The organism is Streptomyces sp. NPDC051582, from assembly GCF_040681715.1.
Classification (GTDB): Bacteria; Actinomycetota; Actinomycetes; order Streptomycetales; family Streptomycetaceae; genus Streptomyces.
Map to the genome: position 1 here is coordinate 54,818 of NZ_JBFAZJ010000016.1, position 55,787 is coordinate 110,604.

Consider the following 55,787-nt stretch of genomic DNA (forward strand, 5'->3'; position numbering starts at 1 on the left):
GCGGGCGAACTCGCGCGTCATGAACCAGGTGCCGGTCAGGGTGATGTCGACGACCGCCCGCCAGGCGTTCGGCGACAGGTCCTCCGCGGGGGAGGGGAAGTTGGCGGCCGCGTTGTTGACCAGGACGTCCGGCAGGCCGAGCGCCGCCTGCGCCGCGTCGAAGACCTCCGCGATCCGCTCCGGGTCCCGGATGTCGCAGACGGCGGCCGTCACCCGGCCCGCGCCGGGGACGGCCGCCAACTCCTCCCGCGCCGCCTTCAGCTGCTCGGCGCGCCGGCCGGCGATCACCAGATCCGCGCCGAGCCGCGCGAACTCGGCGGCGATGGCCTTGCCCAGCCCGGTCCCGCCGCCGGTCACGAGGACCACCCGCCCCCCGTAGGTGCCGGGGGGCAGGGCGGCCGCGCCGAGCGGCGGGGGCGCGGGCAGCCCGCGCGGGGTCTCGTCCGTCATGGGGGCATCGATAGCGCGCGGGCGCCGAGATCACCATGCCCGTGACGGGGTCAACCCTGCGGCGTGTACGCCTGCTTGCTCGCGCAGGTCCACACGACGGCGGAACCCTTCATCGTCTCCCAGTCGTAGAAGTTCCCGCCCACCCGGTCGTCGTCCGAGGCCGCGTACGCCGAGCTGCGCGAGTCGGGGCCGGTGCCGGCGGGGTGGGGGAGGGCCAGAGGGGCTCCCGTGCCCGGCCAGTACGCGGCGTGGAGGTGGTTGGGGTAGCCCTCGACGAAGGTGACGGCCGAGCCGACGACCACGTTCGTGGCCGGGCTGAGCCCGTCGAAGGTCACCTGCTCGAAGCCCTTGACCCGGCCGGGGTCGTTCGGCAGGGCGTCGTACGGCTTCTTCCAGACGGCCGGCTTGCGCTCCTGCCAGTCGCGGTAGCTGCGGTCCTCGTGGCCGACGACCCGCCCGCGGTCGTCGATGCCGCTCGCGGTCGTGCCGACCGTGTGGTCGTCCTCCGTCCACACCTGCAGGCTGTACGGCGGGTACCCGCCCCCGGCGGGCCAGACGACCGGAAAGGTCTTCCCCCGGAGCTGGTCGTCCTCCTCGTAGGAGGTCCGCGCCGTTCCCACGATGTCGCCGCGCGCGTTGATCCCGTTCACCGAGACGATCCTGGTGCTCGGGTGGGCGTCAGCGGGCACGGGCAGTTCGCGCACCACCGCGCCGTTCAGCCACTCCTTGGCGACGCCGCCCTCCATGCCCACGGAGCGGCCCGCGTCGTTGACGTCCGTCACCGTGCCCGAGGCGGCTCCGCCGCCGATCAGCCGGACCGCGGCCGCACCCTTCTGGTACGTGAACCCGTACGGGGTGTCGGAAGCGCCGGCCCGGCGGAGCACGCCCACCATCAGGCCCTTGGCGTTCACCGCGCGGACCTCGCCGGACACGAAGCCCTCGGGCAGCGGGACGGCGTGCACCGCGTGGTCGGCGGTCCAGTACGCGGGCAGTCCGAGGCTCTCGCCGGCCACCAGGCCGCCGGCCCCGAAGGCGCGTACGGACCCGTAGGCCGGCGAGGGGCCCTGAGCGAGGGCAGGCAGCCGGAGGACGTCCGGCGTGCACGCGGTCCCGGCGGCCGCGGCCGGGGTGGCCGCCGTGATCAGACCGGCCAGAACGACGGCGGCCGCGGCCGCGGACGTGCTTCTTCTCATGTGGTGGTCCCCCCTGGACTCAAGTCATGACGAGTGCACGCCACATGTTGCCTGACGGGGGGCTGAAGTGGCCGGATTGACGCGTGGTGTTTCGGTCCGGGCGGGAATCCGCCCCGCAGGCGGTTCCCAGAGCAGCAAGCGACCGCTTAGTATGCCCGCGGAGCGTGGTTCCTCGACGGCGGCTGGAGGCCCCGGATGCAGGCATGGCGAGTACATACCCCCGGCGAACCCCGAGAGGCCCTGCGCCTTGAGGAGATTCCCGAACCGGTCCCCGGCGAGGGTGAGGTGCGGCTGCGGGTGCTCGCGGCGAACCTCAACTTCCCCGACGCGCTGCTCGTCCGCGGCCAGTACCAGATCCGCCCGCCGCTGCCCTTCACCCCCGGCGTCGAGATCTGCGGCCTCACCGACGACGGCCGCCGCGTCATCGCCACGCCGAGCCTGCCCCACGGCGGCTTCGCCGAGTACGTGACCGCGTCCGAGCGCGCCCTGCTGCCGGCCCCGGAAAGCCTCGACGACGCCGAGGCCGCGGCCCTGCACATCGGCTACCAGACCGGCTGGTTCGGCCTGCACCGCCGGGCCCGCCTCCAGGCCGGCGAGACCCTGCTCGTGCACGCCGCCGCGGGCGGGGTCGGCAGCGCCGCCGTCCAGCTCGGCAAGGCCGCCGGGGCCACCGTCATCGGGGTCGTCGGGGGCAAGGCCAAGGTGCGCACCGCCGAGGAACTCGGCTGCGACCTGGTGATCGACCGCACGAGCGAGGACGTCGTCGCCCGGGTGAAGGAGTTCACCGGCGGGCGCGGGGCCGACGTGGTCTACGACCCCGTCGGCGGCGACTCGTACACCGCCTCCGCCAAGTGCGTGGCCTTCGAGGGCCGGATCGTCGTCGTCGGCTTCGCGAGCGGCACCATCCCGGCCCCCGCCCTGAACCACGCCCTCGTCAAGAACTACGCGATCCTCGGCCTCCACTGGGGCCTGTACGCGGCCAAGGACCCGGCCTCGATCCTCGCCTGCCACACCGAACTCACCCGCCTCGCCGCCGAAGGCGCGATCAAACCCCTGATCAGCGAACTCATCGAACTGCCCGCCGTGGCCGACGCCGTACAGCGCCTCGCCGACGGCGCCACCACCGGCCGGGTCGTCCTGGCCATGACCCGGCAGCCGGGTGCGTCCCGATGACCGCGATCACCGCCGAACACCTGCTCACCCGCGTCCGGGACCTGCTCGCCGCGCACCCGCCCGCCGACACCGACCGCGCCGACTTCCTGCGGGCCCGCTTCGACGCCGGCCTCGCCTGGGTCCACTACCCCGAGGGCCTCGGCGGACTCGCCGCGCCCCGCACCCTCCAGGCCGTCGTCGACGCCGGACTCGAAGCCGCCGGCGCCCCCGACAACGATCCGCGCCGGATCGGCATCGGCCTCGGCATGGCCGCGCCCACGATCCTCGCGTACGGCACCGACGAGCAGAAGCGGCGCTTCCTGCGTCCGCTGTGGGTGGGGGAGGAGGTCTGGTGCCAGCTCTTCAGCGAGCCCGGCGCAGGCTCCGACCTCGCCGCGCTCGGCACCCGCGCGGTCCGCGAGGCCGGCACCGGCGACTGGATCGTCGACGGGCAGAAGGTGTGGACCTCCAGCGCCCACAGCGCCCGCTGGGCCATCCTGATCGCCCGGACCGACCCGGCGCTGCCCAAGCACCAGGGCATCACGTACTTCCTCTGCGACATGCACGCCCCCGGGGTCGAGGTCCGGCCGCTGCGCCAGATCACCGGCGAGGCCGAGTTCAACGAGGTCTTCCTGACCGGCGTCCGGATCCCCGACAGCCACCGGCTCGGCGCAGTGGGCCAGGGCTGGGAAGTCGCCCGCACCACCCTGATGAACGAACGCGTCTCCATCGGCGGCATGCGGATCCCGCGCGAGGGCGGCATGATCGCGTCCGTCGCAGCGGCCTGGCGCGAGCGGCCCGAGCTGCGCACCCACGCCCTGCACCAGCGCCTGCTCGGACTGTGGGTGGAGGCCGAGGTGGCCCGGCTCACCGGCGAACGGCTGCGCCAGCAGCTCGCCGCCGGACAGCCCGGCCCCGAGGGCTCCGGGATGAAGCTCACCTTCGCCCGCCTCAACCAGGAGATCAGCGGCCTGGAGGTGGAACTCCTCGGCGAGGAGGGCCTGCTGTACGAGGACTGGACGATGCGCCGGCCCGAGCTCGTCGACTTCACCGGCCGCGACGCCGGCTACCGCTACCTGCGCGCCAAGGGCAACAGCATCGAGGGCGGCACCAGCGAAATCCTCCTCAACATCGTCGCCGAACGCGTTCTCGGCCTGCCCGCCGAGCCGCGCGACGACAAGGACCTCGCCTGGAAGGACCTGGCCCGATGAGCACTGCGTTCGACCTCCTCTACTCCGAGACCGAGGAGGAGCTCCGGTCCGCCGTACGGGCCCTGCTCGCGGACCGGTGCGCACCGGCGGACGTCCTCGCCCGGGCGGAGACCGGCCGGCCGCACGACCCCGCGCTGTGGCACACGCTCGCGGCGGAGATCGGCGCCGCCGGGCTGCTCGTACCGGAGAAGCTCGGCGGCCAGGGCGCGGGCCACCGGGAGGCGGCCGTGGTCCTGGAGGAGCTGGGGCGGGCGGTGGCCCCGGTGCCGTACCTGACGAGCGCCGTGCTCGCGACGGAGATCCTGCTGGGCTGCGACACCCAGGAAGTCACCGGACTGCTGCGGGAGTTGGCCGCGGGCCGGCAGGTCTGCGTCCCCGCGCTGCCGCTGACGCAGGCTCCGGGCGCGCCGCTGCCGGCCGCCGTACGGGACACCGGCGGCGGGATCCTGACCGGCACCGTCACCTCCGTGGCGGACGCGGTGGCCGCCGACGTCCTGCTGGTCCTCGCCGACACGGGGCTGTACGCGGTCCCGGCGGACGCGGTCTCGCTGACGGAGGCGGTCCCGCTGGACCTGACCCGCCCGCTCGCCACGGTGAGCCTGGAGGGCGCCGCGGGAACCCGGCTCGCGGACCCGGCGACGGCGCGGGCGGCGGTGGCCGGAGCGCTGCTCTCGGGCGCCGGACTGCTGGCCTCCGAGCAGCTCGGGATCGCGCAGTGGTGCCTGACGGAGACGGTGCTCCACGTGCGCGGCCGCCACCAGTTCAACCGGCCGGTCGGCTCCTTCCAGGCGCTGAAGCACCGGCTGGCGCGGCTGTGGCTCGACGTGGCCTCGGCGCGCGCGGCGGCCCGCGCCGCCGCGGACGCCCTGGCCACCGGGGCGCCCGACGCCCCGCTCACGGTGGCCGTCGCGCAGGCGTACTGCTCCGGCGTCGCGGTGCGGGCGGCGGAGGAGTGCGTGCAGCTGCACGGCGGCATCGGCATGACCTGGGAGCACCCGGCCCACCTCTACCTCAAGCGTGCCAAGAGTGCGGCCGCGACCCTCGGCACCCCGGGCCACCACCACACCCTGGTGGCCGACTTCGCGGAACTCCCGGCCCCGTAGGGATCGGCCCCGCCTCGGGCGGCCCGCCGGCCGGTCCCTATCCTCGCCGCATGCCCCCTGTGATCACCCGCCTCGACGCCGACCGGATGGCCGCCCACCGCGAGGAGCTCGCCGACCTGCTGCTCGCCGTGGTCCGCGGCGGGTCCTCCCTCGGCTTCCTCGCCGACCTCGACCACGCCGGGGCGGCCGCCTGGTGGGACGGGCTGGCTCCCGCCGTCGAGCAGGGCTCCCTCGCCCTGTGGGTCTCCCGGGGCGGCGGGGGCCGCATCGACGGCACCGTCAGCTGGTACCGCGAGTCCAAGCCCAACGGCCGCCACCGCGCCGAACTGCGCAAGCTCATGGTGCATCCGGCAGCGCGCGGCCGCGGCACCGCCCGCGCCCTCCTCGCCGAGGCGGAACACGCGGCCGCGCGGGACGGAGTGCTGCTGCTGGTCCTCGACACCGAGACGGGCAGCGGGGCCGAGCGCGTCTACCGCACCGCGGGCTGGACGGAGGCCGGCACCATCCCCGACTACGCCGCCGACCCGGCCGGCCGGCTGCACCCCACCACCCTCTTCTACAAGCACCCCGAGCCTTTGAGGTGACCTCGCCCGCCGCGCCGCGTTAGACCCCGTGGCGCGGACCACCGAGCGAGGGAGACCGTATGTACGCCACACCCGCCTCCGCAGCACTCACCCGCCGCACGGTCCTTCGTACGGCCTTCACCGCGGCGGTGCTCGCCGGTACGGCCGCGGCCCTGGCGCCCGTACTGCGCGCCCGCCGCCCCCGGCAGACCCTGACCCCGGCCCCCCTCGCCGAGGAGACGTACCGGGGCCGGCACATCGCCGTGGACCTCGCCGGGGTCCGCATCGACGGCCGCCCCCTGCACGTCATGCGCCGCGCGGACGGCAGCTACCTGAGCGGGATCAACCACTTCCAGTCCTTCGGGACCCCGCTGGAACTCGCCCGCGCCGCCGTCGACGAACTCGGCACCACCCAGCTGGCGTTCGCGGCCCCGCACCACGGCTGAGGAGCCCCGCATGTACACCCGGCAGAACCAGAAGAACCTGACCAGCGCCCAGAAGAAGCGGTTCACGGCGGCCGTGCTGGAGGTCAAGCGCACCGGCGCGTACGACGACCTGGTGCGCACGCACGACAAGTACTTCGTGCCCGACCGCGACAGCAAACTGCGCGTCGGGCACATGTCCCCGTCCTTCTTCCCCTGGCACCGGCGCTACCTGCTCCAGTTCGAGCGGCTGCTCCAGGCCGTCGATCCGGGCGTCTCGGTCCCGTACTGGGACTGGACCTCGGACAACAGCCCGGTCTCCTCCGTCTGGGCCGAGGACTTCCTGGGCGGCACCGGCCGCGAGGGCGACCGCCGGGTGACGACTGGCCCGTTCGCCTACGATCGGGGCAACTGGGAGATCACGGTGGGCATCACGGAGGCCCGCTTCCTGACCCGCAACCTCGGCCGGCCGCAGAACCCGATCGCCCTGCCCACCGCGGCCGAGCTCCAGTGGGCGCTCGACGACCCGACGTACGACACCTCGCCCTGGGACTCCACGGCCCGGGGCGGCGGGTTCCGCAACAAGCTGGAGGGCTGGGCGGCGCCGAAGAGCGAGCGCTGGCGCAACCACAACAAGGTGCACCAGTGGATCGGCGGCCACATGACGGGCGGCACGGCCCCCAACGACCCGGCGTTCTGGCTGCACCACGCCTTCGTGGACCTGCTCTGGGACCGCTGGCAGCTGAAGCACCCCGGCTCCGGCTACCTGCCCGCCGCCCCGCTCGCACCGGGCGACCTCCAGCGCGGCCGGGTGATCGCCCTGGACGAGCCGATGCCCCCGTGGGACCTCACCCCGCGCGACATGCTCAGCCACCAGGGCCTCTACCGCTACGAGTGACGACCGCGGGAAACGGGAAGGGCCCCCGCCGTGCGGCGGGGGCCCTCGGTCCTCGATCCGGCCGTCAGCCGCCGTAGCCCTCGGTGTGGTGCTCGCCGCCACCCGAGGCGTTGACGCAGGTGTTGCCGAACGCCGGGTTCAGCAGGGCGATCACGTTCACGGTGTTGCCGCAGACGTTGACCGGGACGTGCACCGGAACCTGGACCAGGTTGCCCGAGAGGACACCGGGGGAGCCGACCGCCGCACCGTGCGCTCCGGCATCGGCGACGGCCAGACCGGCACCGGCGGCCAGGGCGCTACCGGCAACAGCGGTGACGGCGACTGCCTTCGCGATACGCGACATCAAGATCTCCTCGTGAGCTGTGTGGGTGCCACAGGGGTCTGTGGCGTGTGACATGGCGTACAACGCGGCCGAGGCCCAGCGGTCACGGTCGCTGGGCCTTGGTGATGAAGGAAAATCGCACGGAGGCGAAGTACGGCTTGATCTGACCCGCGGCGCCCGGCTCCAGCACCGCCGCCGGGCTGCCCGCGCAGCCCGGCTCCCGGTAGAAGGTCGCCGTCCCGCGGGTGGAATTGGTGGCGGCCCTGGAGCCGCCGCCGTGCGCCGCCACACAGCCCTGCGGGGCGGCGATGCCGTGGACCTTGTCGTCCTGGCCGACGTACTGGAAGCCGGGTCCGGCCGCGGCCCCCGCCGGGCCCGCCGCCACGAGCAGCAGCAGGGGCAGGAGCACGGGGGCGAGCGGGGTGACCGGCCCGGCGGCCCGGACGAGGCCGCGGACACCGGGGTGGATACGCATGGATCGCATGCCGGTCCAACCCGGACCGCCCCGCGCCGGGTCACGCCTTGTCACCCCTCGCAGGCCTGTGCGACCGTGCCCGGGAGGCGGAACACCGCATTCGGGCCCTCGCCGCGAGGGCGGTTCGACGGAGGAAACGATGAGCGCAGCGGGCGGCAGCGGCCGGCCCCGGGTCAGGACCGGGTACGGCGTCGTCGAGGGCCGGACCGGCCCCGGCGGGACCGCCTCCTTCCGGGGCGTCCCGTACGCCGCCCCGCCCGTCGGCGCCCTGCGCTTCGCCGCGCCCGCACCCCCGGCCGCCTGGGCGGGCGTACGCGACGCCGGCGCCTTCGGGCCCACCGCGCCCAAGGTGCCCTACCCGCCGAAGTTCGCCGCCCTGCTGCCCGACCCGGAGGTCCCCGGGGACGACTGCCTGAACCTCAACGTGTGGACCCCGGACCCGGCGCCCGGGGCCCGGCTGCCCGTCATGGTGTGGCTGCACGGCGGGGCGCTCACCCGCGGCTCCTCGGCCGTCCCCGTCTACGACGGCTCGGCCTTCGCCCGCGACGGGGTGGTGCTCGTCTCCGTCAACTACCGCCTGGGCGTCCTCGGCTACGGGCTCTTCCCCGACGCCCCCGCCAACCGCGGGCTGCTCGACCAGATCGCCGCTCTGAACTGGGTCCGGGACAACATCGAGGCCTTCGGCGGGGACCCCGCCCGCGTCACCGTCTTCGGCGAGTCCGCCGGAGCCATCAGCGTCGGCGCCCTGCTCGGTGCCCCGCGCGCCACCGGGCTCTTCGCCCGGGCCGCCCTGCAGAGCGGGGCTCCCGAGGTCCTGCCGCGCCAGAAGGTGCGCGCCATGGTCCGGCGGATGGCCTCGCTGCTGAAGGTCCCGGCGACCGCGCAGGCCTTCGGCGCCACCGCCCTGCCCGACCTGCTCGCCGCCCAGGGCGCCGTGCTGCGCCGTTCCAGCCCGCTCGCCGCAGGCCCGGCCTTCGGCCTCGTCGCCGACCCGGACACGCTGCCCGGGGACCCGCTGGAGGCCGCGAGGGCGGCGGACGTGCCCCTGCTCCTGGGCTGGACCACCGAGGAGTACCGGCTCTGGCTCGCCCCCACCGGCGCGCTGCCCGTCATGGACCGGCTCGGTCCGCTCACCCTGGCCCTGGCCCGCGCCCGCAGCGGCAAGGACCGGGCCGCCGTACGGGCGCTGCGCGCCGCGCTGCCGGGGGCGGGAGCGGGCGAGCTCGCGGGGCAGCTCCTCACCGACCGGCTGCTGCGCGATCCGCTGCGCCGGCTCGCCGGGGCGCGCCGCTCCGCCCCGAGCTTCCTGTACGAGTTCGGCTGGCCCTCGGGCGTACCGGGCCTCGGCGCCTGTCACGCCCTGGAGCTGGGTTTCGTGTTCGACACGCTCGACGTGCCGGAGTCCTCCTGGCTGGCCGGGCCGGACGCCCCCCAGGAACTGGCCGACCGGATGCACGCGGCCTGGGTGCGCTTCGCCGTGACCGGGGACCCGGGCTGGACGGCCTGGGACGGCAACGGCCCGCCGATGGTGTTCGGCGGGCCGAGGCGCGAGGAATCGATCGCGGCGGTTACTCCACCGGTCCTTCCATGACCTTGCTGATGAACTGGATCGGGCCCTCGCCCATGTTCGGCACGTAGGTCTTGGCGTTGTGCTGGCCGCCGGGGATGATCCTCATGCTCGTGTGGATCGGCCCCTTGCCGTACGTCGCGATGAACTTCTGCACGTCGGGCAGCGTCTTCTTGTTGCTCTCGTTGTCGCCGACCTGGAAGGCCAGGTAGACGTCGGGCGAGCCCTTCTTGTCGATCAGGGCCTTGGCCAGGAGCTCCGGGTTGTTCTCGGCCTTCTCCTTGTCGTGGCCCTTCCACAGCGAGGAGTCGGGCACGATGTCCGGGCCGGAGCAGATCGCGGCCTTGAACTTGTCCGGGTGCTTGAGCACGGCCTTCAGGCTCGCGAAGCCGCCGGTGGAGGAGCCCATGTAGGCCCAGCCGTCACGGGACTTGACGGTGCGGAAGTTCGCCTTCACCAGGTCCGGGACGTCCTCGGTCAGCCAGGTGCCCATCTTCGGCTGGTCGGGGATGTCGGAGCCGTCCCAGTAGACGCCCTTGTCGTCCGGGCCCGGGTTCAGCACGGGCATGGCGAGGATGAAGGGCTTGCTCTTGCCCTCGGCGTACCACTTGCTGATGCTGGTCTGGAGCCCCAGGTCGGTGCCCATCCAGTAGTTGTTCGGATAGCCGGCGCCGCCGGGCAGGGCGATCATGACCGGGAAGCCGCTCTTGGCGAACTTCGGGTCGTTGTACTCCTTGGGCGCCCAGACCCACACCTTGCCCTTGAAGCCGGACTTCTTGCCGTCCAGCGTGGTGACGGCCACGTGCGTGCCGTCGGCCAGGGTCATCGAGTTCTTGAAGTCGGCCTTCGGACCGGTGGGCATCAGGGCCTTGGAGTTGGCCGCCTGCTTCGCGGTGCCGTCGGCGCCGCCCGCCTGGCCGCCGCCCGCGGCCGGCTGCCCGAAGGAGACGTCCTTGCCCTTGTCCGTGAACGGGGGTATCTCGAAGTGGTACATCACCCCGGCCGCGATGCCCGCGAGAGCCAGGACCGAGACGCCCGCGATCAGCCAGCGCCTGCCACGGCGCGGCCGCCGCTCCTCGTACTGCGGCTCCTGCGGCCCGCCGTACGGAGGCTGCGGCGGCCCGTACGGGGGCTCGGGCTGGTACTGGGGTTCGTACTGCTGCGTGTACGAAGCGCCGTAGGGCTGCTGCTGGTACTGCCCTTCCGATCGGTACGGCTGGTGCTGTCCGTCGGGTGAGTACGACATGTGCGGTTGCTCTCCGGCTGGTGCTGCCCCGTGGGGGGATGGTCTTTTTCCCCGCCAGGGGGTGGTCTCTTCTGTTCGAAGGATGAGCCTACGTGCTACCCGGTTCCCCTTTTTTCCAGCTCTTGGGCTTCCGTAGGTCAGGGCGTTGCCCAACACCGGGAGGGCCACCGGAGTTCCCGGTCCGTTAGCCGACTGTCCCTGGCCCATGCACATGCCCCTGGGTATGGTGCCTGCGCGCCGCCACCAGAACCCCCCTGCCCGGAGGTATTTTCCGTGTTTGGCATGCCCTCGTCACGGTCCGCCCGAAAGACCGCCCTGGCCACCGCCTTCGGCCTCACCGCCGCCGGCACGGCCCTGTGGGCCGGCCTCGGCGCCGCCCAGCCCGCGCACGCGGCCGGCCTTCCGGCCCCCGACCACGTCGTCGTCGTGGTCTTCGAGAACCACGCATACAACCAGGTCATCGGCAGCTCCAGCGCCCCGTACATCAACTCCCTCAAGAGCGGGGGTGCCAACCTCACGCAGTCCTTCGGCATCACCCACCCGAGCCAGCCCAATTACCTCCAGCTCTTCTCGGGCTCCAACCAGGGCGTCACCGGCGACAGCTGCTACACGCCCGGCTTCAGCTCCGCCCCCAACCTCGCCTCCGAGCTCATCGCCGCCGGCAAGAGCTGGGCCAGCTACAACGAGACCCTCCCCAGCCAGGGCTCCACCACGTGCAGCAGCGGCAACTACGCCCGCAAGCACAACCCCTGGTTCGCCTTCTCCAACGTGCCCACCAGCACCGCGAAGACCATGACCCAGTTCCCGACGGACTACACCACCCTGCCCAAGGTGTCCTTCGTCGTCCCGAACCTGTGCAACGACATGCACGACTGCTCCGTCGGCACCGGCGACACCTGGCTCAAGAACAACCTCAAGGCCTACGCGGACTGGGCCAAGACCCACAACAGCCTGCTCGTCGTCACCTTCGACGAGGACAACCGGCTCGCGGGCAACAAGATCCCCACCGTGCTCTACGGCCAGCCCGTCACCCCCGGCAGCACCTCCTCCACCACGTACAACCACTACGACATGCTGCGCACCCTGGAAGGCCTGGCCGGTCTGACCGCCCACGCCGGGAACGCGGCGACCGCCAAGGACATCACGGGGATCTGGGCTTCCTGACCATGTACGTTGCGGACAGCCGCGGTACCCCCGCGCCCGCCGTGACCCCCGAGCCGCAGGCCGCCGTCCCGGGCACCAGCCCGGGGCGGCGGGCCGCGCTCGCCCCCACGGTGCTCGCCCTCGGCACGGTCAGCCTGATCACCGACGTCTCCTCCGAGATGGTCACGGCCGTGCTCCCGCTCTACCTCGTCGCAGGCCTCGGCCTGTCCCCGCTCGGCTTCGGCCTGCTCGACGGGATCTACAACGGCATCAGCGCCCTGGTCCGGCTCACCGGGGGCCACCTCGGCGACCGCCTCGGCCGCCACAAGGCCCTCGCCGGCCTCGGCTACGGCCTCTCGGCCCTGTGCAAACCGCTGCTCCTGCTCGCCCACACCCTCCCCGCCATCGGCGCGGTGCTCGCCCTCGACCGCACCGGCAAGGGACTGCGCACCGCCCCGCGCGACGCGCTCATCTCCCTGGCCGCCGCCCCCGAGGACCGCGGCCGGGCCTTCGGGGTCCACCGGGCCATGGACACTGCCGGCGCCCTGATCGGGCCGATCATCGCCTTCCTGATCCTGCGCGGCGCCGCCGACGGCTACGACGCCGTCTTCACCGTCAGCGCCTGCGTCGCCGCCCTCGGCGTGCTCGTGCTGGTCCTCTTCGTGCCCGGCCGGCGCACCGAGCCCGGGGGCGCCGCCGACCCCGTCTCGCTGCGCGCCGCCTTCGGGCTGCTGGGCCGCCGCGACCTGCGCCGGATCAGCCTCTGCGCCCTGCTCCTCGGGCTGTGCACCGTCAGCGACGCCTTCGTCTTCCTGCTGCTCCAGCGCGCCACCGGGATCGCCGACCGCTGGTTCGCGCTGCTGCCGCTGGGCACTGCCGCCGCGTTCTTCCTCCTCGCGCTGCCGCTGGGCCGGCTGGCCGACCGGATCGGCCGCTGGCGGGTCTTCCTCGGCGGCCACCTCGCGCTGCTCCTCGCGTACGGGCTGCTGCTGGCGGGCGGGGCGGGGCACGGCCACGCCACTGCCCTGCCGTACGCCGTGCTCCTCCTCCACGGCGGCTTCTACGCCGCCACCGACGGGGTGCTCATGGCCGCGGCCGCCGGAGCCGTGCCCGAGGAGCACCGCGGCGGCGGTCTCGCCCTCGTCCAGACCGGCCAGGCCCTCGCCCGTTTCGCCGCCTCGCTGGGCTTCGGCGCCGCCTGGACCGTCTGGGGCCCCCGCCCGGCCCTCGCGGTCGCTGCCGTACTGCTGGCCGCCGCGGCCGCCGCCTGCGCCCGGCTGCGGCCCGCGGACGCGATGGACGCCGATTCCGGCGCGCGGGCCGGCTGAGCCCTCCCGCCGCCCCCGAAGTTCCCCACATCCCCGAAAGGTCCCCATGACCCTCCAACGCCGGATCCTGATCCTCGTCTCCGCCGTCGTGCTGCTCGCCGCGGTGGGGGTGCTCGCCGTCGTACGGGCCTCCTCGCGGGCCGACGAGAAGAACCAGACGCAGGCCGGCGGGCCGCAGATCACCCGGGGCGAGGTGTCCCTGGCCCCGGCCGGGGCCGGCCGGCGGATCGTGTTCCGGAACATGGCGTGGGGCCCGCACCGCGACGAGCTGGCCACCGTCCCCGCCGACGCGCCCCGGGGCCCCCGTACCGCCTCGGGAGTGAGCTGCCTGCGCTTCTACGCTGCCGCCGGCACCGGGGTCTGTCTCCAGGCCGACAAGGGCGGGGTCCAGGAGAGCTACCGGGCCGTCGTCCTCGACGCCCACCTCAAGGAGGTCTCCGCGCACCCGCTGGCCGGCATCCCCACCCGCGCCCGGGTCTCGCCCGGCGGGCACCTCGCCGCCTGGACGGTCTTCGTCGGCGGGGACTCGTACGCCGGCACGAACTTCTCCACCCGGACCTCACTGCTCGACCTGCGCACGGGGAGGTTCGACGCCTCGCTGGAGGACTTCGAGATCCGCAAGGACGGCAAGGCGTACCGCAACGCCGACGTCAACTTCTGGGGCGTGACCTTCGCCGCCGACGAGCGGACCTTCTACGCGACGCTCGCCACCGGGGGCCAGACGTACCTGGTCCGCGGCGACCTCGCCGAACGCACCGTGACCACGCTGCGCGAGAACCTGGAGTGCCCGTCGCTGTCGCCCGACGGCACCCGGCTGGTGTTCAAGAAGCGGGTACCGGGCCTGTCGCCGGACGCCCCGTGGCGGCTGTACGTCCTGGACCTGGCCTCGATGCGGGAGAGCCCGCTCGCCGAGGAGCGCAGCGTGGACGACCAGGTGGTGTGGACGGACGACAAGACCGTCGTCTACTCCCTGCCCGGCGACTTCGGCGCCGACCTGTACTCCCTGCCCGCCGACGGCAGCGGCGCACCCGCCCCGCTGATGGCATCGGCCCTCGCCCCGGCCTTCCTCGGCTGACGCCGGGGGAGGGCGGGGCGGAGGGCCGTCGGGGCCGCTACGCCGAATGCAGGACCGTTACGCCGGGACCAGGGTCTTGCGGCGCCGCTTGCGCTGGGCGCCCGCCGACAGCTTCAGCTCGATGACCGACCGTACGGCCGGCCACTCCTCGTCGAGGATCGAGTAGAAGGCGGTACTGCGCACGGCGCCGTCCAGGCCCCGCGAATGGGCCCGGCGGACCCCCTCGCAGGTGAACCCGAGCCGCTCCATCGCGGCCCGCGAGCGTCCGTTGCGGGCGTCGGCGCGCAGCGAGATGCGGCGCACGCCCCAGGTCTCGAAGGCATGGCGGAGCATGAGCAGCTTCGCCTCCGTGTTGATGCCGGTCCCCTGGGCGCCCGGGGACAGCCAGGTATTGCCGATCTCGGCGGCATCGGGGACGGCGGTCGCCGGATCACCGAACGGGACGCCCGGCACGGCGGGCCACACCAGTGGTCCCTGCCAGTAGTCGAGGTCCAGGAACCGGGTCGAACCGACGACCCGGCCGTCGGTGGCTCTGACCACCGCGAAGGGGAGCGATCGACCCGCCGCCTGATCTGCGAGGGCGCGGTCGATGTACTCGTGGGACGCCTGCACCCCATGGGGTACGGGGGTGAAGGCGTAAGTCGTACGATCCTCGGCCCCGGCCAGGGCCAAGGCCTCGGTGTGGTGGGGGGCGAGGGGCTCGAGCCGCACGCTGCGGCCGGCGAGAAGTACGGGTACGGGCACGGAGCCTTCGGTCCTTCTGGGCGGTGGGGTGGTTGCACAGTGTGCGTCCCTGACGTCACCCCCCGCGCAAAACACGGGTGAAAGGCAACGGGCTGTCAGGTGAACGCGAGTGGCTCAATGTAGCCCCTAAATGTGCTCTCATGAACCCCCAAATTGGCAACGCCGCGGCCATGTTTTTCGATGACTTTGGTCCCCGCTCAGGAGCGTCCGCAATCCTGATCCGCGGACATCCGTTCCGGCGCGCCGCACGGGTCCCCCGGACGGCCGCCACGAAGGCCTCCAATCGGCGTACAAATGCCCTCTGACCTGCATGGATATACGGCGCGTCGAGTACGCCCCGCAGCGGTCCCCAGCGGCGGCGCGGGGGTCCGCCCGGGGCCCCTGACCGAGCCGCCGGGGGCATCGAACAGGCGGCCGTCGGTGATGTGTCCAACACCGGCCCGGGACCCTTCGGGGCACGGGCCGGAGCCGCGTCCCGCCAGAGGGCGCCGGACGGGCCTTCCGGGCGGTCCGCGACGGCTAAGGACGCGGTGACGGCGCCGTTGCGCAGGGCGACCGTGACGCCCCGCACGGGCCGGCCCGCACGGGACCGCGGCGGGCGATCTTCCCGTCGGTCCGGCCGGGCGCGCGGGACCGCAGCGGCTCGGCCCCTCGGGCGACGCCGCCGGGCAGGGGCATGACGCAGTCGGCGGCCGAGGGCATCGGCCCCGGCCCCTCCCGCGCTGCGATCGACCGCGTCGTCAACCACGGCACCGCCACCGACCCCCGGCTGCTCGTCCCGGCCGGCCCCGCCTTCGCCGCGCTCCGCCACGTGCTCTTCCGCCGGGTGACCGCGCCATCCGGCCCGGCGGCCCCCGGGCCGCGAACGCGAGGAGGCGGGGCCACCGGCGCCCGGCCCCGCCGCCGGCCCCCTACCGTCCCTCCAACGCATCGTTCCCGTACGGAGCTTCGCGGACCTCCGCGGGTCTGCGCGGACCGTCACGCCAGGAAAGCCGAGGGGCCCCCACCATGTCCGGATCCCGCATCACCTTCATCGAGGGCCAGGCCGGCCAGGGCGCCGCCCTCGCCCGGATCGCCGACCGGGTCCGCGCCCGGCTCGCCTCCCCGGAGTGCGCCGCCCTGCGCACGGCCCGGCGTCCCCTGTTCACCGGCATGGGCGCCTCGTACGCCGCCCTCGCCGTCCCCGTGCAGCAGCTGCGCACGGCGGGGGTCGTCACCCAGCGCGTGCTGTCCAGCGAGATCGGGACCGGCTCCGCGGGCTTCGACACCGACTGCCTGATCGCCGTCTCCCGGGGCGGCCGCAGCTGCGAGACCATCGCCGCCTTAGGGTGCGCCGCACCCGGCGTCACCAGGACCGCGCTGCTGGGCGTCGTACCGTCGCCGCTCGGCGAGCTGGCCGACCTGACCGTGGATCTCGGCAACGAGCCCGACTCGCGCGCCTCGACCATCGGCTACACCGGGGCGGTCGTCGCCCTCGACCTGGTCGCCGGAGCCGTCGCGGGCCGCGTCCGGGACCCCTGGGGCGACATCGCCGAGCGGACGACCGCGGTCCACCGGCAGGCCGCCGAGGTGGTGGCGGGCCTGCGCGAGCGCGGTGCCCGCTGCATCGCCTCCGACGCGGTGGCGGCCGGGGCCTCGCGCGCCTCGGCCGAGGAGGGCGCGCTGCTGCTGCGCGAGGTGGTCCGGATGACCGCGGCCGCCTCCGCCACCCGCAACTACCTGCACGGGGAGATGGAGTCGGCGGGCAACACCCTGCACCTCGTCCTCGGCGACGGCCGGGAGATCGGGCTGGCCCGCTCGCTGGCCGCCGCGGGCCACCTCACACTGCTGCTGACCACGGCCCCGGCCCGGCCGTCGGACAGCCTGTTCGTGATCCGCCTCCCCGCGGTCCCGGACGCCGTCCGGGCGGTGCTGGAGGCGGTGGTGCTCCAGGAACTGGTCGCCCAGCTCAGCGCCGAACGCGGCGTACCGATCGAGTCGTTCGTCTTCGCCAACGACGACACCAAGCAGGGCGGGCTCGACATGGCCGACTTCCAGGTGGCCGCCTACGCCCCCGCGAGCGACGCCGCAAGGGCCCCGAGCCCCTGATTTCGCCATGGTCGCAACTCAGGGGTGCTGCGGGGAATGCCCGGTCTGCCACGCTGGTTGCCCCGTCGCAAGACCGAAACCAGGGGAGCCCGGCATGACCGAGACCGTCACCCGCATCGAGTACACCCTGCCCGTGAACGACCCCGTGGCCGGGGACCAGGTCCAGCTCAGCCGTGACGACCTGTGGACGGGCCTGGTGGCCAAGGCCGCCGACCCGCGCCCCTGCGTACCGGAGATCACCGAGTGCACGGTCCTGTCGGAGGGCCCGCAGGGCCTGGTCCGCGAGATAGCCCGCGCGGGCGACCGCTTCCGGGAGGTGGTGGTCTTCGACATCGGCCACCGCGTGAGCTTCCGGCGTGCGGACCAGAAGGCGGTGTGGACGATCGACAACGTCATCGACGAGGACCCGACCGGCGCCCTCACCCTGACGTTCAGCGGAGAGTTCGAGCGCGAGTTCGCCGCGTCCCGGCTCGCGGCGATGCGTACGTCCATGGCGGAGACGGCCGCCCGCACCCTGGCCGTGATCCGCGAGTCCGCCGCGGCCTGAGACCGCCCCGGACCACCTGAGATCATCCGCACATGGACTTGGTACTGCGCCGGCTCGCGGCCGTCGGACCCTTCTTCACCGTCCCGTACGGGACGGAACCGCCCGGGGACGGCTTCCGGCCGCTGAGCGAGCTGTACGGAGCCGCGCTGGAGCCCTACGTGGCCGAGGTCGGGCGCCGGATCGGCAGCGGGCCGGGGCGCGTCGCGGCCTCGACCGCGCAGTTCGGGATCGCCTCACGGCTGTGGTCGGTCGGGCTCGGCTGCGCCGCGCTGGGCGGGCGGGTGCCGGACCTGGGCGCCGACCGCGTGTGGTGGCGGCTGCCCGGGGCGGGGTCGCTGGAGCTGTGGCTGCCCGAGCCCGGCCGGGGGGACCTGCCGGCCGACGCGCTCGGGGAGACGGTGCTCGGCAACCTCGCGGGCCTGGACGCGCGGCTGCGGGCGCGGTACGCGGTCTCGCCCCAGGTGCTGCGCGGCAACGCCGCGTCGGGGCTGGTCGGCGCGCTGCGGGTGCTGCTCGACCGGGTCCCGGGCGGCTCGGCGGTGTCCCTGGCCGCGCAGCTGCTGGCCGAGGAGGGGCCGCTCGGCGGCGCCGGTGCCTTCATCCACGAAGAGGGGCTCGGGGTGGCCTTCGTGCGCCGCAGTTGCTGCCTCTACTACCGGGTCCCCGGCGGCGGCCTCTGCGGGGACTGCGTCCTGCGCACGAGGTAGCCGGACGGGCCACCGGGGAGCTGTCGGCTCCCCGGTGGCCCGTCGCGTGCGTGTCAGTGCTTCAGTCCGCCGGAGCTCAGAACGTGAGGTTCCAGGCGTCGATCTTGCCGGTGTCCGCGTTGGCGTTGTCGTTCACGCGGAGCTTCCAGAGGCCGTTGGCGACCTCGGAGGAGGCGTTGACGGTGAAGCTCTGGACGATGTTGTCCGTACCGCCGCCGGCCCGGTTGCTCAGGGTGTAGACGGTGCCGTCCGGGGCCACCAGGTCGACCTTGAGGTCACCGGTGTAGGTGTGCTTGATGTCCACGCCCACCTTGAGCGTGGCCGGAGCGTTGCCGCTCACCCCGCTGACGGTGATCGGGCTCTCCACGGTCGCGTTGTCGTTGATCGCGAAGTCGCCGAGGTTCTCGAAGTACTTCCCGGGCGGCGGGGTGGAGCCCACCGCCTTCAGCGCGTCGACCTGGCCCTCGCCGAAGAACGAGTTGTTGGCCGCGGTACCGGTGCACCGGTTGTCGGAGGGGCAGGCGATGTCGTTGGCCTGGGTGGCCAGCTTGTCGCGCAGCTGCGCCGGGGTGATGCCGGGGTTGGTGCTGGCGAGCAGCGCGGCGACGCCGACCACGTGCGGGGTGGCCATCGACGTACCGCTCTTGGTGCCGTACTTGCCGCCCGGCACGGTGGAGTAGACGTCGCTGCCCGGGGCGGCGACGTCGATGACGCCGGAGCCGAAGTTGGAGAAGGAGGCCTTCGAGGTGCCGGTGCCGTTCGCCGCGACCGTGACCACGCCCGGGAGCTCGGTCGGGATGTCGAGGCAGGCGTTGGTGATGGTGCGGGTGACCGGCGTCGAGTCGTTCGGGCTCGCGGAGTCGGTCGTCTTGTGCGCGAGGTCGTAGTTCTCGTTGCCCGCCGCGGCGATCTGGAGGGAGCCCTTGCCCTCCGCGTACTCCTGGGCGCGCTTGACGCCCTCGATGATGGCGGCCTGGTCGATGTTGTCCGGGCAGTTGAACTGCCACGGGTCCGTGTAGTAGCTGTTGTTGGTGACCTTGAAGCCGTGGTCACCGGCCCAGACGAAGCCGCAGATGGTGTTCTCGGCGAAGAAGAACGAGTTGCCCGGTTCTGCGACGCGGACCGCGGAGATCTTCACGCCCGGGGCGACGCCGACGACGCCCTTGCCGTTCTTGGCGGCCGCGATCGTGCCCGCGACGTGCGTGCCGTGGCTGTCCACGTCCCGCCAGGCGCCCGCCCGGGTGTCCGGCTTGCCGTACGCGCAGGAGACGGAGTCGGCCGCGTTGAAGTTCGGCGCCAGGTCCTGGTGCTGGTCGTCCACACCGGTGTCCAGGATGCCGACCTTCACGGAAGGCGAGCCGGTGGTGACGGCCCAGGCCTGGTCCGCCTTGATCTGGCTCATGTCGGCGCGGACGGGCTCGCCGGCCGGGGTCGTCGACTGGGCCGGGTTGGCGGGCAGCGCCGGGTTGTAGGCGTCGGCCGGGACGTCCGAGGTACGGGTGGCCCCGACCTGCTGGACCCCGCTGACCCCGCGCATCGTCGCGGCGAAGCCGGCCGAGGAGGAGTGGGCGACGATCACGCCGATGGAGTCGAAGTTCGAGAAGACGGTGCCGCCGTTGGCGGCGACGGCGGCACGCACCGCCGAGCTGTCACCGGGGGCGGTGATCACGAGGTAGGCGCGGGTGCCGGCAACCCAGGTCGCACTCTGGGAGGTCGGCGCCGCGGCGGCCTTGCCCGCCGTCTTGGCGGGCGCGGCCGGGACGACCTGGCCTGAAGGGGAGACGGGGGCGGTGCCGGCGAGCGCGGCAGGGGCCCCGAAGGCGAGTGCCGCGCCGAGCGTGGCGGCGAGCACGAGGGTACGTCGGGGTCGGCTGGATATGTGGGGTATCAATGCGTCCTCCGAAGACGGCCCGGAGGTGCTCATGACACCTACCGGGCCGTACGAAACGAGTGGTGGACGCAAGATGTCAGACGCGTGCCCCGCTATGGAAGTACCTTTTACCGCACGACACTTAACGGCCCCGTGGCCGAAAATCGACCACGGGACCGTGTGGGGGCCGCGTGAAGGCGGTGTGAGGGCCGGCCGGCCGGGGCACCGTGGGGGCGAGCCCCGGCCCGGCCGGCCCGTGACGGGCGTCCCGGTCAGACCGGTACGCCGTCCTTGGCGCCGGCCGGCGACGGGGCGGGCACGGTGGGGAGCTCCGCGCCGTGGCCGTCGTCGATCAGCGTGGTCTCGTCGAACTCCAGTCGTCCAGCGAGGACTTCGGTCGCCCGCCCGCGGTCGAACTCCTTCGTCCAGGTGCCGATGAGCACCGTCGCCACCGCGTTGCCCGCGAAGTTCGTCAGCGCCCGGGCCTCGCTCATGAACCGGTCGATGCCCACGATCAGCCCGACGCCGTCGACGAGTTCCGGCCGGTGCGACTGGAGCCCGCCGGCCAGCGTCGCGAGCCCGGCGCCGGTCACGCCCGCCGCACCCTTCGAGGCGATGATCATGAACAGCAGCAGTGAGATCTGCTCGCCGATGGCCAGCGGCTTGCCCATGGCCTCCGCGATGAACAGCGAGGACATCGTCAGGTAGATCGCGGTCCCGTCCAGGTTGAACGAGTAGCCCGTCGGCACCGTGATGCCGACCACCGGCTTCGAGACGCCCAGGTGCTCCATCTTCGCGATCAGCCGGGGCAGCGCGGACTCCGAGGAGGAGGTCGACAGGATCAGCAGGAACTCGCGGCCCAGGTAGCGCAGCAGTGAGAACACGTTGAGTCCGGTGCACACCCGCAGCAGGGTGCCGAGCACCACGAACACGAACAGCAGGCAGGTCGTGTAGAAGCCGATCATGATGACGGCCAGTGACTTGAGCGCGTCGATGCCGGTCGCGCCGACCACCGCCGCGATCGCGCCGAACGCGCCCACCGGCGCTGCCCACATGATCATCGCCAGTACGCGGAAGACCAGCTTCTGCACGTGTCCGATCCCGCGCAGCAGGGGCTCGCCCGCCGCGCCCATCGCCTGGAGCGCGAACCCGCACAGCAGCGCCACGAGCAGCGTCTGGAGCACCTGCCCGCCGGTGAAGGCGGAGACCAGGGTGGTCGGGATGATCCCGAGCAGGAACTCGGGCGTGCTCTGCGCCCCGCCCGCCTTGGCCTGCGCCTCGCCGGCGTGCTTGACGGCCTCGGTCAGGTGCAGTCCGCTGCCCGGCTCCAGCAGGTTCCCGACGAGGAGCCCGATGGCCAGGGCCACCGTGGACATGACCATGAAGTAGCCGAGGGCGAGGCCGCCCACGGCGCCGACCTTCGCGGCCTTGCGCACCGACCCGATGCCCAGCACGATCGTGCAGAAGATCACGGGCGAGATCATCATCTTGATGAGGTTCACGAAGCCGGTGCCCAGCGGCTTCAGCTCCACGGCGGTGCCGGGCGCGGCGAAGCCGACGGCGATGCCGAGGAGCACCGCGGCGATCACCGCGATGTACAGGTAGTGGGTCTTGTCGCGTCTGCCGGCCACGGCTCGCCTCCTGGTGGTGAATACGTCCCGGGAGGACCATCGCCCGAGCCTGTGACCCCGGTCACCCTTGCGTTCATTGAGTTCACGGCCCGGTGCACACTGAGCGTCATGTTCCGTTTTCCCCGACCGCCGCGCAGCCTCGCCGGCCAGCTCTTCGCCATGCAGGTGCTGCTGGTCGCCGTGGTCGTGGCCGGCTGCGCGGTCTTCGCGTACGCCACCGCCCGCGGGCAGGCCGAGGAGGCCGCCCGGCGCCAGGCGGGGGCCGTGGCCCGGGCCGTCGCCGACTCCCCGTCCGTGCGCGAGGCCGTACACGGGGCCGCGGCCGGCCGGAACCCCTCGGCCGCGCTCCAGCCCTACGCCGAGCGGGTCCGCGTGGACTCCGGGGTGGACTTCGTGACGATCATGGCCCCGGACGGGCGGCGCTGGACCCACCCCGACCCCCACCGGATCGGCGAGCCCTTCATGGGGAACACCGCCCCCGCCCTGCGCGGCGAGACCTTCAGCGAGACCTACACCGGCACCCTCGGGCCCTCCATCCGCGTGGTCACCCCGCTCATGGACGACGGCCGGGTCACCGGCATGGTCAGCGCCGGCATCACCGTCCGCGCGATCAGCGCCCGGCTCGCCGAGCAGCTCACCGTCCTCGCCTGGGTCGCGGCCGGTGCTCTCGCCCTGGGCGGAGCCGGTACGTACGTGGTCAACGCCCGGCTGCGCCGGCACACCCACGGCATGAACGCGGGCGAGCTCAGCCGGATGTACGACTACCACCAGGCGGCCCTGCACGGCGTCCGCGAGGGCCTGCTCATGCTCGACGGCCAGCGCCGCATCACCCTCATCAACGACGCCGGACGAGAACTGCTCGGCCTGCGCGGGGACGTCCGGGGCGCCGGCGCCGCCGACCTCGGACTGCCGGCGCCGCTCACCGGCGCCCTGCTCGCCGACCGGCCCCGCGTGGACGAGGTGCACCTGACCACCGACCGGGTGCTCGTCCTCAACAGCTCGCCCGTCGCGGGCGGCGGCCGCCGCGGCACCGTGGTCACCCTCCGCGACCACACCGAACTCCAGTCGCTCACCGGCGAACTGGACCAGGAACGCGGGTTCACCGAGGCGCTGCGCTCGCAGGCCCACGAGGCCGCCAACCGGCTGCACACCGTGGTCTCCCTCATAGAACTCGGCCGCGCGGACGAGGCGGTGGAATTCGCCACCGCCGAACTCCAGCTGGCCCAGGCCCTGACCGACGAGGTGGTCACCGGAGTCGGCGAACCCGTCCTGGTGGCGCTGCTGCTGGGCAAGGCCGCCCAGGCGCACGAACGCGGAGTGGAACTGGTCGTCACCCCCGACAGCCGCGCCGTCCGGGCCGGCACCGGAAACCTCCCGGCCCGGGACCTCGTCACCGTGCTCGGAAACCTCCTCGACAACGCCGTCGACGCCCTGACCGGCGTCCCGGGGGCCCGGATCGCGGTCACCGTCCGCCCCGACGGGGACGCACTGCTGCTCCGGGTCGCCGACAACGGACCCGGACTGCCCGCGGGCGCCGCCGCCGACGTGTTCCTGCGCGGCTGGTCGGGCAAGGGTGAAGGGCGCGGCCTCGGCCTCGCCCTGGTCCGGCAGGTGGCCCACCGGCACGGCGGGAGCGCGGTGGTCACCGAAGGGCCGGGCGGGGGAGCCGAGTTCACCGTACGACTGCCGATGCGAAGGGAGCCGACCCCATGAGCGACGTGCACGGGGCGCCCGCGGGATCCGCGGTACGGGTGCTGGTGGTCGAGGACGACCCCGTCGCCGCCGACGCGCACGCCCTCTACGTCGGCCGGGTGCCCGGCTTCACCGCCGTCGGCGCCGTCCACTCGCTCGCCGAGGCCACCCGCCTCCTGGAGCGGACCCGGGTCGACCTGCTGCTGCTCGACCTCACCCTGCCCGACGGGCACGGGCTGCGCTTCGCCCGCCGGCTGCGGGCCTCCGGGCACCCCGTGGACGTGATCGTCGTGACCTCGGCGCGCGACCTGGCCGTGGTGCGCGAGAGCGTCTCGCTCGGCGTGGTCCAGTACGTGCTGAAGCCGTTCGCCTTCCCGACGCTGCGCGAACGACTGCTGCGCTACGCCGAGTTCCGTGCGACGGCGGGTGAGGCCGCCGGCCAGGACGACGTGGACCGGGCGCTCGCCGCCCTGCGTGCCCCGAGCCCCGCCGAGCTCCCCAAAGGGCTGAGCGCGCCGACCCTGGACCGGGTCGGCGCGCTGCTGCGGGCGGCGCCCGAGGGGCTGACCGCCGCGGGGGCGGCGGAGGCGGCCGGGATCTCCCGGATCACGGCCCGCCGCTACCTGGAACACCTGGTGGACACCGGCCGGGCGGACCGGACCCCCCGCTACGGGCAGGTCGGCCGCCCGGAACTGCACTACCGCTGGCTGGCCGCTGCGGCGGGGACCGGTTCCGTGTCGAAGGTGTAGAACTTGCGGTGGTCCAGCAGGTCGGCCGGGGTCACGTCGTTCCACGGCCGCATCGTGTCGTTCAGGTCGACGACGTTCGTGGTGCCCGCGGCCGGCACATACGCGGACTGCGGGTGGCGGGCCTGCCACTCGGCCCACAGCTTGTCGATGTAGGCGTGGTGCATCCAGAACACCGGGTCGTTGGGGGAGACCCCGGTGGCCATCTGGCCGCCGACCCAGACGTGCACCCGGTTGTGCAGGTTGGCGCCGCGCCAGCCCTCCAGGTGGTTGCGGAAGCCGTTCGAGGAGCTGTTCCAGGGGGCCATGTCGTACACCGGCATGGCAAGGACGGACTCCACCTCCGCCTTGGTCGGCAGTTCGGCCACGCCCGAGCCGAGCGCGCGGCGCAGGTAGGTGCGCCCGTCCACCCGTACGTTCACGTTGAACTTCCCGGTGGCGTAGGCGAAGGGCCCGTCCATGACCTGTCCGTCCCGGGCCCTGCCGGTGCCGCCGAGGAAGTCGGCTGCCCAGAGGGAGGAGCGGGAGGTGCGGTCCGCGGTCCAGTCCCAGTAGGGGAGCGCCACCTTCGGGTCCACTTTCTGCAGTTCGGCCTCGAACTCCAGCAGGAAGCGGCGGTGCCAGGGGAGGAAGGAGGGGGAGCGGTGGCCCACCCGTTCGCCCGAGTCGGTGTCGCTCATGATGAACCCGTTGTGGGTGGTCACGAAGCGGTCGTAGACACCCGTCCGCTTCAGTTCCAGCAGGGCGTTCGTGAAGGCGCGCTTCTCCTCGGGGGTGAGCGCGGCCTGGTTCTTGCGGACGGTCATGCCGTGCCTCCCATGGGCGCGAAGGGGGCGAGGACGGCGCCCTGGAGCTCGCGCACGGCGGCGCGGGCGAGCGAGACCGGATCGGCGTACGTCTCGTAGTGGTTGACCACGCTGATCCAGGTGCCGTCGGCATTGCGCATGACGTGCAGCTCGCGGCCGTCTATCCGGACGGTGGGCAGGCCGTCGTGGCCGCCCCCGTGGTGGCCGCCGTGGTGGCCGCCGCCGTCCGCGGCCGGGGTGATCTGTATGCGGCGGCCCTGGTACACCTCGTCGACCGTGCCGGCGGGTATGGAGGCGCGGGAGTCGGCGGCGGCCGCGTGCGCGGTGGCGCCCGCTATGCCGAGGGCTGAGAGTGCGCCGGCTGCGGTGCCCAAGGCCTGCCGGCGGGTGATCTTGTTCATGGGCCGAAGAACTATCAGGATCGCGCGAGCCCTTGACCGATATCCGGACATCGGCGGATAAGTTTCCCGTAGAACCAGTTGGTCGATCTTCCCGTTCGGACCGGCTCCGGCGGCCCGAACGGGAAGATCTTCGAACGAAAGTCTACCCGACAGTAATTTATCCGGTCGCGCGCGGTCCCCTTCTCGTAACGATCAGTCACTTATAGTCCGAATATGGCTCTTCACGAGACGAAAGACGTAGGCGCAGCCGACGCCGACGAGGATGTCTTCACGTCCACACTCAGCGGCGAGATCCTCCCCAAGTACCGGATGCCCGACGAGCACGCGCCCACCGAGGTGGTCTACGAGCTGCTCAGCAACGAGCTCCTCCTCGACGGCAACGCGGCCCAGAACCTGGCCACCTTCTGCACCACCTGGTCCGACGACGGCGTGCACCGCCTGATGAACCAGTGCCTCGACAAGAACATGATCGACAAGGACGAGTACCCGCAGACCGCGGAGATCGAGGCCCGCTGCGTCAACATCCTGGCCGACCTCTGGAACGCACCGGCCGGCGGCGCGGCCACCGGCTGCTCCACCACCGGGTCCAGCGAGGCCGCCATGCTCGGCGGTCTCGCCCTCAAATTCCGCTGGCGCGCCCGCCGCCGGGCCCAGGGGCTCCCCGCCGACCGCCCCAACCTGGTGTGCGGGCCGGTCCAGATCTGCTGGGAGAAGTTCGCCCGCTACTTCGACGTCGAACTGCGCCCGGTCCCGCTCGAACCCGACGCCACCGGCCTGCGCCCCCATCAGCTCGCCGAGTACGTCGACGAGAACACCATCGGCGTCGTCGCCATCGTCGGGGTCACCTACACCTGCGACTACGAGCCCGTGGCCGAGATCGCCGCCGAACTCGACCGCATCCAGGCCGAGCACGGCTGGGACATCCCGATCCACGTGGACGGGGCCAGCGGCGGCTTCGTCGCCCCCTTCCTCCACCCCGACGTGGTGTGGGACTTCCGGCTGCCGCGCGTGGCCTCCGTCAACACCTCCGGGCACAAGTACGGGCTCGCGCCCCTGGGCGTCGGCTGGATCGTCTGGCGCACCGCCGATCTGCTGCCCAAGGAACTCGTCTTCGACGTGGACTACCTGGGCGGCGACATGCCGACCTTCGCCCTCAACTTCTCCCGCCCCGGCGGCGAGGTCATCGCCCAGTACTACCTGTTCCTGCGGCTCGGCCGGGCCGGCTACCGGCGCGTCCACGAGGCCTGCGTCGCCACCGCCCAGTACCTGGCCGGGGAGATCGCCGCCATGGGCCCGTTCACCCTGCTCTACGACGGCCTCGGAGGCCTCCCCGCCGTCTCCTACCGGCTCACCGACCAGGCCGCCGCCGGGTTCAGCCTCTACGACCTCTCCGACCGGCTGCGGATGCGCGGCTGGCAGGTGCCCTCGTACCCGCTGCCGGCCGCCCGCCAGGACACCGTCATCCAGCGGGTACTGATCCGGCACGGGGTGACCCGCGACCAGATCGCCCTGCTCGTCACGGACCTGCGCAACGCGGTGGAACACCTCACGGCGGCGCCCCCGCCGGCCCCGGCGACCGAGCCCCGCTCGGGGTTCCACCACTAGGGGGTCTTCCGGGTCAGGCCGGGTCAGGCCGGGTCAGGCTGGCGTCGACCAGCGCATCCCGAGGACGTCCAGGGCGGCGACGCGGTCCGGGGCGAGGGCAGCGGAACGGGAGCGCTGGTTGGCGATCCAGACGCCCAGGCGCACCTCCCGTCCGCCGACCTGCTCCACGTGCGTGCGCGGGACGCGCAGGTGCTGCTCGCGGGTGTGGAACTGACGGGCCGCGGCCAGGTGGTCCGCCCACTTCTCGGCCTGCGTACGCCGGGGGCGCGGCCGCTCGGCCGCGCTCGCCCCGGTCACGCCCAGCGTGTGCTCCAGCAGCCAGCGCTGCGCCCAGGCCAGCTGCTCCCACGCCAGCCGCTGGGCACGCACCCACCGGCCCAGGTCCTCGCCCTGCACGACCACCTCGCCGGGGGCGAGCGGCAGCCGGCCGCCCGCGTCGAGGTGGACGCGGGTCAGGTGGAAGGCGCGCTGCCAGGACACCTCCCAGGCCGGGCACCAGGACGCGTCGATGGCCTCCAGGGCCTCCCGGCGCTCCTGCGGCAGGGAGCCGGGGCCCTCGCGGCGGGCGGCGGCCCGCTGGTTCTTGACCCACACCCCGACGGGCGCGCCGCGCCATGTGGCCTCCGCCGGCGGCAGCAGGTGGCCGTGTTCCGCCGCCCAGCCGCGCGCCGCCGCGAGTCCCTCCTCGTAGGCCACGTCGAAGTGGCTCCACACCATCCCGAGTCCGTCGAGCTGCGCGACCCGCTCGCGGCCCAGGGCGCCCCGGCGGTGGGTGCGCCGAACGTCCGCGATCCACTGGCCGAGCGGGAACCGCTCAAGCCCGGGCGGCCAGGCCCCGGCGGCCGCTTCCGTACCGGCTCGCGCCTGCCCGGCCGGCACCCTGAACGCGAACGGCACCCGCAGGTCCCCCGCCCGGGCCGCGTAGATCCGGGCCGCCTCCACCCCGCGCCGCCAGTTCTCGTGCTCCGGATGCAGTACGCGCAGCCGGATGAACGCCGCCAGCAGCGCCGGATCGCGCGGGGTGGAGAAGCTCAGCAGGGCCCGCGCCCCGGTCCGCATCCCGGCCCCGGCCACCGCCTCGCTCCCGGCCTCCGCCCCCGCCCGGCTCGGCGCCTGTGGCTGGGCCAGGGATTCGACCAGCCGGGTGTCGTGCGCCCGCAGCGCCTCCAGCAGCCGGGCGAGGTCACCGTACGCGCGCGAGGTCAGCATCGATTCGGCCGTCTCACCCGGCCCCAGCAGCACGGGGACCACCAGCGAGGCGACCTTTCCCTCGCCGGGACGGATGCGCAGCGCCCGCCCTACGGCCTGGACCAGGTCCGGCATCGACCCCCGCACGTCCGCCCAGAAGACGGAATCGCACTCCTTGGTGTCCACGCCCTCGCCCAGTACCCGGACACTGCCGAGGAAGGCCTTGTCTGCGCCCCCGTCCGCCGCGAACCGCGCCAGCACCTGCCGGCGGTGCACGGCCGTGTGCTGCCCGCACAGCCAGTCCGCCCAGACCGTACGGGGGTACACCGGCTCGGCCGCCCCGCTCGCGGCCCGCAGCCGCCGCGCGACCGCCGGCAGCCCGGCCGCGAAGGCCTCGGCCTCCCGCGTCAGGTGGTGGAACACGAGGGTCCGCCGGAACCCCTGGTCCGCGGCCGCCTTCACCAGCGCCGCCTGGAGGGCCGCCAGCCGCGATCCGCGCACGGCGTCGGAGCGCGCGTCCGTGCCCAGGAGCACGGCCGCCTGGAACCCCGGATCGCTGACGTCCACGCACACCACCCGGTACGGGGCGCAGATGCCGCGGTCGATGGCCTCCGCGAGGGTCAGGGTGTGGCAGCGCGCGCCGAAGGGGCCGGCGGGGTCGTCCTCCATCGACGCGACGAGCCCGCCCCGCCCGGGGCCGCCCTCCTCACCCTCCTCGCCCTCCTCTTCCTGCGAGCCGTCCTGCCAGACCCGGGGCGTGGCCGTCATGTACAGCCGCCGGACTGAGGGGATCCGGGTGTTGTCGTGCACCACGGCCCACGGTTTCCCGGTCCGCCCGGACGTGCGGTGCGCCTCGTCGACCACGATCAGGTCCCAGCCGGGCAGCCCGGCGAGGTGGGCCTGCTCGATCGTGCCGAGCCCCAGCGTGGCGTACGTGGCGTACACCGTCACCCGCTGCGCCGACGGGCCCGCCCGGCGGGCCAGTTCGGCCGGGTCGGTCGTGGCCGGCATGCCCGCGTCGGCGGGGCGCAGGGAGCACACCGCGAGGGCCGCTCCGGTCCGGCCGCCCTCGCGCCAGGCCGCCGCCGTCTGCACGAGCAGGTCCAGCGAGGGGACGAGGACCAGGACCCGCCCGGCCCGCAGTTCCTCGGCCGAGCGGACGGCGACCAGGGACTTGCCGGAGCCGGTGGCCATGATCACCTGGGTCCGCAGTCCGGTCCCGGGCACCCGGCCGCCGGCGGGCAGTTCCAGGGCCCGCAGCACGGCGTCGACGGCCTCGCGCTGGTGCGGCCGGAGCTCTTTCCTCGCCATGCGCTGCTCCGTCCGCCGTTCCGCCCTGATCAGCCCTTTCGGCCCCAGACTCCATCCTGCACGAGGTTTGAAGCATTCAGGGCCGGCGGCGCGGGCGGAGCGTCCGGATCACATCTTGGCGCCGAAGTTCTGCGTCCACCAGGGACCGCCCGGACCCGAGTGGATGCCGACGCCGATGTCCTTGAAGGAGCAGTTGAGGATGTTGGCGCGGTGACCCGGGCTCTTCATCCACGAGTCCATGACCGAGGCCGCGGTCTGCTGGCCCCGCGCGATGTTCTCCCCGTACGTCGACCAGCGGTACCCGGCGGCCGTCGTCCGCTTGCCCGGGTCGGCGCCGTCGGGGTTGGTGTGGTCGAAGAAGTCCCGGGCCGCCATGTCGTCGGAGTGGCCCTGGGCGGCGCTCCGCAGCTGCGGGTCCTCCTTGAGGGGGCCGCAGCCGGCCGCGGCGCGCTCGGAGTTGACCAGTGCGATGACCTGGCCGGCGACACCCGCGGGGGCGGGTCCCGGCGCGGGCGCCGAAGGGCGCGGGGCCGGCGCCTTGGACTTCGTCGGCCCGGGGTTCGGCGTCGGGCTCGCGGCGGACGGGCTGGGCGAGGCGGAGGCCGAGGGGGAAGGGGAGGGCGAGGCCGAAGCGGAGGGCGAGGCCGATTCCGAGGGGGAGGCGAGCGGGGAGTCGGACGCCGTCAGCGCCGACACCGGGGCGGCGGGCGCGGCGCCGGTGTCCTTGTCGTCCGAGCCCGGGAACCCGCCGAGGTAGGCGAGGCCGCCGCCCGCCACGCACGCGGCGAGCACCGCGCCGCCGATCGCCCGGCGGCGGCCCTGGCGGCGCTTGCGCAGGGCGCTGCGACCACCGCCGGGGGCGGCCTCCGGTATGCCGCCCTGGCCGGAGACCGTGGGGGTGAGCTGCGTCGCGGCGTCGGAGAAGTCGGTGTCGCAGAAGTCGGCGCCGTCGAAGCCGGAACCGGAGCCGGCGCCGGAGCCCGTGCCCGCCCCGCCGTCGTACGCGTACGCCGCGTCGGCCGGGGCGAAGCCCGCACCCGTCGGGACGTAGCCGGCGGCCGCGGCCGCGCGGATGCCCGCCAGCACCGCCATCGAGACCGGGACCAGGGCCAGGCCCGCCAGCAGCCCCTCCGCCGGGAGCAGACCGCTCCACAGCCCCGCGCACCGTACGCACTCACGCGCGTGCCGGGCTATTCGCTTGCGCCACAGCGTCGACGGCACCCCGTCCCAGGTGCCCGTCAGCGCCCGCAGACCCTCGCACGGGGGCTGCGCCTCCAGCGCCCGCTCCACCACCCGGGCCGACTCCAGCTGCGCCTTCATCCGCTGCACCCGCACCGCCGTGTGCTGCGGGGACAGTTCGAGGGCCATGGCCACCTCGGCGCGGGTCAGCTCCCCGGCGCACTCCAGCCACCACAGCGACAGCAGCGCCCGGTCGTCGGTCTCCAGCCAGCGGGTGGCGCGGGCCGTCTCGCGCTGCTGGCCTTCGAGCTGGAGCCGCAGGACCGTCAGGTCCACGAAGTCGGCGCCCGGATCAGCCAGTTCCCAGGCGGCTTCGAGCCCGCTCTCGCCGGGGGCGCTGTGCCGGGCCTGCCAGTGCGCCCGCACCCGGTTCATCGCGATCGCGACCAGCCAGGACCGGAAGCTGTCGTCCGACCGCAGGGTGCCCAGCCCGTCGAGCGCCCGCAGCATCGTGTCCTGCACCACGTCATCCACGTCGACGGAGCCGTTCAGAGCGCGTCCGACGATGTTGTAGACGAGCGGCAGATAGGTGCCGACCAGCTCGTCCTGCGCGCGGGGATCGCCCGCGCGGGCCGCTGCCACCAGCGCTGCCGTGTGCTGTTCAGTCATGTGAGGTTCCCTGTCCGTACCGGCGGTCGATGATGCCCGATACCTGGGAGACCGTCGAGCACGGCCCGGATAACGGTTATCCGGAAGAACCCGAAGAAATTTTTGCGGAAGCCGGTGAGGGCGGCGTCGCGCCACTGTTTCACAGCAGCGGAGCGAGCGCCTCCGTGGCTGCGAGCAGGGCCGGCGCGTACGCCTCGATCTCCTCGCGGGAGACCAGGAAGGTCACGGTGGTGACGCTGACTCCGCCGATCGGGTGGCCGTCCGGGCTCAGGACGGCGGCGCCGACGCATCGGATCGTCGGCTCGTTCTCCTCGTCGTCGACGGCGAAGCCCCGGGCCCGGACCGCCTCCAGCTCCGCCAGCAGTGCCCGGGGGCCGGTCAGCGTCTTCGGCGTGCGACGCGGCAGGCCCGCGCTCGCGATCAGCGCCCGTACCTCCTCCTCGGGCAGGTGCGCCAGGATGCTCTTGCCGATCGCCGTGCTGTGCAGCGGCATCCGCATCCCGACCCGGGAAGCCGTCTGGAACGGCTGGTCGCCCTCCAGCTTCCGGATGTAGGTGAGCCTCTCCCCGCTGTGCAGGGCCAGGTGGACCGTCTGGCCGACGGCCTCGCGCAGTTCGCCGAGGATCCGCCCGATGCTGGCCGGCTCGCCACCGCTGACCAGGGCGGACAGCCCGCGCAGCCGGGGCCCCACCCCGTATCGCGATCCGCTCTGCGGGCGTACGAAGCCCTGCTCGGTCAGCGAGGCGAGGATCCGGTAGGCGCTCGACTTGGGCACGGCGGCGGCCGCCACCACGTCGGTGAGCCGGTGCGGTCCGCCCGGCGCGGCCACGGCCTCCAGGATCCGCATCGACTTCTCCAGCGCCGTGCCGGCGGCCGAGGTCCGGCCGCCGCGCGCGGGGCTCCCGGTCGCGTCCTGCGTGGATCCGTCTTCGGGCATGCGCTCTCCCAGGGAAGGGCGGGTGGGGGTAGGGTCTGCGAAAGAAGTTCCGCTACACGGTACCGCGTTCCACTACATGGAACAAATGGCGGATGCGACGCAGTAGAACAGATGGAGAGGGAGGGGTCCTTTGTCCTGCCACCCGTACGACGCGATGTCAGCCCAGCGCCTGCTGCCGGTCCTGCGCGACGCCGACGCGGACGGAGCCGTCCGCCGGACCGCCGCCCTGCTGGCCGCCGGCTGCCGCGTGGTCGAGCTGACCACCTCCACCCCCGGGTGGGCCGAGGCCCTCGCCCGGACCGCACCGCTCGCCGACGCACACGGCCGGCCGGCCCTGATCGGCGTCGGCACCGTCACCACGGCCGGCCAGGCCGAGACCGCCCTCGACGCGGGCGCGGCCTTCCTGATCTCCCCGTACCCGGCCCCCGAGGTCCGCGCGCTCGCCGACCGGCGCGGGGCGGTCTTCGTCGAGGGCGGCTTCACCCCGGGAGAGATCGCCTGCGCCGTCCGGTCGGCGGGCGCCGCCAAGGTGTTCCCGGCCCACGTCGGCGGCCCGCAGTTCATCCGCTCCCTCAAGGCGGTGCTGCCGGGGGCGCTGTTCATCCCGACCGGCGGCATCCGGCCCGCCGCGATCCGGGAGTGGCTCGCCGCCGGGGCCGCCGCCGTCGGCATCGGCAGTGGCCTCCCCGGCGATCCGGCCGAACTGGCCGCCGTGTTCGCCGATCTGGCCAGGCCGTGCTGCACCGGCTGCGCCGCCGCGGGAGGCTGAGGATGACGCCGCTGGGGCCGGCGCCCCGTACCGGCCGCGACACGGGCCGCGCCGGCGGCTACGACGTCCTCGTCCTCGGTGAGGTCCTCGTCGAGATCCACGCCGACACCGCCCTGCGGGAAGCCGCCGAGGGCACCCCGGCCCGCATCGCCTACTCCGGCGACGCCCTCAACGCGGCGGCCGCCGCGGCGGCCGCCGGGGCCCGGACCGCCCTGCTCACCGTCGTCGGCGACGACGAGCTCAGCGTCCCGCTGCTGCGCCGCGCGGCCGCCCTCGGCGTGGACGTCGCACACGTGCACCGCGCCCCGCGTCCCAACGGGGCCTACCTGCTGGCCTCCGACACCGAGGGCGACCGGGAGTTCGTCTACTGGCGCACCCGGAGCGCCGGCTCCATGCTCTCCACCCGGCACGTCGAGTCCTGGCGGGAGCTGCTGACCGGTACGAAGGCGCTCGTCACCAGCGGGATCACGGGCGCCCTGTCGGCGAGCAGCCGCGAGGCCGTGGTGGCCGCCGCCGAGACCGTGCACGGCGCCGGCGGGCACGTCTCGTACGACCCCAACTTCCGCCCCCGCCTGACCGGACGGGCCGGGGCCCGCGAGCTGCTGGCCCGGATCGCCCCGCTGACGGGACTGCTCAAAACCTCCTGCCCCGCCGACGCCGGGGCGCTGGTCGCCACCACGGACCCGCGGGCGGCCGCCGCCCGCTACCGCGCCCTGGGCGCCCGTACGGTCGTGGTCACCGCGGGCGCCGGCCCGCTGCTGCTCGACGACGGCGCGCGGGCGGGGTTCCACCCCGTGCCGGTCAACCCCGCTCCGGTGGACGCGACCGGCGCCGGGGACTGCTTCACCGGCACCGCCACCGCCCGGCTCGCCCTCGGCGACCCCCTCGCCGAGGCCGTCGCGTACGGCATGGCGGCGGCCTCGCTCTCGGTCTCGGGGCGCGGCGGCACCGGCCACGTCCCCGCGTTCGCCGAAACGGCGGCCCTGGCCGCCGCCCACCCCCTGAGCGGCTCCGGGTAGCGCCATCTCCCCGGCCTCCCCGCCCGCGCCGGCGATCGCGAAGTGACGCTCCTCGTGGCGGGGGGGCGTACGTGGTGGGACGCCGCCGGGCCGGGCCGTTCTCCGCGGCCCGGCGGCGCCGGTCTCGTGCCCGGTCAGCGGCCGTGCAGACCCCGGTCGACGGCCGTCATCAGCTCACCGTCGGCCGTGTCCGCGTCCAGGGACCAGAACATCGCGCCGCCCAGGCCGTTCTCGCGGATGTACTGCGTCTTGGTCCGCAGCACCTGCGGGTCGTCGTACGTCCACAGGGTGTTGCCGTCGAACAGCCAGGCGTGGCCGCCCCGGCGGTCGCGGTAGACCTTGTAGGTGCCGGAATCGGCCAGCTTCTTCAGCGCCTTGTAGTCCTCGTACCCGGCCGCCCACGTGGCCGGCGCCGGGCCCGTCGCGGGCCGGCCCATGCCGTCCCCGTCCCCGCCGCCGCCTACTCCGGTCCAGCCCTGCCCGTAGAACGGCATGCCCATCACCAGCTTGTCGGCCGGGGCCCCGCGGTGGCGCCAGGCCTCCACGGTGCCGGCGACGCTGAAGTCGCCGCGGGCGTGCAGGGCGGACTGCTGCGCGGTGACCGGCTCGCCGGAGACGTGGAAGTCGTATCCCTGGAGGTTCACGAAGTCGAGGTCGCGCATGATGCGGCGGACGTCGAAGCCCGCGTCGATCTTGGCTGGGGCGGTCGGGACGAACGCCGTCAGCTCGTACTTCTGCTTCCGCTTCTGGCCGCGCGCGTACGCGTCGAGCTGCGTACGGAACTCCTTGACCAGCGCCGCGAAGTTCTGCTTGTCCTCCGGGCGGTACGTGGTGTCCGTGTCGCCGGCCGAGCCGGGCCACTCCCAGTCGAGGTCGATCCCGTCGAAGAGGCCGGCCGCCGCGCCGGCCCCGCCGCGGGCGCCGTCCTGCGGCAGGTTGCCCTTGATGTAGAGGTCGATGCAGGACTGGACGAGGGCCTTGCGGGAGGCCGGGGTGAGCGCGGCGTCCGAGAAGTGCGTGGACCAGCTCCATCCGCCCAGCGAGAGCAGGACCTTGAGGCCGGGGTGCTTGGCCTTGAGCTCGCGCAGCTGGTTGAAGTTCCCGGCGAGCGGCTGCTCGGCGCCGTCGGCGACGCCGTCGACGGAGTTCGCGGCGTCGAGGGGGCGCACGTAGTCGGCCCAGGCGTCGGCCTCGCCCGGCACGTTCCCGGTGAAGCACTTGCCCTCCGCGCTGATGTTGCCGAAGGCGTAGTTGATGTGCGTGAGCTTGCCGGCGGTGCCGCTCGTTTCGAGGTCCTGGACCTGGAAGTCCCGTCCGTAGACGCCCCATTGGGTGAAGTACCCGACCCGCTTGTACGAGCGGTCGTGCCCGCCGTCGGCCTGTGCGGCTGCGGCGGGTGCGAGGGCGGTGAGCAGGGCGAGGGAACAGGCGGCGACGGCCAGCCTGCCGGGCATGCTGCGGCGCATGGGCTTCCTTTGCGGAGGCGGGAGCGGTGCGGGACGCGTGCGCGGTGCATGCCGGAAACTATTGGTCTGGACCAGCTGGGGTCAAGGGGGTGCGCGCAACTCGGCCGGGACCGGGGTCCGTCAGGAGAGGCTCCAGTGGCCGACGTCGTCGGCGAGGCCGGCGTTCAGCGCGAACTGGACCGCGGCGAGGGCGGCCCCGCCGGGCAGGCGGAACGTGACGAAGCCGAGCGCCGAGCCCCCGGGGGAGAGGGTGACGGTGTCGGGGAAGGCGGGGCCCGCGCCGGTGGCGGTGTTGGTGCCGGTGAACCGCCGGCCGTCGGAGTCCAGCAGGTGCGAGGCCTTGGCGGGGGAGTCCCGGTACACGGCGGTCCCCGTGTTCTCCAGCCGGAACCGTACGGCGACCAGCCGGTCGGGGGCCGCGCGGGCGGCCGAGGCCGGCGCGGCCGCCGGATCCGCCGGGTCGACGACCCGGGTGAGGGTGACGTCGAGGTGCTGGCCGGGCTCGTTGCCGGAGAGCGGGATCGTCTCGCCGGATCCGTCGGGGCCGCCTGCGCCGTCGGGGCCGCCTGCGCCGCCGGGGCCGCCTGCGCCGCCGAGGCTGCCGAACAGGGCCGGGACGACGAGGGTCAGCGGGGCGCATGCGGCCAAGGGGCTCAGGACGCGGCGCGGCGACCACGGCCCGGGCGCCGGTCCGCTCTGTCGGCGCACGACGCAACCTCCCTCCGCACACGGTCCCCCCGCCCACGATCCTCCGCGCCGCCCGGCCCCGCCACCCGCGGCGGCCGCGCCCGCCTCGTAGCCTGGGCTCCGGCGGCACCCCGCTCGCCGACGCCTGCGCGTTCGGTCCGTGGCGGGCGGCCCGCCGACTCCTCGAACTCGGCGCCCGCCCCGACCTGCACGAGGCCGCCGCCCTCGGACCCCTGGACCGCGTCACGGAGTTCCTCACGGCCGGCTCCCTGCCGGCGGACGAACTGACCGCCGCCTTCTGGGCCGCCTGCCACGGAGGTCAACTGTCCACCGCCCGGTACCTCCTGTCCGATCGTGTGGACGTCGACTGGGTCGGATACGGCGAGAGCACACCGCTGGACGCCGCTGTGACCAGCGGGAACGACGCGCTGATCGACTGGCTCCGGACCGTCGGCGCCCGCACCCGGGCCGAACTTCCACCCGCTTGACCCAATAATGCATTTGGATCTCCGGGGCGCTCCGTGTCAGAGTTCCCCCACCGAAGGGGCGTAGCTCAGCTGGTCAGAGCGTCGGTCTCCAAAACCGCAGGCCGCAGGTTCGAATCCTGCCGCCCCTGCACGCGCTGCACGGCATCGGGCCCGTCCCCTCGAAGGGGGCGGGCCCGACGTCGTTTCGTGATCGTCTGGCAGACTGGGACGAACCCAGCCCAGGCGGTGCAGGACAGGAAACCGGTGCGAATCCGGTGCGGTCCCGCCACTGTGACCGGACCCCGCGCGGGGTCCGGGAGTCAGACACTGACGCACCGCCTCTTCACGTCGACCAGGGGACGAGGATCCCCCGGAGAGGCTTCCCCATGCCGCGTTCCCGCGCCGTTCTGCGCGCCCTTTTCCCCGTCGCGCTCCTGATACCCCTGGCCGCCTGCGGCGGTTCGCCCTCGGGGGGCGGGGCCGCGGATGCGGCCGCCGCGCCGGGATTCCCGTACACCGTCACCAACTGCGGTGTCAGCAGCACGTACCAGGCCCCGCCGCGGCGGGCCGTCACCATGAACCAGCACGCCACCGAGATGCTGCTGGCCCTCGGCCTCCAGGACAAGATGGCCGCGACGGCGTACCTCGACGACTCCGTGCTGCCGGCCTACCGGCCCGCCTACGACGAGATCAAGGTGCTGGCCAAGGAATACCCCTCCAAGGAGGTCCTCCTCGGAGCCGACCCGGACTTCGTCTACGGCGGGTACGCGAGCGCCTTCGACAAGGCGCAGGGGCGCGACCGCGAGGGACTGGCCAAGGCCGGCATCAACTCCCGGCTCAGCGTGGAGTACTGCGGCACCGGACCGGTCGGTCTCCAGCAGCTGAAGACCGAGATCACCGAGGTCGCGCGGACCTTCGGCGTGCCCGAGCGCGGGGCGCGCCTCATCGAGGACGAGCAGCGGCGCATCGACGCCGTCGCCGCCCGGGTCAAGGACCAGGCCAAGCCGACCGTCTTCGTCTACGACTCCGGCGAGGGCACCGCCTTCACCTCAGGAGGAGGCGGCATCGGCAACGAGATCGTCTCGCTGGCCGGCGGGACGAACACCTTCGCCGACCTCAAGGACACCTTCGGTGACGTGTCGTGGGAGAAGGTCATCGAGCGGCGGCCCGAGGTCGTCCTCATCTACGACTACGGCGGCACCACCGTCGAAGCCAAGAAGCAGCGCCTGGTGAACGACCCGGCGCTGGCGGAGGTTCCCGCGATCAAGAACAAGCGGTTCGCGGTGCTGCCCCTGTCGTCGGCCGTCCTCGGCGTGCGCGTCGCCGACGCCGTGGAGTCCCTGGGCCGCCAGCTCCACCCCGGCGCCGCGTGAGCCGCCCCCGTACTCCCGCCGTGGTGGTCCTCCTGGTCGCGGCGCTCCTGGCGTCCGCCGTCGCCGGCCTGGCTCTCGGACCGGTACGGATCGCCCCCGGCCAGGTCCTGGACATCGTGCTCGGCGGACCCGGGCGGCGCACCGGGGCGTTCGCCTCCATCGTGTGGGACGTGCGGATGCCGCGGGTGCTGCTCGGGGCGGTCGTCGGGGCCGGGCTGGCCGTGGCCGGGACCGTCCTGCAGGCCCTCGTGCGCAACCAGCTCGCCGATCCGTTCCTGTTGGGCGCCTCCTCCGGGGCTTCGCTGGGCGCCGTCCTCGTCATCGTCTTCGGCGCGGGAGCGGCGGGAACCGCGGGAGTGCTCGGCGGGATCGGCGCTGCGGGCGTGCCGGCCGCCGCGTTCACCGGATCGCTGGGCGCGCTCGTCGCCGTCTACGCCATGGCACGGCGCGGCGGCACCATGACCACCGGGCGTCTGATCCTCGCCGGGGTCGCCGTCCAGTACGTTCTGTCCGCGCTCACCAGCCTGGTGCTGGTGCTCGCCGCGCACCCCGACCAGATGCGGTCCGTCCTGTTCTGGACCCTGGGCGGCCTGGGCGGCGCCCGCTGGGGCGAACTGGCCCTGCCCGCCGCGGCGCTGCTCGTGGGAACCGCCCTGCTGACCGCGCTCGCCCGGCCGCTCGACCTGCTCCTCGCGGGGGAGGAGGGCGCGCGGACCCTCGGCCTGGACACCGGGCGCTTCCGCGCCGCCGTCTTCGTCCTCACCTCCCTGGTCATCGGCGTGCTCGTCGCCTGCAGCGGTGCCATCGGCTTCGTCGGGCTGATGGTCCCGCACGCCGCCCGGATGGTCGTCGGCGCCGGGCACCGGGCGCTGCTGCCCGTGGCCGCGCTGGGCGGGGCCGTGTTCCTGACCCTGGCCGACCTGCTCGCCCGTACGGCCGCGGCGCCCGAGGAGATACCGGTCGGCGTGGTCACCGCGCTCGTCGGCGGACCGTTCTTCCTGTGGATGCTGCGCCGCTCCACGCGGGTCGAGGGGGTGGCCGGATGAGCGGCCGCCGGCCCGTGGAACTCGCCGTGGAGGCCGTGCGTTACGCGACCGAAGGGCACACCCTGCTCCACGGGGTCGACCTCGCGGCCCGGCCCGGCGAGACGGTCGGTGTGGTCGGCCCGAACGGCAGCGGCAAGACCACGCTGCTGCGCTGTGTCCACGGCGCCCTGCGGCCCACCGCCGGCCGGGTGCTGCTGGACGGCGCCGACGCGGCGGGTCTGGGCGCCAGGGACCGGGCGCGGCGGGTGGCGGTGGTCCCGCAGGACGCGGCGGGCACCTTCGGGCTGACCGTGCGCGAGGTGGTCGCGATGGGGCGCAGCCCGCACAAGCGGTTCTGGGAGCAGGACGGCCCGGACGACGTGCGCCGCGTGGGCGAGGCCCTGCGGACCGTGGGCGCGGGCGGCTTCGCGGACCGCCGGTACGACGGGCTCTCCGGCGGGGAACGGCAGCGCGCCCTGGTGGCCCGCGCCCTCGTCCAGGACCCGGGCCTGCTCGCCCTCGACGAGCCGACGAACCACCTGGACATCCGCTACCAGCTGGAGATCCTGGGCCTGGTCCGCGCCCTGCCCGCCACCGTGCTGCTCGTGCTGCACGACCTCAACCTGGCGGCCTCGTACTGCGACCGCCTGTACGTCCTGTCGGGCGGCCGGGTGGCCGCCGCGGGGACGCCGGCGGAGGTGCTGACCGAGGACCTGCTGGCCGAGGTGTACGGGGTCCGCACCCGCATCACCACCCACCCGGACACCACCGGCCCGAACATCGTCTACCTCCCGCCCGACGGGCACCGGGCGGGAGGCTGACGCATCGGGCAGGCGGCTAGGCCGCCGGCTCCTGGTAGCCGTACGGGCGGGTGATGATCTCCATTCCGTGGCCCGAGGGGTCGAGGAAGTAGACGCCGCGGCCGCCGTCGTTGTGGTTGATCTCGCCGGGATGCCTCATGTGGGGGTCGGCGAAGTACGGGATCCCGCCCGCCCGGATCTTTCCGAACGACGCGTCGAACTCCTCCTCGGAGACGAGGAACGCGTAGTGCTGGACGGTGAGCGAGTCGGCCGGGACGGTCGTGAAGTCGAGGGTGACGCCGTTGGCGGTCTCGACGGGGACGAAGGGGCCCCACTCCGTCCCGACCTCAAGGCCGAGGACGTCCGCCAGGAATGCGGCGGCCTCCCGGTTGTTCCGGGAGGGGACGATCGTGTGGTTCAGCTGGACTGACATGAGTGAATGCCTCCGCAAGGCACCTCACGGGCACCTCCATGCCTCACCCGGTCGGTGACCGGCACGCGATGCCGTGATCACGATCCTAGGGGGTCGCCTGGCCTCCGTACACCTCCGTGACGTTGTCCTGCGCGGGGTGGGTGCGCCCCACCGGGCCCGCCGCGAACGCCCGCAGCAGGTTCTCCGTGACCCGCGTGGTCAGCGCGCCCGCCTTCGCGTCGAGGCCGTGGTTGGCGCCGCTGCGGCCGTCGCCCGTCGCGTCCAGGGCCTCCACCCACCGCATGGTCCCGGTCGCGAACACGCCCGCGCCGCTCGGCGTCGTGTAGTACGCCGTGTCCTGGTGGCTGGGCCGGCCCTCGCACACCACGGGGGAGTGGGCCAGGATCTCGATCGGCCGGGGCGTCGGGAAGCCGGTGTTGACCTTGTCGTACTCCACTCCCACCAGGTGGGCGAAGTGTTCGCCGGCCTTCACTCCGGTGCCCTCGAACAGCCAGTGGTCCGGGTGGGTCACCACGTACGGGGCGTCCACGGGATAGCCGTCGTAGATCACGCCGAGCAGCGAGCTCTCCGGATCGGCGCCCGGCGCCGACCGGAAGTCGACGGTGGCCGGCCGGCCGCGCTTGAACCCGGGGTCCTGGTCGTAGGCGGACTTGTAGCAGACCACCGTGCGGTCCGGTCCGAGATCGGAGGGCTCCAGCCGGATCCGGCGGAAGCAGCAGTTCGCGCCGAGGATCGCGATGTTGGTCCCGGCGTCCCGGGCGGCGGTGAAACGGGCCCGCTGCTCGGGCGACCAGTACTCGTCGTGGCCGAGGGAGAGGACCGCCGCGGCCCCTTCCAGCAGGCGCTTCTCCCGCGCCACATCGGTGGTCGTCGCGTAGGCGAGGGGCAGGCCCAGCCGCTCGGCGAGGGCGAGCAGCGGGGCCTCGTACACGAGGAACAGCCCCGCGCCGTCGTCGTACTCGTACGGCCGGTCGAACGTGACGGCGAGGGAGCGCGAGGCGTAGCCGCCGCTGGGGCCGTCGTAACTGCCGTAGCCGCCCCACCGGTTGTACGCCTGCCAGGTCGCCACCGCGTTCACCACGACCGTACGGCCGGCGCCGGCCGCCGAGCGGACGGTGACCGGGACGAAGCGCTGGCCCTCGCCACCCTGTGCGTCCAGCCGCAGCAGGTAGCAGCCCTCGGGCCAGTCCTTGGTGTCGACGGTGGTGGTACGGGGCCACCGGGCGGCGACCATACGGGTCGCGGAATCCACCGTGGGCTCCGGCTGGCGCACCCCGGGCAGTGCCTCGGACCGCCACACCAGGCGGGCCCGGGCGCCGCCGTACCAGCCCATGCGATAGGCGGAGACGGTGAACCGGGGTGCGGTGGTGGACACGTGCAGGCCGAAGGACTCGCCGGGCAGCACGCTGACCTTGTCGGCGAAGCCCTCGACGGCCCGCGCGGGCCCCGCCTTGGTCACACGCCAATCGGCGTGCCCCGCCTTGGCGTTCTCGGCCTTGACGTCGAAGGCGACCGGTCCGCCCTTCCCCGCCGCCCCGCCGGGCGCCGCCCCCTTGTCCTTGCCCGTTCCCGCTGCCCCGTGGCCGGCTCCGCCCGCGCAGCCGGCCACGGCCCCGAGCCCGGCGGCGGTGGCCGCTCCCGTCGCGAGCGCGAGGAACCGCCGCCTGCCCGCACCGTCGCCGTTCCCGGGCCCGGCTATGTACTCCTGTTCCATGCAGGGCACGTTATGTCATGCTTGACGCCCTTCTTCTGCCGGCCCGGCCGCCCGCGCAGGCCTCCGCTCACCCCAGCCGGACCACCACCTGCTGGCCGGCCCCCGCCACCGTGGTGAGGTTCCCGAATTCGAGACGCAACCGCTTGCCCGTGACCTCCGAGACCAGGCTCGCCGACCGGGACAGCACCGCGGCCACGGGCCGGTTCCACACCAGCGTCAGTGAGGCCAGGGTCCGGGCCGGGTCCGCGACGCAGAGGGTGGCCGTGCCGTCCGGTCTCTCCCGGACGGTCACCGAACAGGGTGACCCCGCCTCCAGCGGACCGGCCGATCCGGCCTGCCAGAAGTTGACCCCGGTGAAGCCCAGCGAGGGAACAAAGACGCCTTGTGCCGTCTGCGAGTTGGCGAGGACGGAGAGCCAGCCCGTGACGGCGGCTCTCGCGGCGGTCCGGGCCGCCGTCGCCCCCGGCATCATCTGGTGGACGTATCCGGCTCCGGCCGGATCCTTGCCGTGGTCGTACCAGAGGGTGAGGTAGCGCCGGGTCAGGGCCGTGGCGGACCCGAGCCGGTTGATCTCGCTCCACCGGCCGGTGCGCGCCTCCCGCAGGACTCTGAACGGACCCGAACCCGACATCACGTACCCGCCGAAGCCCGCCAGATGAGCCCAGCCGGGAGAGGGGAAGGCCGCCGACCAGCCCAGGGCGGCCGGCTGAGCGGAGCCGCTCACGGTCAGGGCATGAGTGCCGGAGGCGCCCAGATTGCGGTTGTCGACCACCGTCTCGACCACGGTCCCGTCCGAGCAGCGGATCCCGGCCCCCAGGCAGACGATCGTGTCGTCGAGGAAGAACCAGGACTTGCGGGCCGTGAGCGTGCTGCCCAGGCCGCGCAGGTGCTGGCCCAGTGAGGCGAACTCGCCGTCGGTCGTCCCGCCCACCCAGGCCGCGCCGGGCCGCGACGCCCCCCAGTCACCGCCCGCCCCGTCGGCCAGAACCTTCCGCGAGACCGTGGTCCCCGGCAGCCGGTAGGGGTCCACCGTGGGCCAGAAGGCGTCCGAGTACTGGCCGTTGCCGTACGTGGCTCCCCACCAGGAGAGCATTCCGCTCCCCGTGTGCCAGCCGCGCAGGTTCTCCCCGTTGCCCGTCTCGTAGTGGGCGATCCGCTGCGAGGCCATGGACAGCGAGGCCGCCCAGTCGGGGCGGCGGTGCGTGGCCCGGTCCATGGAAGCGAACAGCCGGTGTCCGACCGGCTCGGGCAGCGCGGTGACCGAGGGATCGGACTCGACCTCCGCCAACCGGACGAGCGAGGACAGGGCGAGCGCCGTGTCCGCGAGCGGTCGGCTGTAGTAGTCCCGTGCCATCCAGCCCTTCACCAACCCCCGCCAGCGCGCCCGCTCGGAGGTGCTCGCACCCTCCGCGAGGAGCAGGATCGAGGCGAGCACCGCGTGCCCCCGCGCATGGTCGTCCTGCTGGACCTGCCGGGGATCGGCGACCATCAGTCCCCGGCTCACCGCCCGCCCCGACACTCCGTCCATGACCAGCCCGTTGAACAGGAACGGCGCCCAGGCCCGCTCCACCGCGTCGAAGGCGATCTGCGCCCCGGGATCCGTGACCTGCCAAGCGGTGCCCTTCAGGAGTGCGAACAACATCCCCAGCCCGCCGAGCAGCACCGCCCCGTACGTCCCCGTGTACGGCACCCAGGTGTGCTGGACGAACGACCCGTCCCGGTAGAGCCCGTCGCCCGCGCTGACGTACGGGAACACCGGCGTGAGCGCGTCCCGCGCCAGGGCGATCTTCGCCGAGTCCCCGCCGACCACCCCGCGCAGCGCCAGTACCCGGCACAGGTCCACCCGGTTCGCCCCCGTACTGGTCCCGGTGTACGAGCCGACGGCCGAGTCCGGGACGAAGTGGTCGACGGCCGCGCAGAACTCGGCGAGCCGCGACGCCGACAGCTCCTCGTACAGCAGCACGCACAGGTCCAGCAGGGCCTGCGGGGCGCCGATCTGCCAGCAGTACCAGTTCCCGTACCGCACCTGGCCGGCGTGGTAGACGTCCGTGTGCAGGTGGTCCAGCCCGGTCAGGAGGGCCGAGCGCAGCCCGGCATCCCCGGTGAGCCCGGTCGCGGGCCGGAGGTAGGCCTCGGCCATCGTCCGCAGCCGGTGGTAGCTCTGCATCATCATCTCGGGGTCGCCGCCGTACCCCAGGTCGGGCCAGAGCGAGCCCGGCGCCGGAGCCATGGCCGCGCGCCAGCCTCCGGACAGGGCGCCGAGATCGGCGAGTCTCGAACGGAACGGCTCGGCCGCGGCGGGGATGTCGCCGCCCAGGAAGAGGCCGCGCCACACCGCCCGCATGGCGTCGTGGACCCCGTCCGCCGGCGCGGCCCCCGCCCGAGCGGCGGGCGCCCCCAGCAGGAGCGCACCCCCGCCCGCGGCGGAGAGGAAGGCGCGCCGACTCCACACGTCTGTCATCGCATGCTCCTTGTCCGATCCCGTACCGGCCCCCGCCGGCCCGTCACTTGCCCCACTCGGAACGCCTCACGCCACGTGCTCCCGGTAGCGGTCGATCACCTCCCGCAGCACCTCGGCACCGTCTCGCGCCCACAGCCCCGGATGGAAGATCTCGACCTCCACCGAGCCCCGATAACCGGCCGAGTCGGCCAGCTCCCGGAACGCGCGCAGATCGATGCAGCCGTCGCCCAGCTGCCCGCGCCCCAGCAGCACCCCGGCGGGCAGCGGGGTCACCCAGTCCGCCACCTGGACCGACACGATCCGCCCGCCGGCACCCGCCCGGCGCAGATCGGCCGGCAGCCGCTCGTCCCACCACAGGTGGTAGGAGTCGGCGACCACCCCCACCTGCTGCGCCGGGAACTGCTCGGCGATCTCCAGGGCCTGGCCGAGCGTGGAGACCACGCAGCGGTCCGAGGCGAACATCGGATGGAGGGGCTCGATCCCCAGCCGCACCCCGTGCGCGGCCGCCCACGGGGCGAGCTCGCCCAGGACGTCGCCGATCCGCCGCCGCGCACCCACCAGGTCCCGGTCGCCGTCGGGCAGGCCCCCCGAGACCAGGACCAGTGCTTCGGCACCCAGCTCGGCGGCCTCCGCGACGGCCCGGCGGTTGTCTTCGAGGGCCGTCGCCCGCCCGGCCGGATCGGCGGCGGTGAAGAACCCGCCGCGACACAGCGAGCTGACCCGCAGCCCTGCCCCGGCGACCAGCTTCGCGGTCTCGCGCAGCCCGAACTCCCGCACCGGATCCCGCCACAGCCCGACCGCTTCCACTCCGGCCGCGACGCACCCGTCGACCAGCCCGGGCATCGACCACTGCCGGATGGTCTCCTGGTTGAGGCTGAACCGGGCCGGGGCCCTGCCGCGGCTCACGACGCCACCCCGTACACCGCGAAGAGCTGCCGCATCCGCGACTCGGCGAGCTCGGGGTCGGGGAACAGACCCAGCAGGTCGGCCTGTTCGTACGCGGTGGCCAGATGGGGGAGCGGCCGGGCCGACTGGAGCCCGCCCAGCATCGTGAAGTGCTCCTGGTGCCCCGCCAGCCAGGCCAGCAGCACCACCCCCGTCTTGTAGTGGCGGGTCGGCGGGGCGAACAGGTGCCGCGACAGCGTCACCGTCGGATCCAGCAGCTCGCGGAGACCGGCCGGGTCGTCCCGGTCCAGGGCGATCCCCGCCCGGGCGGCCAGCGGGGCGATCGGATCGAAGACGCCCAGCAGTGCGTCGCTTCCCGGTTCCCCCGCTCCTTCCCCCGCGATCAGTTCGGGGTAGTGGTAGTCGTCGCCCGTGTAGCAGCGCACGCCCGGCGGGAGCCTGCGCCGGATGTCCTTCTCCCGCTCCGCGTCCAGCAGCGAGACCTTGATCCCGTCCACCTTCTCCGGGCAGTCGGCGATCACCTTCAAGAAGACCTCGGTCGCCGCGTCGAGGTCGGCGTGGCCCCAGTAGCCGGCCAGCTCCGCGTCGAACATCGGGCCCAGCCAGTGCAGTACGACCGGCCGGGCGCTCTGCCGCAGCAGCCTCCCGTACACCTCCAGATAGTCCTCCGGGCCGTGCGCCACGGCCGCCAGGGCCCGGGAGGCCATCAGCACGGCCCCCGACCCGCAGTCCTCGACGTGCGCGAGCTGTTCCTCGTACGCGGCGGTGATCGCGGAGAGCGCGTGCCCGCCGCCCGGGGAGAGCTGGTCGGTGCCCGCGCCGCAGACGATCCGGCCGCCCACCGCCCGGGCCTCGGCGGCCGACCGGCGGATCAGCTCCGCCGCGGCCCCCCAGTCCAGCCCCATCCCGCGCTGCGCCGTGTCCATGGCCTCCGCCACCCCGAGGCCCTGGGCCCACAGCCGGTGCCGGAAGGCAAGCGTCGCCTCCCAGTCCACCGCCGCACCCGCCCGCGAGGCCGGCCCGCAGGCGGAGGCGGTGAGCGGATCGGCGACCGCGTGCGCCGCCGCGTAGAACCGGCGACTGCGCGCCGGACCGCAGACCAGTGGCGCGAGGGGTTCGGTACACGGCCGGTGCAGACGGTATCCGCCGTCCGCGGCCGGAAGCCGGATGCTCACAGGACCACCTCCGGCACCGGCAGCCGCCTGCCCTCCGCGGAGGACCGCAGCCCCAGCTCGGCGAGCTGCACCCCGCGCGCACCGGCCAGCAGGTCCCACTGCCAGGGCTCGTCGAGCACCACATGGCGCAGGAACAGCTCCCACTGGGCTTTGAAGCCGTTGTCGAACGGGCCGTTGTCCGGGACGTCCTGCCACTGGGCGCGGAACGCCTGCGTCTGCGGCAGATCCGGATTCCACACCGGCTTCGGCGTCGCCCCGCGGTGCTGGATGCGGCAGCCGCGCAGCCCGGCGACCGCCGACCCCTGCGTCCCGTCCACCTGGAACTCCACCAGTTCGTCACGGTGGACCCGCACCGCCCAGGAGGAGTTGATCTGCGCGATGGCGCCGCCCTCCAGCTCGAAGACGCCGTACGCCGCGTCGTCCGCCGTCGCCTCGTACGGCTTGCCCTCCTCGTCCCAGCGACGGCCGATGTGCGTACGGGCCAGGGCCTGCACCGTGCGGACCCGGCCGAAGAGCTCGTGGAGCACGTACTCCCAGTGCGGGAACATGTCGGCGACGATGCCCCCGCCGTCCTGCGCCCGGTAGTTCCAGGACGGCCGCTGGGCCGACTGCCAGTCCCCCTCGAACACCCAGTACCCGAACTCTCCGCGCACGGAGAGGATCTCGCCGAAGAAGCCGCCTTCGATCAGCCGTTTGAGTTTCATCAGCCCCGGCAGGAACAGCTTGTCCTGGACCACTCCGTGCTTGACCCCGGCTTCCGCCGCCAGGCGGGCCAGCTCCAGTGAGGAAGCGAAGCTCAGAGCCGTCGGTTTCTCGCAGTAGACGTGTTTGCCCGCTGCCACGGCCTGCCGCACCGCGGCCTCGCGGGCTCCGGTGACCTGCGCGTCGAAGTAGATCTCGACCTCGGGGTCGGCCAGCACGGCCGACAGGTCCGTGCTGAGGTGCTCCAGTCCGTGCTCTTCGGCGATGGCCCGCAGCGCCGGCTCCCGGCGTCCTACCAGCACCGGCTCGGGCCACAGCACCCGGCCGTCGCCCAGGTCCAGCCCGCCTTGCTCGCGCAGGGCGAGCAGTGAGCGGACCAGATGCTGGCGGTAACCCATCCGCCCGGTCACGCCGTTCATCGCGATCTTGATCGTCCTGCGCTCCATGATGGCCCCTCCTTCATGCTCGTCGTCCGATGGAAGCGATAGAAAGCGCTTTCTTCCCTCTCAGGCTAGGGCCGAGAAGGATTGGCCCGCAACACTCGTTCGAGTGATAGAAAGCGCTTTCCAAATCGGAGAGTATGGAGATCCACACCGGATGAGACGATGACCCGGGACAAGCAGGAGGGGTGCGAAAGATGGCGGTGACTCTTGCCGAGGTCGCGGCGCACGCGGGCGTGTCGCCCGCGACGGTCTCGCGCGTGCTCAACGGCGGATACCCGGTGGCCGGCGGCACCCGGACCCGGGTGGAACAGGCCGTCGAAGCGCTCGGCTACGTGGCCAACGGCCCCGCCCGCGCCCTCGCGGCCGCCACCTCCGACCTGGTCGGCGTCCTCGTCCACGACGTGGCGGACGGCTTCTTCGGCATCCTGGCCGGATCCCTGCAGAGCGCCCTCGCCCCGACCGGCCACGGCGATCCCCGTCGGCTCGCCGTGGTCTGCAACACCGAGGGCGCTCCCGCGGCCGAGCTGGCCTACCTCACGCTGCTGGAGGGGCAGCGCGCCGGCGGGGTCGTCCTGACCGGCGGCGCGGTGGAGGAGCCCGGGCACACCGGCGCCCTCACCGCCCGCGTCACCCGAATGGCGGGCGCCGGCGCCCCCGTCGTCCTGTGCGGGCGGCCCCCGCTTCCCGTTCCCCCCGCACTGCCCGTGGCCACCGTCATGTTCGACGACCGCGGCGGTGCCTTCCGTCTCGCCGAACACCTGCTGTCGCTGGGCCACCGGCGCATCGCGTACGTGGCCGGCCCGCCGGGGCTGAGCACCACCCGAGAGCGGCTCGGGGGCCACCGCGAGGCGCTGGGACGGCACGATCCCGCCCTGCCCGAAGCCTGCGAGCCGCTCACCGTGCACGCCGGTTTCGAGCGCTCCGCCGGCTACGACGCCACCCGGGAGCTGCTGCGCCGCGGGGCGCCCTTCACCGCCGTCGCCGCGGCCAACGACACCGTCGCCACGGGAGTGGCGGCGGCCTTGCGCGAGGCCGGACTGCGCATCCCCGGGGACGTGTCCGTCGCCGGTTTCGACGACCTCCCCGTCTGCGTGGACACCGCCCCCGCGCTCACCACCGTCCGTGTGCCGCTGCGGGAAGCCGGCGCACTCGCCGCCCAGCTGGTCACCGGCCGCAAGCCGATGCCCCCGGGCGGCATCACCACCCTGCCCACCGAACTCATCGTGCGCGGCTCCACCGCGCCGCCCCCGTCCGAGGGGAGCCGTCCGTGAGGTACGCCTTCTCGACGCTCGGCCTGCCCGGGGCGCCGCTCGACCGCAGCGCCGCCCTCGCCGCCGCCCACGGCTACGAGGGCCTCGAACTGCGCGCCCACCCCGAGGAGCCCCTGCACCCCGGCAGTCCGAAGACGGACCGGGCGGCGGGCCTGCGCGCTCTCACCGCCGCCGGAGTCTCGGTGCTCGGGATCGCGGGATATGCCCGGGTGGCCGCCCCCGGCGCGGACGAGCCGGTCCTCGCCGAACTGCACGCCCTGGTCCGGCTCGCCGCCGACCTCGAAGCCCCGTACGTCCGGGTGTTCCCGGGCGGCGCCGAGCAGCCCGAGCCCGCCGCCGATGCCCACGCCGTCCGCCGACTGGCCGCCGCCGCGCCGTTCGCCGAGCGGCACGGGGTGCGGATCCTGATGGAGACGCACGATTCGCACCGGACCGGGGCCGCCGCCGCGCGCGTGCTGGACCGGGTCGGGCGGGCCGGCGCGGGCGCGCTGTGGGACGTACTGCACACCTGGCTCGCGGGCGAGTCCCCGGCCGAGTCCCGGCGGGCGCTGGACCGGCACTTGGGCTACGTGCAGGTGAAGGACGTGGCGTCGGCCCGGCAGCTCACCCCGCTCGGGCTCGGCGCCGGAGCGCTGCCGCTCGCCGAGGCCGTGGCCGCGGCGCCGCGGGACGGCTGGCTCTGCTGGGAGTACGAGAAGCGCTGGTATCCCGGCGCCGCCGAGCTGCCGGGGCAGCTCGCGGGAGCCCGGGAGTACTTGGAGCAACTCGTGGCGAGGGGAGGGGAGACGGGGGCTCATGCCGAGTAGGCGAGCCGGCCCCGGTCGACGGCGTAGCGGAAGTCCAGCCCCAGGGCGTACCGCTCCAGCTCCTCGACCGCCGTCGCCGCGAGCCGTTCCAGCTCGCCGCCCAGCGAACCGGCCACATGCGGGGTGAGCAGCACGTTCGGCAGGTTGTACAGCGGGGATCCGGCGGGCAGCACCTCGGGCTCGGTGTGGTCGAGCACGGCGTGCAGCCGGCCGGCGACCAGTTCCTCGGTCAGCGCCACGGTGTCGACGAGCGAACCCCGCGCGGTGTTGACGAGCGTGGCGCCGTCCGGCATCAGCGCCAGCCCGGAGGCGTCCAGCAGGTGGTGGGTCTGCGGCAGCGCGGGGGCGTGCAGGCTCACCACGTCGCTGCGGCGCAGCAGTTCGTCGAGCGCGCAGGACTCGCCGCCCAGCGCGGCGAGCTCGCCGGGGTCGGCGTACGGATCGTGGACGAGTACCCGCAGGTCGAAGGGGCGCAGCAGTTCCATCACGCGCCGGCCGATCAGCGAGGCGCCGACGATGCCGACCGTGCGGTGGTAATTGCCGACGGCCGGGTAGCGGCGCAGCAGGTCGATGGGGCCGCGCGCCGCCCGGTAGGCGTGGGCGGATTCCAGGACCCGCTTGTTGGCGAGCAGGATCGCGGCGAGCGTGTACTCGGCGACCGGTACGGCATTGGCGGCGGCCGCGCTGGAGACCAGCAGCCCGCGCTCCCAGCAGGCTTCCGTGACATGGTGTTTGACACTGCCGGCGGCGTGCACGACGGCGCGCAGCCGCGGCATCCGCTCCAGCGCATCGGCGTCGAGCGGCGGGCAGCCCCAGCCGGTCAGCAACACCTCGGCGTCCGCGAGGCGGCGGTCGAGCCCGGGCTCCTCGTGCTCGAAGCAGGTCAGCAGCAGGTCGGTGTCCACGTCGGCGACCCGGACCAGCTCGGGCAGCATGCGGCCGCCGAGGACGGCGGTCCGGGTGCCGGGGCTCATGGCGAGCACGGTGGCGGGGCGGCGCCGGGCGCCGGTCCCGGAGGGGAGGAGGCGGTGGGTCACTTGACGGCTCCTGCGGTGAGACCCGAGCGCCAGAACCGCTGCAGACCGAGGAAGGCCAGCACGAGCGGGACGACGGCGACGAGTGAACCGGTGATCACCAGGGGATAGAGCTCGGGCTGCTGGTAGACGCTGCGGTTCCACATGAACAGGCCCAGACTGACGGGGTAGAGCCGCTCGTCGTTCAGCATGGTCAGCGCGCCGTAGAAGTTGTTCCAGATCGCCGTGAAGGTGAACAGGAAGATGGTCACAAACCCCGGCCACAGCATCGGGAACGACACGTGCGCGAAGAGGCGCAGTTCACCCGCGCCGTCGACGCGGGCGGCGGCGAGCACCTCGTCGGGGACGTAGCCCTCGGCGAACACCCGGGCCAGGTAGACGCCGAAGGGGTTGACCAGGGCGGGCACCAGGTAGGCCCAGTAGGTGTTCACGGCGCCGGCGGCCGAGGCCATCAGGTACAGCGGCAGCTGGAGGACGGTGGCGGGCACGAGGATCCCGGCGAGGACGGCGCCGAAGAGCTTCTCCTTGTGCCGGAACTCGTAGGCGTGGAAGGCGTAGCCGCACGCCACGCTGACGAGGGCGGAGAGGGTGGAGCCGACGACGGTGTAGAGGAGGCTGTTGGCGAGCCAGCGGCCGAAGATGCCGTCGTCGTAGGTGAAGACCTCGCCGAGGTTGGTGAGGAGGCTGAAGTCGCCCAGGGCGTAGGGGCCGGTGGCGAAGAGGTCCCGGCGGTTCTTGGTGGCAGCCAGCACCAGCCAGGCGAGGGGCATCAGGGTGTAGGCCGCGACGAGGAGGAGGACGGCGTTGACGGCGGTACGCGAGAGCAGGGCGCTGCCGCCCGGTGTGCGGGCGGGGGGCGCGGGCGCGACCCGAGGCGGGACGGGGGTGGCGGGGGCCGAGTCCGGGCCCGGGCCCGTGGCTGCGGTCGCCGCCTCGGCGGCGGCGGGGGAGGGGGTCATGCGGACCTCCAGCGGTTGCCGAGCTTGGTGACGACGTAGGAGGCGGCGCCGGCGACCAGGGCGAGGAGCAGCGCGCTCGCGGCCGCCAGCCCGTAGTCGTGGCCCTTGAAGGCGGCGCTGAAGACGTACATGGTCGGGGACCAGGACTCGCCCATCTCGGTGGCCCGGAGCTGGAGCAACTGCGGGGCGTCGAAGAGCTGGACGGCGCCGACGCACGTGAACAGGACGGTCAGGACGAGGGTGGGCCGGATGCTCGGCACCTTGACCTGGAAGGCCGTGCGCACGGCTCCGGCGCCGTCCATCGTGGCGGCTTCCAGGGTCTCGCGCGGGATGGCCTGGAGCCCGGCGAAGAAGATGATCATGTTGTAGCCCATCCACTGCCAGGCCGAGACGTTGACCACGGAGAACAGGGCCTCGTCGCGGCCGAAGAAGTTCCAGGTGATCCCGGCGGAGTCGAGCACGTCGAGGACGGGGCTGAGTCCGGGTGTGTAGAGGTAGAGCCAGACCATCGCGGCGATCAGTCCGGGGACGGCGTGCGGCAGGTAGAAGGCGATCTGGAAGAACCGCCGGGCACGGGCGAGGGCGGAGTCCAGGAGCAGGGCGAGGACCAGGGCGCCGCCGACCATGACGGGGATGTAGATCAGGCAGTAGACGGCGACGTGGCGGAACGAGGCGAGGAAGAGGGGATCGGACAGGGCCTTGGCGTAGTTCCCGATTCCGCTGAAGACCTGCCGGGCTCCGCCGAATCCGAGCCCGGACTGCTCCTCGCGGAAGAGGCTGAGCCAGGCGGCGTACCCGATGGGGGCGATGGTCACGAGCGCGAAGAGGAGGAAGAAGGGGGCCATGAAGACGGCGGCCGCACCTCCGGTGCCGGCGGATCGGCGGGGGCCGGTCGGCGGCCGCACGGAGCGGGACGCGCCGGCCCGCCCGGCTGCTGCGCCCGGGGTGGTCCCCGCGCCGTGGCCGGGGGCCGTGTCCCGGCCGGGGGACGAGGGCGGGGCGGCTGATGCCGGGGGCGTGGGGGCGGGCATCAGTTGGCCAGGGCCAGGCCGCGGTCCTCGATGGCCTTTTCGGCGGCCGACTGGCCCTCGCTCAGGGCCTTGGCCAGGTCCGCGCCGGTCGCGTTCTGCGCCGAATTGACCTGGAGGTGGACCGGCCCCCAGGTCCAGCCCGGCACGATGGTCGCCGCTGCCTCGCCGGCCAGGCCGTACGGGTCCTGCCCCTCGAAGTACGCCGTGTCGAACAGCTTCGCCGCCTCGGTCCGCATCTCGGCGTTGGCCGGCAGGGCGCTGCTCGGCGACTTCAGCGAGCTGAGCCGCGCCTTGATCGCTTCCGGGTCGGTGGTGACCCACTGGATGAACTCCGCCGCGGCCTTCGTCCGCTTGCTGCCCTTCGGCACGATGTACGAGGTGCCGCCGTACATGCCGGTGGCGGGCCTGCCGTCCCAGGTCGGCAGTGGCGCGATGCCCCACTTGCCCTTCAGGTCGGGGTAGTTGGCGAGGAACGTGCCCGCCGTCCAGGCCGCCCCGATGACGGTCGCGACCTGCCCGGACGAGCGTTCCTTCGCCTCGCCCTCGCCCCACAGCGGGGTCTTCGACGCCGCCCCGGAGGCCATCAGGCCGTTCCAGTACTCCGCCACCTTCTTCGACGCGGGGTCGTCGATCGCCACCTTCCACTTCTCGCCCTCGGTCCCGTACCAGCGCGCGCCCGCCTGCCAGGACAGGCCCGCCAGCACCGCCGGGTCGCCGCCGCCGAAGTTCGTGATCTTCACCGAGGGGTCGGCCTGGTGGATCTTCTCCGCCGCCGCCTTGTACTCGTCCCACGTCTTCGGCACGGCCACCCCGTGCTTCTCGAAGATGTCCTTCCGGTAGAAGAGTTCGAGCGGGGTGACGTCGAACGGCACGGCCCACGTCTTGCCGCCCAGCTTCACCAGCGACTGGACCGCCTCCGGGAACTCCTCCGCGACCAGCTTCCCCGAGGTCCCGCTCAGGTCCTCCAGATTGCCGCCGCTCGCGAACTCCGGGAGCGCCGAATAGTCCATCGTCGCGACGTCCGGCGCGTTGCCGCCCTTGACCGCGTTGGCCAGCTTCGCCGCCCCGTCCGGGCCGCCCGGCACCGCCGAGAACTTCACCTGGACGTTCGGGTGCGTCTGGTTGAACGCGTCCGCCGTCTGCTGGGCCCCCGCGGACGAGGACCAGTAGGTGACGGTGACCGGCTGTTGCGGGGAGCCGCCGGCAGCCCCGGTCCCGCTCGGCTCCGCCTGCCCGCCACACGCGGTGGCGAGCAGGGCCAGGGAGGCGACCGAGGCGGTCAGGACGAGTCGGGGCATGCGGGAGGAAGGGAAGCTGCGCGACATGGAGTGGCTCCTACGGACGACCGCGGACGGCGGCGGATGGGAACGCGGCCCATCTTTTGTGCGAACAGGCACACCGTCAAGAGCGAACGCGCAACTCGATCGAAATGATCGCCTCGGAAGGTCCGTTCCGGTTGCTCATGAGCGGATCGTCAAGCGCGGGAGCAGCTCCACGTGCTGGCGCGGACCGTCATCCGCCCCCTGCCGTTCACCCGCCGCGGTCAGCCGGTCCAGCAGCAGCCCCGCCGCCCGCGCCCCCACTTCGCGCTTGGCCGGCGCCACCGCCGAGAGCGGTACGTCGGCCAGCCCGGCCACCTCGTCGTCGTACGTGATCACCGCGAGGTCCTCCGGCACCCGCACCCCGCGCGCCTGGAGCCGCGGGATCAGCATGATCGCGTCGGTGTCGCTGTGGATCAGGGCGGCGCTCACCCCGCCCGCCGTCACCGCCTCGCACAGGTACTCCAGCGTCCGCGCGAACAGGTCCGCGTCCGAGAGCGGGCCCGGCCCGGCCTCCGGCCACGGCGGCGCCGGCTCCAGGCCGAGCGCGGCCACCGCCGCCTCGTACCCCGCCCTCAGCCGCGGTGTCGTCGGCGTCGCACGGCTGGCCAGCGCGATCCGCCGGTGCCCCCGCTCCACCAGGTGCTGCACCGCCGTGGCCGCGCCGTGCGCATGGTCGGAGGCCACCCGGTCCAGGGCCGCCGCCGGATGTCCGGGCGGCGCCCACCGCTCCACGAGCACCGTCGGAACCGCCAGCTCCGCCGTCCACGCTCCCTCGCCGGGGCCGGGCGAACCGGCGTCCCAGTTCGGGGTGAGCAGCAGCCCGTCCGCCCCGGTGGACAGCAGCCGGTCGGCCTGCGTCCGGTCCTCGCCCGGCAGGTACCGGGTCAGGCCCACGGTCAGCCGTGCGCCCCACGCCTCGACCACCTCGCGGGCTCCGCGCACGACGTCGGCGTAGTAGTACTCCGTGGTCGGCACGACCATTCCGATCACGAGCCCCTCGGCCCCCGCCGGGGCCGCCGCCCGGCTCACCGCCGAGGCCGAGCCGGCAGCGGCAGCGGCAGCCGTGGCCGTCGCCAGGGCCGACCCGGCGCCCGGCCGTCCGGTCTCCACCCGGCTGATCACCCCGTGCATCCGGTGGATCTCGCCCCGCGCCGCCATCGCCTCGATGTCGCGCCGCAGGGTGACCGGCGAGACGCCGAGCTCTTGCGCCAGGTCCGCCACGCGCACGCTGCCCCGCGCCCGGACGAGCGCGAGCACCTGCGCCTGGCGCTGGTCCACATGTGGTCTCACGGATCTCCTCTCCCCTGAGGTCTTTCGACGGCATCCCTGTCCGAGCCGTGTCCCGCCATCATAGTGAACCGGACCGATCGATTCGATCGATTCCGATCAACCGGTCATTGACGGGGTGCGTACCGCGTTCATATATTCGGCGGCGTCCCGCACCTCACGGCATCACGACCCTCTCCCGGGAGTCAGCGCATGCTCACGTACGACCTGGACGGATTCCGGCGCGCAGGGAGCCCCCACCGCATCGTCTCGGGGGCCCTGCACTACTTCCGGGTCCATCCGGACCTGTGGGAGGACCGGCTGCGGCGGCTGCGCGCCCTCGGTGCCAACACGGTCGACACGTACGTCCCCTGGAACTTCCACGAGAG

At 73.6% G+C, this 55,787-nt stretch carries 51 protein-coding genes, 1 tRNA gene and 1 riboswitch (2 of these 53 running past the window's edge); of the genes, 26 read left to right on the top strand and 26 right to left on the bottom strand.

Translation table 11 applies throughout. The features are described from left to right. Positions 1–450, bottom strand: partial view of an SDR family oxidoreductase gene (locus AB0M92_RS21550; RefSeq protein WP_366103858.1) — the 5' end (the start) only. It extends 450 nt beyond the left edge of the window; only the first 450 of its 900 coding nucleotides appear in the window; its start codon is at positions 448–450; the stop codon falls past the left edge of the window. 50 nt (positions 451–500) lie between these two features. Next, positions 501–1,643 carry a hypothetical protein gene (locus AB0M92_RS21555; protein WP_366103859.1) on the bottom strand — a complete coding sequence of 381 codons (1,143 nt, stop codon included), beginning with the start codon at positions 1,641–1,643 and terminating at the stop codon, positions 501–503. 195 nt (positions 1,644–1,838) lie between these two features. Between AB0M92_RS21555 and AB0M92_RS21560 the strand changes: the two genes are divergently transcribed. The 6 genes from AB0M92_RS21560 to AB0M92_RS21585 are packed head-to-tail and all read left to right on the top strand — an operon-like array spanning position 1,839 to position 6,992. Next, the gene (locus AB0M92_RS21560; protein ID WP_366103860.1) at positions 1,839–2,816 is read left to right on the top strand and encodes an NADPH:quinone oxidoreductase family protein; all 978 of its coding nucleotides are present in this window, start codon (positions 1,839–1,841) and stop codon (positions 2,814–2,816) included. Continuing rightward, the gene (locus tag AB0M92_RS21565) at positions 2,813–4,006 is read left to right on the top strand and encodes an acyl-CoA dehydrogenase family protein (RefSeq protein WP_366103861.1); all 1,194 of its coding nucleotides are present in this window, start codon (positions 2,813–2,815) and stop codon (positions 4,004–4,006) included. Before AB0M92_RS21560 ends, AB0M92_RS21565 begins: the two co-directional genes overlap by 4 nt. Continuing rightward, the gene (locus AB0M92_RS21570) at positions 4,003–5,109 is read left to right on the top strand and encodes an acyl-CoA dehydrogenase family protein (RefSeq protein ID WP_366103862.1); all 1,107 of its coding nucleotides are present in this window, start codon (positions 4,003–4,005) and stop codon (positions 5,107–5,109) included. The genes AB0M92_RS21565 and AB0M92_RS21570 overlap by 4 nt, the downstream gene beginning before the upstream one ends. Before the next feature lie 50 nt (positions 5,110–5,159). Continuing rightward, positions 5,160–5,693 (top strand): GNAT family N-acetyltransferase, encoded by a 534-nt coding sequence (locus AB0M92_RS21575; protein WP_366103863.1) that lies wholly within the window; start codon positions 5,160–5,162, stop codon positions 5,691–5,693. Positions 5,694–5,752: 59 nt separating this feature from the next. Continuing rightward, a complete protein-coding gene (locus AB0M92_RS21580) occupies positions 5,753–6,118 on the top strand; it encodes a tyrosinase family oxidase copper chaperone (RefSeq protein WP_048478678.1) in 366 nt (121 codons plus the stop codon). 10 nt (positions 6,119–6,128) lie between these two features. Next, positions 6,129–6,992 carry a tyrosinase family protein gene (locus tag AB0M92_RS21585; RefSeq protein WP_366103864.1) on the top strand — a complete coding sequence of 288 codons (864 nt, stop codon included), beginning with the start codon at positions 6,129–6,131 and terminating at the stop codon, positions 6,990–6,992. 64 nt (positions 6,993–7,056) lie between these two features. On the opposite strand, the gene AB0M92_RS21590 is transcribed toward AB0M92_RS21585, so the two are convergent. Then, positions 7,057–7,335, bottom strand: a complete 279-nt coding sequence (locus AB0M92_RS21590; protein WP_030868780.1) for a chaplin — start codon at positions 7,333–7,335, stop codon at positions 7,057–7,059. An 82-nt stretch (positions 7,336–7,417) separates the two neighbouring features. Next, on the bottom strand, positions 7,418–7,798 hold the full coding sequence (locus tag AB0M92_RS21595) for a hypothetical protein (protein ID WP_366103865.1): 381 nt from the start codon (positions 7,796–7,798) through the stop codon (positions 7,418–7,420). Positions 7,799–7,928: 130 nt separating this feature from the next. On the opposite strand from AB0M92_RS21595, the gene AB0M92_RS21600 reads away from it, so the two are divergent. Then, positions 7,929–9,380, top strand: coding sequence for a carboxylesterase family protein (locus AB0M92_RS21600; RefSeq protein WP_366103866.1), 1,452 nt, complete (start codon positions 7,929–7,931; stop codon positions 9,378–9,380). On the opposite strand, the gene AB0M92_RS21605 is transcribed toward AB0M92_RS21600, so the two are convergent. Next, complete coding sequence (locus tag AB0M92_RS21605) at positions 9,358–10,602, bottom strand: alpha/beta hydrolase-fold protein (RefSeq protein WP_366103867.1); 1,245 nt, start codon at positions 10,600–10,602, stop codon at positions 9,358–9,360. The two genes, AB0M92_RS21600 and AB0M92_RS21605, sit on opposite strands and share 23 nt — an antisense overlap. A 282-nt stretch (positions 10,603–10,884) precedes the next feature. Between AB0M92_RS21605 and AB0M92_RS21610 the strand changes: the two genes are divergently transcribed. Genes AB0M92_RS21610 through AB0M92_RS21620 form a run of 3 tightly spaced genes read left to right on the top strand, consistent with a single transcriptional unit; the run spans position 10,885 to position 14,148 of the window. Next, entirely contained in the window at positions 10,885–11,766 is an 882-nt protein-coding gene (locus tag AB0M92_RS21610) for an alkaline phosphatase family protein (protein WP_366103868.1), read from the top strand. Between the two features lie 2 nt (positions 11,767–11,768). Further along, positions 11,769–13,073: an MFS transporter gene (locus AB0M92_RS21615; RefSeq protein WP_366103869.1), complete on the top strand. Its 1,305-nt coding sequence runs from the start codon at positions 11,769–11,771 to the stop codon at positions 13,071–13,073. A gap of 46 nt (positions 13,074–13,119) precedes the next feature. Next, a complete protein-coding gene (locus tag AB0M92_RS21620; protein WP_366103870.1) occupies positions 13,120–14,148 on the top strand; it encodes a hypothetical protein in 1,029 nt (342 codons plus the stop codon). A 57-nt stretch (positions 14,149–14,205) separates the two neighbouring features. Here AB0M92_RS21620 and AB0M92_RS21625 read toward each other — a convergent pair whose 3' ends face one another. Further along, a complete protein-coding gene (locus AB0M92_RS21625) occupies positions 14,206–14,892 on the bottom strand; it encodes a GNAT family protein (protein WP_366103871.1) in 687 nt (228 codons plus the stop codon). A 1,008-nt stretch (positions 14,893–15,900) separates the two neighbouring features. On the opposite strand from AB0M92_RS21625, the gene AB0M92_RS21630 reads away from it, so the two are divergent. From AB0M92_RS21630 to AB0M92_RS21640, 3 genes are all read left to right on the top strand, one after another. Beyond that, the gene (locus AB0M92_RS21630) at positions 15,901–16,980 is read left to right on the top strand and encodes a hypothetical protein (RefSeq protein ID WP_366103872.1); all 1,080 of its coding nucleotides are present in this window, start codon (positions 15,901–15,903) and stop codon (positions 16,978–16,980) included. Between the two features lie 94 nt (positions 16,981–17,074). After that, entirely contained in the window at positions 17,075–17,527 is a 453-nt protein-coding gene (locus AB0M92_RS21635; RefSeq protein WP_366103873.1) for an SRPBCC family protein, read from the top strand. Between the two features lie 32 nt (positions 17,528–17,559). Beyond that, positions 17,560–18,234: a (2Fe-2S)-binding protein gene (locus AB0M92_RS21640; RefSeq protein WP_366103874.1), complete on the top strand. Its 675-nt coding sequence runs from the start codon at positions 17,560–17,562 to the stop codon at positions 18,232–18,234. A 76-nt stretch (positions 18,235–18,310) separates the two neighbouring features. Here AB0M92_RS21640 and AB0M92_RS21645 read toward each other — a convergent pair whose 3' ends face one another. Next, positions 18,311–20,086 carry a S8 family serine peptidase gene (locus AB0M92_RS21645; protein WP_366103969.1) on the bottom strand — a complete coding sequence of 592 codons (1,776 nt, stop codon included), beginning with the start codon at positions 20,084–20,086 and terminating at the stop codon, positions 18,311–18,313. 290 nt (positions 20,087–20,376) lie between these two features. Then, a complete protein-coding gene (locus tag AB0M92_RS21650; RefSeq protein ID WP_366103875.1) occupies positions 20,377–21,735 on the bottom strand; it encodes a cation:dicarboxylase symporter family transporter in 1,359 nt (452 codons plus the stop codon). 108 nt (positions 21,736–21,843) lie between these two features. Here AB0M92_RS21650 and AB0M92_RS21655 point away from each other — a divergent pair, with 108 nt between their 5' ends. Both AB0M92_RS21655 and AB0M92_RS21660 read left to right on the top strand, forming a co-directional pair. After that, positions 21,844–23,448: a sensor histidine kinase gene (locus AB0M92_RS21655; protein WP_366103876.1), complete on the top strand. Its 1,605-nt coding sequence runs from the start codon at positions 21,844–21,846 to the stop codon at positions 23,446–23,448. Continuing rightward, on the top strand, positions 23,445–24,176 hold the full coding sequence (locus tag AB0M92_RS21660; RefSeq protein ID WP_366103877.1) for a response regulator: 732 nt from the start codon (positions 23,445–23,447) through the stop codon (positions 24,174–24,176). Before AB0M92_RS21655 ends, AB0M92_RS21660 begins: the two co-directional genes overlap by 4 nt. Here AB0M92_RS21660 and AB0M92_RS21665 read toward each other — a convergent pair. Both AB0M92_RS21665 and AB0M92_RS21670 read right to left on the bottom strand, forming a co-directional pair. Then, complete coding sequence (locus AB0M92_RS21665) at positions 24,125–24,979, bottom strand: tyrosinase family protein (RefSeq protein ID WP_366103878.1); 855 nt, start codon at positions 24,977–24,979, stop codon at positions 24,125–24,127. The genes AB0M92_RS21660 and AB0M92_RS21665 overlap by 52 nt on opposite strands. After that, the gene (locus AB0M92_RS21670; protein ID WP_366103879.1) at positions 24,976–25,380 is read right to left on the bottom strand and encodes a tyrosinase family oxidase copper chaperone; all 405 of its coding nucleotides are present in this window, start codon (positions 25,378–25,380) and stop codon (positions 24,976–24,978) included. The genes AB0M92_RS21665 and AB0M92_RS21670 overlap by 4 nt, the downstream gene beginning before the upstream one ends. A 213-nt stretch (positions 25,381–25,593) precedes the next feature. Between AB0M92_RS21670 and AB0M92_RS21675 the strand changes: the two genes are divergently transcribed. Further along, a complete protein-coding gene (locus AB0M92_RS21675; RefSeq protein ID WP_366103880.1) occupies positions 25,594–26,985 on the top strand; it encodes a glutamate decarboxylase in 1,392 nt (463 codons plus the stop codon). A 33-nt stretch (positions 26,986–27,018) separates the two neighbouring features. Here AB0M92_RS21675 and AB0M92_RS21680 read toward each other — a convergent pair whose 3' ends face one another. The 3 genes from AB0M92_RS21680 to AB0M92_RS21690 form a co-directional block, all read right to left on the bottom strand. Further along, on the bottom strand, positions 27,019–29,484 hold the full coding sequence (locus AB0M92_RS21680) for a Helicase associated domain protein (protein ID WP_366103881.1): 2,466 nt from the start codon (positions 29,482–29,484) through the stop codon (positions 27,019–27,021). Positions 29,485–29,592: 108 nt separating this feature from the next. Beyond that, positions 29,593–31,332, bottom strand: a complete 1,740-nt coding sequence (locus tag AB0M92_RS21685; RefSeq protein ID WP_366103882.1) for a sigma-70 family RNA polymerase sigma factor — start codon at positions 31,330–31,332, stop codon at positions 29,593–29,595. Between the two features lie 139 nt (positions 31,333–31,471). Continuing rightward, a complete protein-coding gene (locus AB0M92_RS21690) occupies positions 31,472–32,269 on the bottom strand; it encodes an IclR family transcriptional regulator (protein WP_366103883.1) in 798 nt (265 codons plus the stop codon). A 130-nt stretch (positions 32,270–32,399) separates the two neighbouring features. Here AB0M92_RS21690 and AB0M92_RS21695 point away from each other — a divergent pair, with 130 nt between their 5' ends. Both AB0M92_RS21695 and AB0M92_RS21700 read left to right on the top strand, forming a co-directional pair. Further along, positions 32,400–33,038: a bifunctional 4-hydroxy-2-oxoglutarate aldolase/2-dehydro-3-deoxy-phosphogluconate aldolase gene (locus tag AB0M92_RS21695; RefSeq protein WP_366103884.1), complete on the top strand. Its 639-nt coding sequence runs from the start codon at positions 32,400–32,402 to the stop codon at positions 33,036–33,038. Positions 33,039–33,040: 2 nt separating this feature from the next. Then, positions 33,041–34,057 (top strand): PfkB family carbohydrate kinase, encoded by a 1,017-nt coding sequence (locus tag AB0M92_RS21700; protein WP_366103885.1) that lies wholly within the window; start codon positions 33,041–33,043, stop codon positions 34,055–34,057. A gap of 134 nt (positions 34,058–34,191) precedes the next feature. On the opposite strand, the gene AB0M92_RS21705 is transcribed toward AB0M92_RS21700, so the two are convergent. Together AB0M92_RS21705 and AB0M92_RS21710 are read right to left on the bottom strand one after the other, a co-directional pair. After that, positions 34,192–35,523 (bottom strand): glycoside hydrolase family 18 protein, encoded by a 1,332-nt coding sequence (locus tag AB0M92_RS21705; protein ID WP_366103886.1) that lies wholly within the window; start codon positions 35,521–35,523, stop codon positions 34,192–34,194. Between the two features lie 120 nt (positions 35,524–35,643). After that, positions 35,644–36,171, bottom strand: coding sequence for a hypothetical protein (locus AB0M92_RS21710; RefSeq protein ID WP_366103887.1), 528 nt, complete (start codon positions 36,169–36,171; stop codon positions 35,644–35,646). Here AB0M92_RS21710 and AB0M92_RS21715 point away from each other — a divergent pair. The 5 genes from AB0M92_RS21715 (at position 36,162) to AB0M92_RS21735 (ending at position 39,896) form a co-directional block, all read left to right on the top strand. Further along, entirely contained in the window at positions 36,162–36,698 is a 537-nt protein-coding gene (locus AB0M92_RS21715) for an ankyrin repeat domain-containing protein (protein WP_366103888.1), read from the top strand. The genes AB0M92_RS21710 and AB0M92_RS21715 overlap by 10 nt on opposite strands. A gap of 54 nt (positions 36,699–36,752) precedes the next feature. Then, positions 36,753–36,826 (top strand) — tRNA-Trp (locus AB0M92_RS21720). A gap of 104 nt (positions 36,827–36,930) precedes the next feature. Continuing rightward, positions 36,931–37,007: riboswitch (cobalamin riboswitch) on the top strand. A gap of 56 nt (positions 37,008–37,063) precedes the next feature. After that, the gene (locus AB0M92_RS21725; protein ID WP_366103889.1) at positions 37,064–38,050 is read left to right on the top strand and encodes an ABC transporter substrate-binding protein; all 987 of its coding nucleotides are present in this window, start codon (positions 37,064–37,066) and stop codon (positions 38,048–38,050) included. Continuing rightward, on the top strand, positions 38,047–39,096 hold the full coding sequence (locus AB0M92_RS21730; RefSeq protein ID WP_366103890.1) for an iron ABC transporter permease: 1,050 nt from the start codon (positions 38,047–38,049) through the stop codon (positions 39,094–39,096). Before AB0M92_RS21725 ends, AB0M92_RS21730 begins: the two co-directional genes overlap by 4 nt. After that, positions 39,093–39,896, top strand: coding sequence for an ABC transporter ATP-binding protein (locus AB0M92_RS21735; protein ID WP_366103891.1), 804 nt, complete (start codon positions 39,093–39,095; stop codon positions 39,894–39,896). Before AB0M92_RS21730 ends, AB0M92_RS21735 begins: the two co-directional genes overlap by 4 nt. A gap of 16 nt (positions 39,897–39,912) precedes the next feature. On the opposite strand, the gene AB0M92_RS21740 is transcribed toward AB0M92_RS21735, so the two are convergent. The 6 genes from AB0M92_RS21740 to AB0M92_RS21765 form a co-directional block, all read right to left on the bottom strand. Further along, entirely contained in the window at positions 39,913–40,308 is a 396-nt protein-coding gene (locus AB0M92_RS21740) for a VOC family protein (protein WP_366103892.1), read from the bottom strand. 85 nt (positions 40,309–40,393) lie between these two features. After that, positions 40,394–42,022: a N,N-dimethylformamidase beta subunit family domain-containing protein gene (locus AB0M92_RS21745; protein WP_366103893.1), complete on the bottom strand. Its 1,629-nt coding sequence runs from the start codon at positions 42,020–42,022 to the stop codon at positions 40,394–40,396. Positions 42,023–42,089: 67 nt separating this feature from the next. Next, entirely contained in the window at positions 42,090–44,483 is a 2,394-nt protein-coding gene (locus AB0M92_RS21750; RefSeq protein WP_366103894.1) for a polysaccharide lyase 8 family protein, read from the bottom strand. 66 nt (positions 44,484–44,549) lie between these two features. After that, positions 44,550–45,326 (bottom strand): sugar phosphate isomerase/epimerase family protein, encoded by a 777-nt coding sequence (locus AB0M92_RS21755; RefSeq protein ID WP_366103970.1) that lies wholly within the window; start codon positions 45,324–45,326, stop codon positions 44,550–44,552. Positions 45,327–45,385: 59 nt separating this feature from the next. Next, entirely contained in the window at positions 45,386–46,564 is a 1,179-nt protein-coding gene (locus tag AB0M92_RS21760) for a dihydrodipicolinate synthase family protein (protein WP_366103895.1), read from the bottom strand. Then, entirely contained in the window at positions 46,561–47,712 is a 1,152-nt protein-coding gene (locus AB0M92_RS21765; protein ID WP_366103896.1) for a Gfo/Idh/MocA family oxidoreductase, read from the bottom strand. Before AB0M92_RS21765 ends, AB0M92_RS21760 begins: the two co-directional genes overlap by 4 nt. A gap of 191 nt (positions 47,713–47,903) precedes the next feature. Between AB0M92_RS21765 and AB0M92_RS21770 the strand changes: the two genes are divergently transcribed. Further along, positions 47,904–48,980 carry a LacI family DNA-binding transcriptional regulator gene (locus tag AB0M92_RS21770; RefSeq protein WP_366103897.1) on the top strand — a complete coding sequence of 359 codons (1,077 nt, stop codon included), beginning with the start codon at positions 47,904–47,906 and terminating at the stop codon, positions 48,978–48,980. Then, positions 48,977–49,786: a sugar phosphate isomerase/epimerase family protein gene (locus tag AB0M92_RS21775; protein WP_366103898.1), complete on the top strand. Its 810-nt coding sequence runs from the start codon at positions 48,977–48,979 to the stop codon at positions 49,784–49,786. Before AB0M92_RS21770 ends, AB0M92_RS21775 begins: the two co-directional genes overlap by 4 nt. Here the strand turns inward: AB0M92_RS21775 and AB0M92_RS21780 are convergent. The 5 genes from AB0M92_RS21780 to AB0M92_RS21800 form a co-directional block, all read right to left on the bottom strand. Beyond that, complete coding sequence (locus AB0M92_RS21780) at positions 49,774–50,760, bottom strand: hydroxyacid dehydrogenase (RefSeq protein WP_366103971.1); 987 nt, start codon at positions 50,758–50,760, stop codon at positions 49,774–49,776. The genes AB0M92_RS21775 and AB0M92_RS21780 overlap by 13 nt on opposite strands. A 59-nt stretch (positions 50,761–50,819) precedes the next feature. Next, positions 50,820–51,590 carry a carbohydrate ABC transporter permease gene (locus AB0M92_RS21785; protein ID WP_366103972.1) on the bottom strand — a complete coding sequence of 257 codons (771 nt, stop codon included), beginning with the start codon at positions 51,588–51,590 and terminating at the stop codon, positions 50,820–50,822. 185 nt (positions 51,591–51,775) lie between these two features. Next, complete coding sequence (locus AB0M92_RS21790; protein ID WP_366103899.1) at positions 51,776–52,624, bottom strand: sugar ABC transporter permease; 849 nt, start codon at positions 52,622–52,624, stop codon at positions 51,776–51,778. Positions 52,625–52,809: 185 nt separating this feature from the next. Beyond that, on the bottom strand, positions 52,810–54,135 hold the full coding sequence (locus AB0M92_RS21795; RefSeq protein ID WP_366103900.1) for a sugar ABC transporter substrate-binding protein: 1,326 nt from the start codon (positions 54,133–54,135) through the stop codon (positions 52,810–52,812). Positions 54,136–54,270: 135 nt separating this feature from the next. Beyond that, positions 54,271–55,422, bottom strand: coding sequence for a substrate-binding domain-containing protein (locus AB0M92_RS21800; RefSeq protein ID WP_366103901.1), 1,152 nt, complete (start codon positions 55,420–55,422; stop codon positions 54,271–54,273). Between the two features lie 189 nt (positions 55,423–55,611). On the opposite strand from AB0M92_RS21800, the gene AB0M92_RS21805 reads away from it, so the two are divergent. Beyond that, a protein-coding gene (locus AB0M92_RS21805) for a beta-galactosidase family protein (RefSeq protein WP_366103902.1) crosses the window boundary here: on the top strand, positions 55,612–55,787 show its start. The gene runs 1,624 nt beyond the window's last position; only the first 176 of its 1,800 coding nucleotides appear in the window; the start codon lies at positions 55,612–55,614; its stop codon lies beyond the right edge, outside the window.

Coding starts and splice junctions, on each gene's coding strand:
- AB0M92_RS21765 (WP_366103896.1), bottom strand. CDS start 47,712: ATGGAGCGCAGGACGATCAAGATCGCGATGAACGGCGTGACCGGGCGG.
- AB0M92_RS21580 (WP_048478678.1), top strand. CDS start 5,753: ATGTACGCCACACCCGCCTCCGCAGCACTCACCCGCCGCACGGTCCTT.
- AB0M92_RS21665 (WP_366103878.1), bottom strand. CDS start 24,979: ATGACCGTCCGCAAGAACCAGGCCGCGCTCACCCCCGAGGAGAAGCGC.
- AB0M92_RS21560 (WP_366103860.1), top strand. CDS start 1,839: ATGCAGGCATGGCGAGTACATACCCCCGGCGAACCCCGAGAGGCCCTG.
- AB0M92_RS21705 (WP_366103886.1), bottom strand. CDS start 35,523: ATGCGCCGCAGCATGCCCGGCAGGCTGGCCGTCGCCGCCTGTTCCCTC.
- AB0M92_RS21715 (WP_366103888.1), top strand. CDS start 36,162: ATGCGGCCAAGGGGCTCAGGACGCGGCGCGGCGACCACGGCCCGGGCG.
- AB0M92_RS21615 (WP_366103869.1), top strand. CDS start 11,769: ATGTACGTTGCGGACAGCCGCGGTACCCCCGCGCCCGCCGTGACCCCC.
- AB0M92_RS21600 (WP_366103866.1), top strand. CDS start 7,929: ATGAGCGCAGCGGGCGGCAGCGGCCGGCCCCGGGTCAGGACCGGGTAC.
- AB0M92_RS21740 (WP_366103892.1), bottom strand. CDS start 40,308: ATGTCAGTCCAGCTGAACCACACGATCGTCCCCTCCCGGAACAACCGG.
- AB0M92_RS21640 (WP_366103874.1), top strand. CDS start 17,560: ATGGACTTGGTACTGCGCCGGCTCGCGGCCGTCGGACCCTTCTTCACC.
- AB0M92_RS21675 (WP_366103880.1), top strand. CDS start 25,594: ATGGCTCTTCACGAGACGAAAGACGTAGGCGCAGCCGACGCCGACGAG.
- AB0M92_RS21655 (WP_366103876.1), top strand. CDS start 21,844: ATGTTCCGTTTTCCCCGACCGCCGCGCAGCCTCGCCGGCCAGCTCTTC.
- AB0M92_RS21660 (WP_366103877.1), top strand. CDS start 23,445: ATGAGCGACGTGCACGGGGCGCCCGCGGGATCCGCGGTACGGGTGCTG.
- AB0M92_RS21735 (WP_366103891.1), top strand. CDS start 39,093: ATGAGCGGCCGCCGGCCCGTGGAACTCGCCGTGGAGGCCGTGCGTTAC.
- AB0M92_RS21590 (WP_030868780.1), bottom strand. CDS start 7,335: ATGTCGCGTATCGCGAAGGCAGTCGCCGTCACCGCTGTTGCCGGTAGC.
- AB0M92_RS21785 (WP_366103972.1), bottom strand. CDS start 51,590: ATGCCCCTCGCCTGGCTGGTGCTGGCTGCCACCAAGAACCGCCGGGAC.
- AB0M92_RS21610 (WP_366103868.1), top strand. CDS start 10,885: ATGCCCTCGTCACGGTCCGCCCGAAAGACCGCCCTGGCCACCGCCTTC.
- AB0M92_RS21780 (WP_366103971.1), bottom strand. CDS start 50,760: ATGAGCCCCGGCACCCGGACCGCCGTCCTCGGCGGCCGCATGCTGCCC.
- AB0M92_RS21755 (WP_366103970.1), bottom strand. CDS start 45,326: ATGCCCGGGCTGGTCGACGGGTGCGTCGCGGCCGGAGTGGAAGCGGTC.
- AB0M92_RS21570 (WP_366103862.1), top strand. CDS start 4,003: ATGAGCACTGCGTTCGACCTCCTCTACTCCGAGACCGAGGAGGAGCTC.
- AB0M92_RS21770 (WP_366103897.1), top strand. CDS start 47,904: ATGGCGGTGACTCTTGCCGAGGTCGCGGCGCACGCGGGCGTGTCGCCC.
- AB0M92_RS21575 (WP_366103863.1), top strand. CDS start 5,160: ATGCCCCCTGTGATCACCCGCCTCGACGCCGACCGGATGGCCGCCCAC.
- AB0M92_RS21790 (WP_366103899.1), bottom strand. CDS start 52,624: ATGGCCCCCTTCTTCCTCCTCTTCGCGCTCGTGACCATCGCCCCCATC.
- AB0M92_RS21680 (WP_366103881.1), bottom strand. CDS start 29,484: ATGGCGAGGAAAGAGCTCCGGCCGCACCAGCGCGAGGCCGTCGACGCC.
- AB0M92_RS21635 (WP_366103873.1), top strand. CDS start 17,075: ATGACCGAGACCGTCACCCGCATCGAGTACACCCTGCCCGTGAACGAC.
- AB0M92_RS21595 (WP_366103865.1), bottom strand. CDS start 7,798: ATGCGATCCATGCGTATCCACCCCGGTGTCCGCGGCCTCGTCCGGGCC.
- AB0M92_RS21555 (WP_366103859.1), bottom strand. CDS start 1,643: ATGAGAAGAAGCACGTCCGCGGCCGCGGCCGCCGTCGTTCTGGCCGGT.
- AB0M92_RS21690 (WP_366103883.1), bottom strand. CDS start 32,269: ATGCCCGAAGACGGATCCACGCAGGACGCGACCGGGAGCCCCGCGCGC.
- AB0M92_RS21700 (WP_366103885.1), top strand. CDS start 33,041: ATGACGCCGCTGGGGCCGGCGCCCCGTACCGGCCGCGACACGGGCCGC.
- AB0M92_RS21725 (WP_366103889.1), top strand. CDS start 37,064: ATGCCGCGTTCCCGCGCCGTTCTGCGCGCCCTTTTCCCCGTCGCGCTC.
- AB0M92_RS21630 (WP_366103872.1), top strand. CDS start 15,901: ATGTCCGGATCCCGCATCACCTTCATCGAGGGCCAGGCCGGCCAGGGC.
- AB0M92_RS21565 (WP_366103861.1), top strand. CDS start 2,813: ATGACCGCGATCACCGCCGAACACCTGCTCACCCGCGTCCGGGACCTG.
- AB0M92_RS21685 (WP_366103882.1), bottom strand. CDS start 31,332: ATGACTGAACAGCACACGGCAGCGCTGGTGGCAGCGGCCCGCGCGGGC.
- AB0M92_RS21745 (WP_366103893.1), bottom strand. CDS start 42,022: ATGGAACAGGAGTACATAGCCGGGCCCGGGAACGGCGACGGTGCGGGC.
- AB0M92_RS21620 (WP_366103870.1), top strand. CDS start 13,120: ATGACCCTCCAACGCCGGATCCTGATCCTCGTCTCCGCCGTCGTGCTG.
- AB0M92_RS21670 (WP_366103879.1), bottom strand. CDS start 25,380: ATGAACAAGATCACCCGCCGGCAGGCCTTGGGCACCGCAGCCGGCGCA.
- AB0M92_RS21605 (WP_366103867.1), bottom strand. CDS start 10,602: ATGTCGTACTCACCCGACGGACAGCACCAGCCGTACCGATCGGAAGGG.
- AB0M92_RS21795 (WP_366103900.1), bottom strand. CDS start 54,135: ATGTCGCGCAGCTTCCCTTCCTCCCGCATGCCCCGACTCGTCCTGACC.
- AB0M92_RS21750 (WP_366103894.1), bottom strand. CDS start 44,483: ATGACAGACGTGTGGAGTCGGCGCGCCTTCCTCTCCGCCGCGGGCGGG.
- AB0M92_RS21585 (WP_366103864.1), top strand. CDS start 6,129: ATGTACACCCGGCAGAACCAGAAGAACCTGACCAGCGCCCAGAAGAAG.